This window comes from Treponema sp. OMZ 840, assembly GCF_050937815.1.
Classification (GTDB): domain Bacteria; phylum Spirochaetota; class Spirochaetia; order Treponematales; family Treponemataceae; genus Treponema_C.
Map to the genome: position 1 here is coordinate 171,365 of NZ_JACDIJ010000002.1, position 57,671 is coordinate 229,035.

At 44.3% G+C, this 57,671-nt stretch carries 54 protein-coding genes and 1 tRNA gene (2 of these 55 running past the window's edge); 35 read left to right on the plus strand and 20 right to left on the minus strand.

The annotated features are described in order from the left end of the window. Positions 1 to 63 carry the 5' portion of a LacI family DNA-binding transcriptional regulator gene (locus H0R92_RS04280; RefSeq protein ID WP_432961525.1) on the minus strand. Its footprint begins 1,008 nt before the window's first position, so 63 of the gene's 1,071 nt are visible here — the first part of the coding sequence; its start codon is at positions 61 to 63; its stop codon lies off the left edge, out of view. 136 nt (positions 64 to 199) lie between these two features. Between H0R92_RS04280 and aroA the strand changes: the two genes are divergently transcribed. The 3 genes from aroA to H0R92_RS04295 all read left to right on the plus strand — a co-directional run bounded on the left by aroA (position 200) and on the right by H0R92_RS04295 (position 4,483). Continuing rightward, positions 200 to 1,489, plus strand: coding sequence for a 3-phosphoshikimate 1-carboxyvinyltransferase (aroA, locus tag H0R92_RS04285; RefSeq protein ID WP_432961526.1), 1,290 nt, complete (start codon positions 200 to 202; stop codon positions 1,487 to 1,489). Positions 1,490 to 1,511: 22 nt separating this feature from the next. Continuing rightward, positions 1,512 to 2,528: a TAXI family TRAP transporter solute-binding subunit gene (locus H0R92_RS04290; protein WP_432961527.1), complete on the plus strand. Its 1,017-nt coding sequence runs from the start codon at positions 1,512 to 1,514 to the stop codon at positions 2,526 to 2,528. Positions 2,529 to 2,593: 65 nt separating this feature from the next. Then, on the plus strand, positions 2,594 to 4,483 hold the full coding sequence (locus H0R92_RS04295; RefSeq protein WP_432961528.1) for a TRAP transporter permease: 1,890 nt from the start codon (positions 2,594 to 2,596) through the stop codon (positions 4,481 to 4,483). Positions 4,484 to 4,567: 84 nt separating this feature from the next. On the opposite strand, the gene H0R92_RS04300 is transcribed toward H0R92_RS04295, so the two are convergent. Continuing rightward, positions 4,568 to 6,340, minus strand: coding sequence for a flavocytochrome c (locus H0R92_RS04300; protein ID WP_432961529.1), 1,773 nt, complete (start codon positions 6,338 to 6,340; stop codon positions 4,568 to 4,570). 138 nt (positions 6,341 to 6,478) lie between these two features. Between H0R92_RS04300 and H0R92_RS04305 the strand changes: the two genes are divergently transcribed. Together H0R92_RS04305 and H0R92_RS04310 are read left to right on the plus strand one after the other, a co-directional pair. Then, positions 6,479 to 7,117, plus strand: coding sequence for an NAD(P)-dependent oxidoreductase (locus H0R92_RS04305; RefSeq protein WP_432961530.1), 639 nt, complete (start codon positions 6,479 to 6,481; stop codon positions 7,115 to 7,117). Between the two features lie 155 nt (positions 7,118 to 7,272). Continuing rightward, on the plus strand, positions 7,273 to 7,695 hold the full coding sequence (locus tag H0R92_RS04310) for an Rrf2 family transcriptional regulator (protein ID WP_432961531.1): 423 nt from the start codon (positions 7,273 to 7,275) through the stop codon (positions 7,693 to 7,695). A gap of 49 nt (positions 7,696 to 7,744) precedes the next feature. Here the strand turns inward: H0R92_RS04310 and H0R92_RS04315 are convergent. The 3 genes from H0R92_RS04315 to H0R92_RS04325 form a co-directional block, all read right to left on the minus strand. Then, positions 7,745 to 7,818 (minus strand) — tRNA-Ile (locus tag H0R92_RS04315). A 98-nt stretch (positions 7,819 to 7,916) separates the two neighbouring features. Continuing rightward, positions 7,917 to 9,377 (minus strand): argininosuccinate lyase, encoded by a 1,461-nt coding sequence (gene argH, locus H0R92_RS04320; protein ID WP_432961532.1) that lies wholly within the window; start codon positions 9,375 to 9,377, stop codon positions 7,917 to 7,919. Between the two features lie 38 nt (positions 9,378 to 9,415). Then, positions 9,416 to 11,113, minus strand: a complete 1,698-nt coding sequence (locus H0R92_RS04325; protein ID WP_432961533.1) for an FAD-dependent oxidoreductase — start codon at positions 11,111 to 11,113, stop codon at positions 9,416 to 9,418. Between the two features lie 332 nt (positions 11,114 to 11,445). Here H0R92_RS04325 and H0R92_RS04330 point away from each other — a divergent pair, with 332 nt between their 5' ends. From H0R92_RS04330 to H0R92_RS04340, 3 genes are all read left to right on the plus strand, one after another. Continuing rightward, on the plus strand, positions 11,446 to 11,982 hold the full coding sequence (locus H0R92_RS04330; protein ID WP_432961534.1) for a DUF2271 domain-containing protein: 537 nt from the start codon (positions 11,446 to 11,448) through the stop codon (positions 11,980 to 11,982). A gap of 91 nt (positions 11,983 to 12,073) precedes the next feature. After that, the gene (locus H0R92_RS04335) at positions 12,074 to 12,217 is read left to right on the plus strand and encodes a hypothetical protein (protein ID WP_432961535.1); all 144 of its coding nucleotides are present in this window, start codon (positions 12,074 to 12,076) and stop codon (positions 12,215 to 12,217) included. An 11-nt stretch (positions 12,218 to 12,228) separates the two neighbouring features. Next, positions 12,229 to 12,372 (plus strand): hypothetical protein, encoded by a 144-nt coding sequence (locus H0R92_RS04340; protein ID WP_428770626.1) that lies wholly within the window; start codon positions 12,229 to 12,231, stop codon positions 12,370 to 12,372. Between the two features lie 70 nt (positions 12,373 to 12,442). Here H0R92_RS04340 and H0R92_RS04345 read toward each other — a convergent pair whose 3' ends face one another. Then, positions 12,443 to 13,135: a cytochrome c oxidase assembly factor Coa1 family protein gene (locus H0R92_RS04345; RefSeq protein WP_432961536.1), complete on the minus strand. Its 693-nt coding sequence runs from the start codon at positions 13,133 to 13,135 to the stop codon at positions 12,443 to 12,445. A 185-nt stretch (positions 13,136 to 13,320) separates the two neighbouring features. On the opposite strand from H0R92_RS04345, the gene H0R92_RS04350 reads away from it, so the two are divergent. After that, complete coding sequence (locus H0R92_RS04350; protein ID WP_432961537.1) at positions 13,321 to 13,599, plus strand: type II toxin-antitoxin system RelB/DinJ family antitoxin; 279 nt, start codon at positions 13,321 to 13,323, stop codon at positions 13,597 to 13,599. Positions 13,600 to 13,764: 165 nt separating this feature from the next. On the opposite strand, the gene H0R92_RS04355 is transcribed toward H0R92_RS04350, so the two are convergent. From H0R92_RS04355 to H0R92_RS04365, 3 genes are all read right to left on the minus strand, one after another. Then, positions 13,765 to 14,997 (minus strand): argininosuccinate synthase, encoded by a 1,233-nt coding sequence (locus H0R92_RS04355; RefSeq protein WP_432961538.1) that lies wholly within the window; start codon positions 14,995 to 14,997, stop codon positions 13,765 to 13,767. Positions 14,998 to 15,086: 89 nt separating this feature from the next. Then, on the minus strand, positions 15,087 to 15,383 hold the full coding sequence (locus tag H0R92_RS04360) for a HigA family addiction module antitoxin (RefSeq protein WP_432961539.1): 297 nt from the start codon (positions 15,381 to 15,383) through the stop codon (positions 15,087 to 15,089). 13 nt (positions 15,384 to 15,396) lie between these two features. Continuing rightward, positions 15,397 to 15,678, minus strand: coding sequence for a type II toxin-antitoxin system RelE/ParE family toxin (locus H0R92_RS04365; RefSeq protein WP_432961540.1), 282 nt, complete (start codon positions 15,676 to 15,678; stop codon positions 15,397 to 15,399). A gap of 224 nt (positions 15,679 to 15,902) precedes the next feature. On the opposite strand from H0R92_RS04365, the gene H0R92_RS04370 reads away from it, so the two are divergent. Together H0R92_RS04370 and nadS are read left to right on the plus strand one after the other, a co-directional pair. Beyond that, positions 15,903 to 16,211: a type II toxin-antitoxin system RelE/ParE family toxin gene (locus tag H0R92_RS04370; protein ID WP_432961541.1), complete on the plus strand. Its 309-nt coding sequence runs from the start codon at positions 15,903 to 15,905 to the stop codon at positions 16,209 to 16,211. Between the two features lie 8 nt (positions 16,212 to 16,219). After that, the gene (gene nadS, locus H0R92_RS04375; protein WP_432961542.1) at positions 16,220 to 16,534 is read left to right on the plus strand and encodes a NadS family protein; all 315 of its coding nucleotides are present in this window, start codon (positions 16,220 to 16,222) and stop codon (positions 16,532 to 16,534) included. A 774-nt stretch (positions 16,535 to 17,308) separates the two neighbouring features. On the opposite strand, the gene H0R92_RS04380 is transcribed toward nadS, so the two are convergent. The 5 genes from H0R92_RS04380 to H0R92_RS04400 all read right to left on the minus strand — a co-directional run bounded on the left by H0R92_RS04380 (position 17,309) and on the right by H0R92_RS04400 (position 20,574). Continuing rightward, complete coding sequence (locus tag H0R92_RS04380) at positions 17,309 to 17,512, minus strand: hypothetical protein (protein ID WP_432961543.1); 204 nt, start codon at positions 17,510 to 17,512, stop codon at positions 17,309 to 17,311. 112 nt (positions 17,513 to 17,624) lie between these two features. After that, a complete protein-coding gene (locus tag H0R92_RS04385; RefSeq protein ID WP_432961544.1) occupies positions 17,625 to 17,882 on the minus strand; it encodes a BrnA antitoxin family protein in 258 nt (85 codons plus the stop codon). A 94-nt stretch (positions 17,883 to 17,976) separates the two neighbouring features. Further along, the gene (locus H0R92_RS04390; protein ID WP_432961545.1) at positions 17,977 to 18,726 is read right to left on the minus strand and encodes an NAD-dependent protein deacylase; all 750 of its coding nucleotides are present in this window, start codon (positions 18,724 to 18,726) and stop codon (positions 17,977 to 17,979) included. An 82-nt stretch (positions 18,727 to 18,808) separates the two neighbouring features. Next, a complete protein-coding gene (locus tag H0R92_RS04395; protein ID WP_432961546.1) occupies positions 18,809 to 19,651 on the minus strand; it encodes a TIGR03943 family putative permease subunit in 843 nt (280 codons plus the stop codon). Then, complete coding sequence (locus H0R92_RS04400) at positions 19,648 to 20,574, minus strand: permease (protein ID WP_432961547.1); 927 nt, start codon at positions 20,572 to 20,574, stop codon at positions 19,648 to 19,650. The genes H0R92_RS04395 and H0R92_RS04400 overlap by 4 nt, the downstream gene beginning before the upstream one ends. A gap of 175 nt (positions 20,575 to 20,749) precedes the next feature. On the opposite strand from H0R92_RS04400, the gene H0R92_RS04405 reads away from it, so the two are divergent. Next, on the plus strand, positions 20,750 to 21,352 hold the full coding sequence (locus tag H0R92_RS04405) for a hypothetical protein (RefSeq protein ID WP_432961548.1): 603 nt from the start codon (positions 20,750 to 20,752) through the stop codon (positions 21,350 to 21,352). Positions 21,353 to 21,459: 107 nt separating this feature from the next. Here the strand turns inward: H0R92_RS04405 and H0R92_RS04410 are convergent, their stop codons facing one another. Then, complete coding sequence (locus H0R92_RS04410) at positions 21,460 to 23,262, minus strand: flavocytochrome c (RefSeq protein ID WP_432961549.1); 1,803 nt, start codon at positions 23,260 to 23,262, stop codon at positions 21,460 to 21,462. A gap of 219 nt (positions 23,263 to 23,481) precedes the next feature. Here H0R92_RS04410 and H0R92_RS04415 point away from each other — a divergent pair, with 219 nt between their 5' ends. The 8 genes from H0R92_RS04415 (at position 23,482) to H0R92_RS04450 (ending at position 31,202) form a co-directional block, all read left to right on the plus strand. Then, on the plus strand, positions 23,482 to 24,435 hold the full coding sequence (locus tag H0R92_RS04415) for a beta-ketoacyl-ACP synthase III (RefSeq protein ID WP_432961550.1): 954 nt from the start codon (positions 23,482 to 23,484) through the stop codon (positions 24,433 to 24,435). A gap of 25 nt (positions 24,436 to 24,460) precedes the next feature. Then, entirely contained in the window at positions 24,461 to 25,435 is a 975-nt protein-coding gene (locus H0R92_RS04420; protein WP_432961552.1) for an ACP S-malonyltransferase, read from the plus strand. Positions 25,436 to 25,498: 63 nt separating this feature from the next. Next, positions 25,499 to 26,242 carry a 3-oxoacyl-[acyl-carrier-protein] reductase gene (gene fabG / locus H0R92_RS04425; protein WP_432961553.1) on the plus strand — a complete coding sequence of 248 codons (744 nt, stop codon included), beginning with the start codon at positions 25,499 to 25,501 and terminating at the stop codon, positions 26,240 to 26,242. A gap of 14 nt (positions 26,243 to 26,256) precedes the next feature. After that, on the plus strand, positions 26,257 to 27,504 hold the full coding sequence (gene fabF / locus H0R92_RS04430; protein WP_432961554.1) for a beta-ketoacyl-ACP synthase II: 1,248 nt from the start codon (positions 26,257 to 26,259) through the stop codon (positions 27,502 to 27,504). Continuing rightward, positions 27,501 to 27,935 (plus strand): 3-hydroxyacyl-ACP dehydratase FabZ, encoded by a 435-nt coding sequence (fabZ, locus tag H0R92_RS04435; RefSeq protein WP_432961555.1) that lies wholly within the window; start codon positions 27,501 to 27,503, stop codon positions 27,933 to 27,935. Before fabF ends, fabZ begins: the two co-directional genes overlap by 4 nt. A gap of 101 nt (positions 27,936 to 28,036) precedes the next feature. Continuing rightward, a complete protein-coding gene (gene fabV / locus H0R92_RS04440; RefSeq protein WP_432961556.1) occupies positions 28,037 to 29,230 on the plus strand; it encodes an enoyl-ACP reductase FabV in 1,194 nt (397 codons plus the stop codon). 65 nt (positions 29,231 to 29,295) lie between these two features. Further along, the gene (gene accB, locus H0R92_RS04445; protein WP_432961557.1) at positions 29,296 to 29,883 is read left to right on the plus strand and encodes an acetyl-CoA carboxylase biotin carboxyl carrier protein; all 588 of its coding nucleotides are present in this window, start codon (positions 29,296 to 29,298) and stop codon (positions 29,881 to 29,883) included. Beyond that, positions 29,883 to 31,202 carry an acetyl-CoA carboxylase biotin carboxylase subunit gene (locus H0R92_RS04450; RefSeq protein ID WP_432961558.1) on the plus strand — a complete coding sequence of 440 codons (1,320 nt, stop codon included), beginning with the start codon at positions 29,883 to 29,885 and terminating at the stop codon, positions 31,200 to 31,202. The genes accB and H0R92_RS04450 overlap by 1 nt, the downstream gene beginning before the upstream one ends. A gap of 82 nt (positions 31,203 to 31,284) precedes the next feature. Here the strand turns inward: H0R92_RS04450 and H0R92_RS04455 are convergent, their stop codons facing one another. Beyond that, positions 31,285 to 32,058 carry a Fic family protein gene (locus H0R92_RS04455; protein WP_432961559.1) on the minus strand — a complete coding sequence of 258 codons (774 nt, stop codon included), beginning with the start codon at positions 32,056 to 32,058 and terminating at the stop codon, positions 31,285 to 31,287. Between the two features lie 155 nt (positions 32,059 to 32,213). Here H0R92_RS04455 and accD point away from each other — a divergent pair, with 155 nt between their 5' ends. The 12 genes from accD to H0R92_RS04515 all read left to right on the plus strand — a co-directional run bounded on the left by accD (position 32,214) and on the right by H0R92_RS04515 (position 51,936). Next, on the plus strand, positions 32,214 to 33,017 hold the full coding sequence (gene accD, locus H0R92_RS04460) for an acetyl-CoA carboxylase, carboxyltransferase subunit beta (protein ID WP_428770512.1): 804 nt from the start codon (positions 32,214 to 32,216) through the stop codon (positions 33,015 to 33,017). Further along, positions 33,014 to 33,931: an acetyl-CoA carboxylase carboxyltransferase subunit alpha gene (locus tag H0R92_RS04465; protein ID WP_428770513.1), complete on the plus strand. Its 918-nt coding sequence runs from the start codon at positions 33,014 to 33,016 to the stop codon at positions 33,929 to 33,931. Before accD ends, H0R92_RS04465 begins: the two co-directional genes overlap by 4 nt. A gap of 212 nt (positions 33,932 to 34,143) precedes the next feature. Then, entirely contained in the window at positions 34,144 to 34,488 is a 345-nt protein-coding gene (locus H0R92_RS04470; RefSeq protein WP_432961560.1) for a hypothetical protein, read from the plus strand. Between the two features lie 4 nt (positions 34,489 to 34,492). Continuing rightward, complete coding sequence (locus H0R92_RS04475; RefSeq protein WP_432961561.1) at positions 34,493 to 35,023, plus strand: Rpn family recombination-promoting nuclease/putative transposase; 531 nt, start codon at positions 34,493 to 34,495, stop codon at positions 35,021 to 35,023. A 154-nt stretch (positions 35,024 to 35,177) separates the two neighbouring features. Continuing rightward, the gene (locus H0R92_RS04480; protein ID WP_432961562.1) at positions 35,178 to 35,429 is read left to right on the plus strand and encodes a CopG family ribbon-helix-helix protein; all 252 of its coding nucleotides are present in this window, start codon (positions 35,178 to 35,180) and stop codon (positions 35,427 to 35,429) included. Further along, positions 35,407 to 35,829: a type II toxin-antitoxin system VapC family toxin gene (locus H0R92_RS04485; RefSeq protein WP_432961563.1), complete on the plus strand. Its 423-nt coding sequence runs from the start codon at positions 35,407 to 35,409 to the stop codon at positions 35,827 to 35,829. Before H0R92_RS04480 ends, H0R92_RS04485 begins: the two co-directional genes overlap by 23 nt. A 174-nt stretch (positions 35,830 to 36,003) precedes the next feature. Then, entirely contained in the window at positions 36,004 to 37,683 is a 1,680-nt protein-coding gene (locus tag H0R92_RS04490; RefSeq protein WP_432961564.1) for a DUF262 domain-containing protein, read from the plus strand. 80 nt (positions 37,684 to 37,763) lie between these two features. Further along, positions 37,764 to 38,468, plus strand: coding sequence for a DUF6338 family protein (locus H0R92_RS04495; protein WP_432961565.1), 705 nt, complete (start codon positions 37,764 to 37,766; stop codon positions 38,466 to 38,468). A 341-nt stretch (positions 38,469 to 38,809) separates the two neighbouring features. Then, a complete protein-coding gene (locus tag H0R92_RS04500; RefSeq protein ID WP_432961988.1) occupies positions 38,810 to 49,267 on the plus strand; it encodes a FlgD immunoglobulin-like domain containing protein in 10,458 nt (3,485 codons plus the stop codon). A gap of 119 nt (positions 49,268 to 49,386) precedes the next feature. Further along, the gene (locus H0R92_RS04505; RefSeq protein ID WP_432961566.1) at positions 49,387 to 50,928 is read left to right on the plus strand and encodes a bifunctional metallophosphatase/5'-nucleotidase; all 1,542 of its coding nucleotides are present in this window, start codon (positions 49,387 to 49,389) and stop codon (positions 50,926 to 50,928) included. 147 nt (positions 50,929 to 51,075) lie between these two features. Beyond that, the gene (locus tag H0R92_RS04510; RefSeq protein WP_432961567.1) at positions 51,076 to 51,306 is read left to right on the plus strand and encodes a NifU family protein; all 231 of its coding nucleotides are present in this window, start codon (positions 51,076 to 51,078) and stop codon (positions 51,304 to 51,306) included. A gap of 63 nt (positions 51,307 to 51,369) precedes the next feature. Then, the gene (locus H0R92_RS04515; RefSeq protein WP_432961568.1) at positions 51,370 to 51,936 is read left to right on the plus strand and encodes an FKBP-type peptidyl-prolyl cis-trans isomerase; all 567 of its coding nucleotides are present in this window, start codon (positions 51,370 to 51,372) and stop codon (positions 51,934 to 51,936) included. A gap of 53 nt (positions 51,937 to 51,989) precedes the next feature. Here H0R92_RS04515 and H0R92_RS04520 read toward each other — a convergent pair whose 3' ends face one another. Beyond that, entirely contained in the window at positions 51,990 to 52,592 is a 603-nt protein-coding gene (locus tag H0R92_RS04520; protein ID WP_432961569.1) for a shikimate kinase, read from the minus strand. A gap of 58 nt (positions 52,593 to 52,650) precedes the next feature. Here H0R92_RS04520 and H0R92_RS04525 point away from each other — a divergent pair, with 58 nt between their 5' ends. Next, the gene (locus H0R92_RS04525) at positions 52,651 to 53,277 is read left to right on the plus strand and encodes a PrsW family glutamic-type intramembrane protease (RefSeq protein ID WP_432961570.1); all 627 of its coding nucleotides are present in this window, start codon (positions 52,651 to 52,653) and stop codon (positions 53,275 to 53,277) included. Positions 53,278 to 53,284: 7 nt separating this feature from the next. Here the strand turns inward: H0R92_RS04525 and H0R92_RS04530 are convergent, their stop codons facing one another. After that, positions 53,285 to 53,620 (minus strand): PilZ domain-containing protein, encoded by a 336-nt coding sequence (locus H0R92_RS04530; protein WP_432961571.1) that lies wholly within the window; start codon positions 53,618 to 53,620, stop codon positions 53,285 to 53,287. Between the two features lie 140 nt (positions 53,621 to 53,760). Here H0R92_RS04530 and pheT point away from each other — a divergent pair, with 140 nt between their 5' ends. Then, positions 53,761 to 55,503 (plus strand): phenylalanine--tRNA ligase subunit beta, encoded by a 1,743-nt coding sequence (pheT, locus tag H0R92_RS04535; RefSeq protein WP_432961572.1) that lies wholly within the window; start codon positions 53,761 to 53,763, stop codon positions 55,501 to 55,503. Here pheT and H0R92_RS04540 read toward each other — a convergent pair. Next, a complete protein-coding gene (locus H0R92_RS04540) occupies positions 55,500 to 56,690 on the minus strand; it encodes an anaerobic sulfatase maturase (protein WP_432961573.1) in 1,191 nt (396 codons plus the stop codon). The genes pheT and H0R92_RS04540 overlap by 4 nt on opposite strands. A gap of 62 nt (positions 56,691 to 56,752) precedes the next feature. On the opposite strand from H0R92_RS04540, the gene H0R92_RS04545 reads away from it, so the two are divergent. After that, entirely contained in the window at positions 56,753 to 57,529 is a 777-nt protein-coding gene (locus H0R92_RS04545; protein WP_432961574.1) for a TrmH family RNA methyltransferase, read from the plus strand. On the opposite strand, the gene H0R92_RS04550 is transcribed toward H0R92_RS04545, so the two are convergent. After that, positions 57,492 to 57,671, minus strand: partial view of a hypothetical protein gene (locus H0R92_RS04550; protein ID WP_432961575.1) — the final stretch only. 792 nt of this gene lie beyond the right edge of the window; the window shows 180 of its 972 coding nt (coding positions 793-972); its start codon lies beyond the right edge, outside the window; it ends in the stop codon at positions 57,492 to 57,494. The two genes, H0R92_RS04545 and H0R92_RS04550, sit on opposite strands and share 38 nt — an antisense overlap.

A 57,671-nucleotide genomic window follows, 5' to 3' on the forward strand; every position in this document is an offset into this window, starting at 1 on the left:
ACCGCTTAATTGTGCAATATCTCGGATGGAATAGATATTTTTATTTTGCTTTTCAGTGTTCATTACTAAAGTATATCTCAAATATTTTTTTTGTAAAATACTTTATTCTTTACGCATAAAAAAATGTTGACAAACTCCATTTATGAGGTATAATTTATTTAAAACTGAAAACGTTTATCAGTTTTAAAGGAGCAAAAAGGTGAAATTTGTTGTAAAACCCTCTTCGTTAAACGGATCTGTAGTAATTCCGGGGAATAAATCAGGAACAGCGAGAGGTATTATATTCGGTTCTTTGGCGGAAGGGACCTCAACACTGATAAATCCGCTTACAAATCTTGATAGCTATTCTATTGTAAAGATGATGCGTGCTTTGGGGGCGAACATAGATACGAGTGATAATTCTAAATGGATAATTAAAGGAACCGGGGGTGTTTTAACGGTTCCGGATTGCGTTCTTGATGCAGAAAATTCCGGAACGGGTTTTTATTTTTTATTAGCTCTGTGCAGTCTTATTTCCGGATGTACTGTTTTAACAGGTGATTATCAAATTTGTTATCGGCCGGCTCAGCCTATGTTGGATGCTATCAATAACCTTGGAGGAGAAGCTTTTTCTACGCGAAATAACGGCAGTGCGCCGATTGTCGTTAAAGGTCCTATAGTTGGGGGAGAAATACATTTTCCTGGAGTAAACTCTCAATGGATGACACCTTTTTTATGTGCATGTGCATTGGCAAAAAAAGACACGCTTATTCATGAAACAGATTTATTGGAACGACCGTATGTAGATATGACAATCGGTATGCTAAAAGTTGCAGGAATTGAGATTGAGAACCGAAACTATGAAGAATTTTTTGTAAAAGGGAATCAAAAATTTAAGCCTTTTGTCTATACGCTGCCGGGAGACTGGGGTTCTTCCGGCTATCCGATGATAGCAACAGCTATTACAAGCGGTTCAAAAGTTTTATTCAAAGGATTGGATGTTGGCGATTTCGCCGGCGAAAAAGCTTTTGTAAAGATTTTGAAAGATATGGGCGCAAATGTTGAAGTAAAAAACAACGGAAAAGACGGTATCTTAGTTGAAGGCGGTGCGGTTTTACACGGGATTGAAATTGACTGTAGCGGAACACCGGATGCGGTTCCGATATTGGCTGTTTTGGGTTGCTATGCACAAGGAAAAACAGTTTTAAAAAACATAGGAGCGTGCCGTCTTAAAGAAACTGATAGGGCAAAGTCTATTCAAGAAGAATTAAAAAAAATGGGAGCACGCTTTGAAGAGGATGAAAATACTTTGACTATTTATCATTCTGAACTTACCGGAGCTGTTCTTTCGGGACACCATGATCATCGGATTGTAATGGCGTCGACTGTTGCCGGTTTGATTGCGGACGGTGAAACAGTGATAGATAATGCTGAATATGCTGCTGTTTCTTTTCCCAATTTTTATGAACTCATGACATCAATTAATGCAAATATAAAATATACGGACTAATATTTTATTTTTAGGAGGAAGTATGAAAAAAATTGTAATGATTATATCCGTTGTGCTGTTAGCAGGCGGATTTGCTTTTTCAAGCGGAAAGGCGGAAGACGGTACTCAAGATGGAAAGATAAAAATACGGCGATATTCTATAGGAACAGCCGGAACAGCCGGTTCTTTGTATCCTATGGGCGTTGCGATGGCGGAAACAATTACAAACCATGTTGAGGGATTGGCCTTTACCGGTGAAGCTACTGCGGCTTCTGTTGAGAATATCAGAAATCTAACATCGGGAAATCTTGCAATGGGTATCTCGCAAAGTGAAATTGCGTGGCTTGCATACAATGCAAAGGGGGATTTTGCTAAGCGTCCTGCAAAAGATCTTCGTGCTTTATTTAGTACAATTTATAGTTATGTTCAGGTTTTTACATTGGCAGACAGTTCTGTATATGCTATACCTGATATGAAAGGTAAATCCATTGGTGTAAGTGTTGCCGGATCCGGCGGAGAAATGTGTGCACGCATGATTCTCAATTATTTCGGATTAACATATGACGATATTAAACCGCAGTTTATTCCTGAAAGTGAAGCCGTAACCGCATTAAAAGATAGAAAAATAGATGCGTTTATCTGTACCCATCCGTTAAAATCTGCTGCTTTAATGGATTTAACCGGTTCTGCAAAGGTCAAGATGCTTTCTTTTGAAGAACCTGCATTTTATAAGGAATTTCCTTTTTGGACACAATATAAAATTCCGTCCGGAACATATGCAAATGTCAATAATGTTGTCACTGTTCCTATAAGCAGGGTAAACATGTTTACATCATTAAAAAGCGGCTTGAGCGAAGAAGATGTATATAATATCGTAAAAGCGATTTGGGAAAATAGAGATGAATGGAGTAAGGCTTCTGCAGCTGTTTCTCGGCAGGTTGTTTTTGACGCAGCGCTCACGGAAATACCTATCCCCCTGCACGTTGGGGCAATAAAATATTTTCTTGAGAAAGGAGTGAGCATTCCCAGTTCATTGTATCCGCCGGAATATAAAAAGTAAAATTTTTTCCGCCCTTGTAAAACAGGGGCGGAGTATTAAAATACTAAAGGTATGGATGTTTTACTATGGAAAAAAAATCAGTAAAAAATGTCACGTTTATTAATCGAATTATTTTTTTCCTTTCGTTGTTTATAACTCTTTTTCATTTATATGTTACAATGACGACGGTAATAAGTGTTACACAGTCACGTGTAATTCATTTATTTTCTTTTATGCTGATTTGGTATTTATACCGTTTAATGAAAAACGGAAAAACACTTGATATTATAATAAGTTTTTTAATTATAGTTTTGGGTTTATATTTCCTGTGGCAAACAACTCCGGATATTATTAGAGAAAAGGGCATATGGGGAATTACCCCCTTAGATGTTATTGCCGGAGTTTTGCTGGTTGTGTTAATCTTGGAAATTTCACGGCAGGCTATAGGTATTGCCTTGCCGCTCATTGCTTCGGTTTTTATTATGTATGCCTTTTTGGGTGCATATCTGCCGAATCTTATAGCACATCGAGGTTATAATATTACATATGTTGCAAATTATATTTGTTGGACAAATGAAGGTGTCTTCGGTACTCCGATAGGGGCTGCAGTTGCCTTTGTGGTATTATATATTATTTTCGGTGAATTATTGGATAAATTCGGCGCCGGAAAATTTTTTATAGATATTGCATATGCATTAACCGGTAAGATGAGGGGCGGACCGGCAGAGGCTGCGGTTTTGTCAAGTGCTTTAATGGGTTCGATAAACGGCAGCGCGGTCGCGAATGTTGTGACAACGGGAACTTTTACCATCCCTCTTATGAAAAAAATCGGTTATTCAAAAGAATATGCCGGTGCTGTAGAAGCGGTTGCATCTACCGGTGGGCAAATCCTTCCTCCCGTAATGGGGGCTGCGGCTTTTGTAATGGCGGATTTAACGGGAATAGAATATTCTGTTATTATTCTTGCTGCTTTGCTTCCGGGATTATTGTATTATATAAGTTTGGCGACAGCCGTTTTTTTTGAAGCTGCTCGACTCGGGATAAAACCGGAAGAAGATTCAAAATTAAAAAATATGAAAACAATTTTTAAGGAAGGATACTATCACCTATTTCCTCTCATAGTCCTTTTAATTTGTTTGTTAGGAGTAAAATTTTCAGCCAGTTATTCTGCATTGTTTGCTATAGGAACCGTCTTGCTGATAGGTATTGTAAAAACGGTAAAAACGGAGCGAAGGTTTCCTTTCGAAGAGTTAAAACAGGTATTTTTACATACTGCAAAATCCGCGGTGCCGGTTACCATTGCTTGTGCTTCCGCAGGGATTGTAATCGGTATTATAAGCATGACGGGACTTGGGGTCCGATTTGCACAAATTGTTTTTAACCTTGCGCAAGGTAATATCTTTTTTATGTTGTTAATGACAATGCTTGCTTGCATAATATTGGGTATGGGCTTACCTTCAACTGCAGCCTATGTTATTGCGTCAACTGTTGCCGCTCCCGCTCTTTTAGAAGCCGGAATTTCGGTAATCGCATCAAATTTATTTGTGTTCTACTTTGCAATTATTTCTTTCATCACTCCTCCTGTTGCCATGTCTGCATATGCGGCTTCCGGAATTGCGGATTCCGATTCTATGAAAACAGGAATAAAGGCTTTTTTGTTAGGCATTGCAGGTTTTATTATCCCCTTTTTATTTATATACTATCCGGGGTTACTCATAATAGATTCTTCTATAAAAGAAACGATTTATGCATTAATTATTGCACTTTGTGCGGTATTGATTACTGCAGCCGCTTTAGAGGGATGGTGTTTTGTAAAGGTTCCGATATTACAACGTTTTTTGATGTTTGGTGCCGCTGTCTTTTTAATATTTCCTAAAGGGTTTTTCGACATAATCGGCTTAATTCTATTCGGAATTAATTTACTGGTATTGCTTTTTCAATTTTATTTTCAAAAACAAAAGCGCAGAACTGCATAACTTACTGTAAAAGGCTAAGTGTTCATTTTTGTTCAAACCATACAGCCGCAAGTCTTGCGGTTTGCGGCTGTATGATTTTATGTATTATTCTTTTGAAGCATTGGAGCCGGCAATTCTTCCGAATACAACTATGTCGGAAATTGCACAAGTGCCGACACGGTTATTGCCGTGAATGCCTCCGGTTATTTCTCCGGCTGCATATAATCCGGGAATTATGTTTCCGTTTACATCCAATACTTGAGCTTTTTCATTTATTTCAATACCGCCCATAGTGTGATGAACGGATACGACTCCCTTAAGAATAAACCACGGACCGGTTTTCATCGTAACCATGCTTGTCGTTCTGCCGAATTCATCCGTATTTGTTGAAATACCTTTGTTATAGGCGTCCATTGTTTTTACAAGATTTTCCGCATTAATGTCGAAGCGCTTTGCAACTTCTTCCAAGGTATTTGCCTTAAAGAAAACACCGTCTGCCAACGTTTTTGCATATTCGTCTTTGAATTTTTCTTCAAGATGTAAGCGGTCGGCTACTTCTTGGTTGTAAATGGCATAAGCGACTCCGCCTTGTGCAAGAATTCCTTCGGCACGGGCATCGCGCATTCCTACTTCATTTACAAACCGCTTGCCGTCTTTATTGACGTAAATTAAACCTTCGCCCGACCAGCTCGGCGCTTCAATTCCGTAAAAAACGCCGGTAATGGGGTTATTAAACGGATAAAGCTGTATGTGCTCCATCCCGATTAAATTTGCACCGGCTTTTTCGGCCATGATAATTCCTTCTCCGACAATGGCCGGTGAGTTGGTTGTTTTAACCGATGCATCGAGCGTTTCCCAACGGGTATTGTATTTTTGCCGCATTTCTACGTTTGCTCCGAAGCCGCCGGCAGCCAGAATAACGGCTTTTTTTGTTTCCAATATAACAGGGGTTCCGTCTTTTTGCATGGCTTTTACGCCGGTAATTTTTCCTGTTTTGTCTTTTATCAGCTCTTCGGCTTTTGTATTTAAAAGAATCTCCACACCGAGTTTTTCGGCGTATTCTTTAAGCGGCCTAATCATTCCCGGGCCGAGTTCGATAGGTTCAACGGCGCGCGGAACGCTGTGTCCCCCTTCATGAACCAGATAATCCTGATATTTTACACCGATGGTATCCCGCAGCCACAATGCGGCATCCGTTGCATTGTATGCAATAATATCGACCAATTCCTTTTTTGCAAGTTTTCCGCCGCCTTCATACATTTCTTTTGCAAACTGTTCGGGGCTGTCTTGTATGCCTTTTTCTGTTTGGAGCCAGTTGTTCGGGCAGGCTAATTCGGCATAGGATAAAAGGGTATTCCCGCCGAGGATAGCCATTTTTTCAACGAGGATAACCTTCGAGCCTGCACCGGCGGCTTCAATGGCGGCCGATAAACCAGCACCGCCTCCTCCGACAACGACAATATCGGTTGTCTTTTTTACCGCTTTACCGCTTTTGGCAGCGGGTTTTTTGTTTTTGAGTGCGTTTACATTGCCGCCGGCTTGTTCTGCCGCCAGCTCAACCGCTTTTAAAATCGCATTTGATGTACGGGTCGCACCCGTAACCGCATCAACCGCCAAGCTTTGGGTTTTAATAATTTGTTCGGGGATTTGTTTAATCGGAGCGTCTGATATGCCGGGAGTTTCCCCGTGTTTTCCGATGTCGATTTTTTTAATCGTCGAATTACTGAATGTAACGGTAACTTCTACATCTCCGTTCATTCCCTGTGCCGCCGCCGTATAAGTACCGGCATTGTACGACATTTTGTCCGCACCTGCACCGCAGCCGATAAAACATACGGCGATGAGGATAATAAAGAATGTTGAAAGTGTGTTTTTCATTTCAAGCTCCTATACGGTATAAAATAGGATAAAGAAACAGGGAAGTCAATAGCGGAAACTAATTTATGATGTAACTATTGACATTACATCTTGCGCGTGCTATTGTTGTAATCAAAGATATTACATCAGGAGGTGTTTATGAAAAAAAGAATTGCGATTATAGGAGCAAACGGAAAACAGGGAAGCTGTCTTACGGATGAAGCCGTCGAACGCGGACATGAAGTTACGGGAATAGTCCGGCACGATTATTTGAAAAATCCCAAAGCAAAATTATTACAAAAAGATTTGTTTGATTTAACTGCCGATGATTTAAAAAGCTTTGACCTTGTTATTTCCGCTTTCGGTGCGTGGACGGCGGAAACAATACCGCAGCATATAAGCTCTTTGCGTCATTTATGCGATTGTTTAAAAGGAACGGGAATACGCCTTTTAATTGTCGGCGGCGCAGGCTGTTTATATACCGATTCATCCCATACCCTCATGCTTGCCGATTCGCCGGATCTTCCGGAGGAGTTTAAGCTTTTAGCGCAAACTGAAGTACGGGCTTTTTCGGAATTAAAGCAGCGTACGGATGTTTTATGGACATATCTTTGTCCGCCGGCGGATTTCAGGTTTGATGCACCGAAAACGGGAAAATACAAAATAGGCGGAATTGAACTGCCGGTTAATTCCGCCGGTGCAAGTTTTATATCTTATAAAGATTTTGCCGCCGCATTGATTGATGAAGCGGAAAAAGGGAATTTCGTTCAAAAGCACTTTTCCGTGGTAAGCGGCTAGAAGGCTTTGTGTAAGTTCTTTTATATTTATCTTTTTTTTTGTATAATGGGGAGTGTTCCGGAAACTGTTTGCTTTTTTGGTACTCCCCGTAACGGGATTGCCCTAAAAAACGTTTTAGATAATTCCGGTATAAAAGATTTTTTAAGGGCTTACACATGCAAATCGGCACAAGTTTTTCAATTTCCATTCATATGCTGCTATGCGTGGAATTTTTTAAAAACACGCATAAAATAACAAGCGATTTTATTGCTTCGAGCGTACATACAAATCCCGTTATAATAAGAAAACTTATGGTGCAGTTAAAAAAAGCGGGAATTATTTCAACCGCTGCCGGAACCGGCGGGATCGATTTAACGCGGAAGGCCTCAAAAATCAGTTTTTTGGACATATATAAGGCGGTTGAACCCGTTAAGGGCGGCGAGCTTTTTAAAATTCATCAAAATGCCGAACAAAGCTGTCCGGTCGGAAGTAAAATAGACAGCCTTTTATCCGTTTTTTTTGTTGAAGCGCAAAATTCAATGGAAAAAAAACTTGCCGCATACAGTTTACAGGATATTTTGGATAAACTGAACGATTAAACATGTGCTTGCTGCAATAAACAGGATTATAAAGGCAGGTATGAATTTTTGGGCCCACCTGGACTTGAACCAGGGACCTACGGATTATGAGTCCGCAGCTCTGACCAACTGAGCTATGGGCCCGGACGGCGTTTACCGCCATAGGTAAGAAATATGATAGCATAAAACAATTGTGAAAGTCAAGCAGGCTTTTATGTGCATCTTAAAAAAATCCGCTGCGTTTACTCTTTTTTTGCCTGCACCGCTTGTGTGTAAAACCTGCGTAAGCTTTCAAGCTGGCGGACAACTTGTTCCGGAGCGGCGCCTCCCGCCGTATTTTTTGCTTTAAGGCATGCCGAAGGTTCAAGGCGTTCAAAAACATCCTTTTCGATAAGCGGCGAAATCGCCTTATATTCTTCCAAAGGAAGGTCTTCAAGCTGAATGCCGCGCTCGATACAAAGCCGTACCGCCGCTGCCGCACAGCCGTGAGCGGTTCTGAAGGGCATTCCTTTTTTTACCAAATAATCGGCAAGGTCGGTGGCGTTTGCAAAACCGCCGCGGCATGAAGCTGCCATGCGCTCGGTGTTCCACTTTGCGGTTTTAATCATTTCGGTAAAAACTTCAAGACAGGAATCGAGGGTTCCGCATGCGCGGAACAGGCTTATTTTATCTTCCTGCATATCGCGGTTGTAGGCGAGCGGAAGGCCCTTCATCATCGTAAAGAGGGCCGTTAAATCTCCGTAGACCAGTCCCGTCCTGCCGCGGATTAATTCGGCAAAGTCGGGATTTTTCTTTTGCGGCATAATACTTGAACCGGTAGACCACTGTTCGTCCAAATCGATAAAACCGAATTCGCTCGACGCCCACAGGATGATTTCTTCACAAAAGCGCGAAAGGTGGGTCATGCATAAGGCGGCGGCCGAAACCGTTTCGATACAATAGTCGCGGTCGGCAACGGCGTCCATGGAATTGGGAACGATACCGTCAAAGCCCAGTTCTTGTGCCGTGTATGAGCGGTCGAGGGGAAGGCCGCTTCCTGCAAGGGCGGCACTTCCGAGGGGCGACAGGTTTGCGCGGCCGAGGGCATCGGAAAAGCGGCCGTAATCGCGCTTGAGCATCCATGCCCATGCACAAAGATGCTGGGCAAGGCTTACCGGCTGGGCACGCTGCAAGTGGGTGTAGCCGCTTATAAGGCTTTCGGTATGGTCTTCGGCAATCGTACACAGAGCATTGATTAAAGTCAGTATGCGCTTTTGTAAGGCGGAGATTGTGCGCCTCAGATACAGGCGTTCGTCAAGGGCGATTTGGTCGTTTCTGCTTCTGCCTGTATGTACTTTTTTCCCCGTATCGCCGAGACGCTCGGTTAAAACATGTTCTATAAAAGAATGGATGTCTTCAAAGCCCGTGTCGATTGTCAAAGCGCCGGAACGGATATCGTCTTCTATTTTATGCAGTTCATCCGCAATCGCTTTTGCCTCTTGATGCGGTATGATGTTTTGTGCGCCGAGCATTTTTACGTGCGCAATGCTTCCGTTTATATCGTCGAAAACCATGAGCGAATCGACGTGAATGGAGGTTTCGAATGCAAGCGCCTGATCGGAGAGTTTTTTTTCAAAGCGCCCCTGCCAAAGCGCATTAGATGCGAGCGCATTAACTGCGGGCGCGTTTTTTTGAGTATCGGTTTGTGTGTTTTTGGTGTGCATAGGATTGTTCCGCCTTTATAGTGTAATACCTCTTCAGTTTACTTAAAATTATACGCGGTTACAATGGGCTCGCGGCCTGAAATCCGGTCCGTAAAATATTCGTATTCGCACAAACCCAAAAAGGAGCCGGAAACATTGTACACGTTTGTCCTCCCCGCACCCTGCAGTGCGCAGACGGCATTGTAACTGCGCTGACCGGAACGGCAGTGTACGTACACGGGCTTATCCGAGGGAATCTCGTGTATGCGCTCGCGCAATTCGCTTAAGGGGATGTTTGTTGCGTTTTTGATATGAGCCGCTTCGAATTCGTGTTTTTCGCGTACATCGATAAACCGGGCGCCGCTTTCAACCAAAGTGCGCACATCGCTTACGTGTACTTGGCGGAATGTTCCGTCCAAAAGGTTGGATGCGACGAGGGCCGCGTAATTTACCGCATCCTTTGCGGTTCCGTAAAGTGGCGAATAGCAAAGTTCGGCTTCTTTTAAGTCTTCGACTGTTGCTCCCATGCCTATCATCGCTGCGATAACGTCTATGCGCTTATCGGCGTTTCCCTTACCGATTGCTTGGGCACCGAGAATCTCGCCTGTGGGCCGGGCAAAAAGCAATTTGAAAAAAAGCGGGTGAGCGTCGGGCATAATCGACACCTTGTCGGCGGGGATGATATATGCATAGTCGTAATCGATTCCTGCGGCCTTGCATTGCTTTTCGTTTAAGCCGGTTGAAGCGGCATTAAAATCGAAGCACCTGATAACCGAAGAACCGATAACGCCGCGGTTTGTACTTTTTTTGCCGCATATTGCATCGGCTGCCGCGCGTGCCTGTTTTTGGGCGGGGCCTGCAAGGGTAAGCCGCGCTTTTTTGCGAGTAATGCGGTGCGTAACTTCAATCGCATCGCCGACGGCATAGATGTCTTTTATACTCGTTTCGTAATTGTGATTGACTTTTATGGCCCCCGTTTCGCCGATTTCAATTCCGCAGTCTTTGGCAAGCTCGGTTTCGGCGGCAACTCCGATAGCACAAATCACAACATCCGATTTTATTTTAGCGCCGTTTTCAAGAATTACTTCGGTGTCGGTAATTTCGCTTAAACCGTTTTCCAAAATCAGATTGATTCCCTTATCGTACATTTCTTTGTGTAAAATCTGTACCATATCGTAATCGAAAACGGGCAAAATCTGGTTCAGTTTTTCGACGACCGTTACCTTTTTTCCCGCATGACGGAGGTTTTCCGCCGCTTCGATACCGATAAAGCCCGCGCCGACAACGGTTATGTGTTCGGCATTGTGCTTTCCGATATAATCGTCAAGAGCGCGGATATCGGTTACGTTTCTGATACCGAAAACGTGGCTTTTATCGATTCCCTTAATACTGCGCGGCAAAACGGGGCGCGCTCCGGGGGAAAGCAGGAGGACGTCATAGCTTTCGCCGAATTCTTTTCCCGTATCGAGGTCTTTTACGAGTACCGTTTTTTGTTCGGGATTGATTTTTAAAACTTCATGTTTTGTTTTTGCTTTGATATTATACTGCTTTAAGAATTTGGAAGGGTTCATTAAAACAAGACGTTCGCTGTCTTCAACCGTGCGGCTCAGAAAAAAGGGAAGGGCGCAGTTTGAAAAAGAAACATGTTCTCCGCGTTCAAACATCGTAATGTCGGCTCCCTCGTCAAGTCTGCGTAAACGCGCCGCAACCGAAGCGCCTCCTGCAACACCGCCTATAATGACAACCTTTTTACTCATAACGAACCTCCGATAAAAACCGCCTAAAGTGCCGGCGGCTCTGTATAAGCGGATTTTAACATCAGTATAAATAGTTGTCAAATACGGAGGGTTACAAAGTCACTTAGGGGAAGATGAGGGTTACGGCAGTATATTGGAATGCTTGTTTTAATTGGGGGTTTCAGATATACTTATTTATGGATGAACTTTTAATGCGGTAAGGATTAAAGGGGGAGGAATTTGAGGCGGCCGAAAAAAACGGCTTTTCAGCACCAAAGTCCTTTTCCGTAGAAATGGAGCGATAGCGGAACTCCGGAAAGTGCCGAAAAATAATTATAAAAGGCAGGTATAGTATGAAAAAATTATTCTTGTGTATGTTGAGTCTTTTTGCGTTGGTTTTTGTAAAAGTATCTGCGCAGGAATTACATAATCGGGAAAAAGATATACGCATCAATTTTGATTTTACGAGAAAACTCGGTCTTGCAAGCAATCAATTTGCCGTATGGGTTGAAAATGAACAGGGCGTGCTTGTCAAAAATATCTTTGTGACGAAGTTTACGGCAGACAGGGGATGGGAAAAGAGACCTGAAAGTTTACCCTCGTGGAGAAAGGCGGTAAAGGATGCCCAAACGGATTCCGTAAGCGGTGCAACGCCTAAATCGGGGCCTGTCCGATTTGAATGGGATATGAAAGATGAGACGGGGCAAGTTGTAGAAAAGGGCGTTTACAAAATATGTATTGAAGCGACGATAAAATGGGAACATCGTGTCTTGTTTGTGTGTGAGATCAAAATAGATGAGAAAACCGTCGCAATAGGCGAAGTTACGGAAAAAATGTCCGGAGCGGGCGATAATGAACAGAATTTAATTACGAATGTAGAGATACGATGAATTACATTTTGTGTGGGCACGGTTGATATTGAGTCGGTAGTACCAGTTTTGAATTTTGATAAAACTCCGCCGGGATTTGCGGAGATATGTGATGTATAACGGACGGAAAGTAATAATTACCGTTTTGGATGAAGACAAAACTCAATTCCGGACAATTCCGAATGAAGAGCTGTATGCCGTTTCGGATTCGCTTATAAATCAAAATATGGAAGCTTATAAGGAAATAAGAGAATAGGAGTCCATTTGATGTTGCTGTTTTTAGAAATAAATCAAAAAAGAATCATTTATTCTCAAGAAGAATTGACGCTGCTCGGTTTAGGTGTTGCTTCCGGAAAAATTGAAAAAGAAGAAATAAAACAATGGCTGATACGCCATAAAGACAATAGATGAAGTCATACAAAGATATAGCAATTTGCAAAAACAGCGTCGCATTATTATTGCATGAAGAGGAGATAGCAGGTTATCGGTTTGATTTAATATCGGGTGTATCCAACAAATTAACCGATTCCGGTTCGCCCGGTTTTTTATAAAACACTATCTTGTTGTAATTCCAAATTCCGTTTTCTTTGTAAGCGTCAACATAGACCCTCGATATTCCGTTTCGTCCTTTTAATTTGAATGACATGACTGCTTTACCCGATGAGTCTCCGCTTGTGCTTATTGAACCGCTTATCATGCCTTTTCGTTCAAAGTTTTCACCCAGATACTCTTGCAGTTCCGGATTATCCCGTATCAGTTTTATTGTATGTTGATAGGGTTCGGAATTCGTAAATGCCGCAGTTACCGAAACAAAAATAACGGTAATAAAAACAGACGCTATTACAAACGCAATACTTATAATACCGATGAGTTTTATCATCGATTCTTTCTTTTCGATCTTCCGTTCTTCTTCCGAGCGGGGAATCCGTTCGTACGGTGTAGTGCAATACGGACACACCTTCGCCTCCTGCCCGACTTTTTTACCGCAAACCGAACATACTTTTAAGGGCTTTAAAATAATCATGATTATCAATACCCATAAACCGATTCCGGGCCAAACGGAAAGCCACATCCAATGTACGGAACGGTTTTTCTTTTTTGCGACGATGATACCGGGAATTACAGGGCCAAGCCACAATAACAAAAAGATAAAAAAAATAAAAGCGTTTGCCAATTTTTATGCCTCCCTTTATTATATTATTATATTCGCAAGCGGCCGAATTTTCAATTCAAAAAATAAGGCTTTAGTACCTTATATCTTTTATATAAAAAGACGGAAATTTTAATAAAAAATGTTGCAAATACACTGTAAATATAATATATTTGTAATATAAAACACTGTATAAAGGAGAGTTGATTATGCCAATGGCCGTATTGCAAACCAGAATCGACAGTCAAATAAAAAAAGAAGCGGACATGCTTTTTAATTCATTGGGTATTGATACAACAACTGCAATCAGATTGTTTTTAAAACAAGCTATAAATCAACAAAGGATTCCTTTTGAAATTGTCCCTCCGCAAGAAGAATTCTCATTATCGGTTTTAGAAGCAATTAATGAAGCACGGAAAATCAGCCGTGATGCTTCCGCTAAATCCTACAAAAATGCAAAAGAATTACTTGCAGATTGTGAAGCATGATAAAGAAGGAAAGTGTTTTAGTAATGACGCTTGTTGATACGGGAACGCATAGCGATATTTTCAAAAAATAAAGGAATAAAATCCGCTTTAAGCTGCCCATACGCACTTTCCCGGCTCCCGCCGGCTGCCGCACCATCTACCGGAACGGCCGCCGCGTACCCGTCTTTACAGCGACTGCGGAGGAAGTCCGTTTTCCTTTTCCATCATAGCGCGTACCGCTGTCGGAAGCCCGTAAAGGGTAATAAAGCCTTCGGCGTCATGATGGTCGTACAAGTCTCCCGTTTTAAAGCTTGCAATGCTTTCGTTGTACAAAGAATAGGGCGAAGAAGAGCCTGCCGCCCGTATCGAGCCCTTATAGAGCTTGAGCTTTACATTTCCCGTAACCGTGTTTTGCGTCGAATCGACAAAGGCGTTAAGGGCGCGCATAAGGGGCGTAAACCACTTGCCGCCGTAAATCAATTCGCTTATCTTAAGGGCGATATGCTGCTTAAACTGATAGGTATCGCGGTCGAGGCACAAGTGTTCAAGCATTTCATGGGCAAAATATAAAATGCTTCCGCCCGGCGTTTCATAGACACCCCGGCTTTTTATGCCCACAACACGGTTTTCCACAAGGTCGGTTAAGCCCACACCGTTCCGCCCGCCTATTTTGTTCAGCTCGTCAACCAAGGCCGCAGGAGAAAGCTTTTGACCGTTTACGCCGACCGGTACCCCCTTTTCAAAGTCGATACTCACGTATTCGCCCGATTCGGGAGCTTCTTCGGGAACCGTCGTCAATTTGAGCATGTGCTTGTAATTCGCTTCGTTTTCCGGCACTTCCAATTCCAAGCCCTCATGCGACAAATGCCAAATGTTTTCATCCCGGCTGTAGGATTGATCCTTTTTCATCGGAACGGGAATGCCCCGTTTTTCAAGATAGGCGATTTCGGCTTCCCGGCTGTCCATATCCCATTTGGGATGGCGCCATGCCGCAATAATTTTAACGTCCGGGGCAAAAGCCTTTATCGCAAGTTCAAAACGGATTTGATCGTTACCCTTACCCGTCGCACCGTGACAAATCGCAGAGGCCCCCTCTTTATGCGCCGTTTCGGCAAGAATCTTTCCGATAAGCGGGCGCGCCGTCGCCGTTCCCAATAAATAAGAGCTTTCGTACACCGCCTGAGCCTTCAACGCGGGAAAAATATAGTCCTTCACATACTCTTCGCGCGCATCGACTATAATACAATCCTTTGCACCCGTCGCAAGGGCACGCTTTTTTATACCGTCCCAGTCCTCTTTTTGCCCCACATTGACGCACACCGCAATCACCTCGTAGTCGAAGTTTTCGGCAAGCCAGGGAATAATAACCGTCGTATCCAAACCGCCCGAATATGACAATATGATTTTTTCTTTATTCATAGAAACCGCCTTTTTTGTATAAATATACGTAAATTATATCATTTATACATAATTTATGCAAGCAGAGAAGGGCGTAAAAAATATTCGTCTTATGCATATTTTACAGGACGGATTTTTTTCAGCTCGTCTTGCAGCAGGTTCCGTTTGATTTCCATATCATATTGGGTTTGTATATTTATCCAAAATTCGGCACTTGTACCGAAATATTCGGAAAAGCGCAGGGCAGTATCTATCGTTACGGAGCGTTTCCCTTTAATAATTTCGCTTATCCGCGTTTGGTCGATAAAAGTATCTTTTGCCAGCCTATAGGCACTTATGTTCATCGGAATTAAAAAGTCTTCACGCAGTATTTCTCCCGGATGAATGGGACTGATTTTTTTTTTCATTTCCGTCTCCCGCTCAATGATAATCAATTATTATAACGTCAAAAGCGTTTCCCGCTTCCCATCTAAAACAAATGCGCCATTGCTCATTTATCCGTATAGACCATATTCCCGCCTTGTCTCCGCCGAGTTTTTCCAACCGATTTCCCGGCGGAACTCTCAAATCGTCAATATTTTTTGCTGCGTGTATATGTACTAATTTTCTTTTTGCAATGCACTGTATATCATGAGGCAAAGAACGTACAAAAAAACCGTTCCATATCTTTTCGGTGTCTTTATTTCCCCACGAGTATATCATATATTTTAATAGTACTACTGCGCAATAGTATTGTCAATCGCTATTATTTTTGTAGGGGAAGGGCTTCCCCTCGCTTCCAAGGTCGCTCTAAGCTCCCTTGTCCGCTACCCCTTCTTTACTTGCCGCGGTAAATCTCGCTGCGGTGCGTGTTTCTTAATATTTCTATGTAGCTCTTCACACCAAAAATTCTTGACAGGTATACGTCATTGGCGTATACTAAAAGCGTGGAACTCATAGAAACGTCGATTTTTACAAAACAGATAAACCGGCTTCTTGACGAAAAAACCTATGCGGAATTTAGAGAATACTTGATCTTTAATCCGCTAAAAGGAAAGCTGATTAAAGGCGGCGGCGGTATCAGAAAAATAAGATGGAAAACGAAAAATGCGGGTAAAAGCGGCGGAGTACGAATTATTTATTTTATAAAGACGGAAGCAAAAATATATTTATTGTGTGCCTATTCAAAGCACGAGGCGGAGTCCTTGTCAAGAAGACAGATAAATATGTTGGCAAAAGTTGTTAATGATTTATAGGAGGTATTGTGTTTAAGACAAAAAAAATGAATGATGAGATGTTCGGAGAACTTATACAAAGTATACAAGAGGCCGCTTTAATTGAAAAAGGAAAACTGAAACCCTCGCGCGTTTTTAGACCGGAACCCCTTGATATATCGGCTATACGGGGAAAAACAAATAAAACACAGGAAGAATTTGCGGCAATGCTGAATATCAGTATCGGAACTTTAAGGAATTGGGAACAAGGCAGACGGAAACCTGACGGAGCGGCCTTATCTCTTTTAAAGATTGTTTCGGCAAATCCCGAATATGTTGAAGGAATATTACTCGGCAATTTATAAAGGCCGCATCATTTTAAGGAGCTTGCTTCCTTGTCCGCTGCCCCGTCGTTACTTGCGGGCGGGAGTGCTTATTAAGTTTCAATTTCTCACGTGTCTATATAATGCTTTTTATATCACATCTGAATAATAACAATTATTGAGTTGTGTCCGATACCTTCTGCCGCCCTGTTTGAAACGGGCAAGATTATCATTGTCGATTTTGTATGAATATCCGGCTTGGGCATTTTATCCGGATATTCAAGTTCTTTTTTCTGTTCGTCTGTCAGGGACGGAAAATCGATTGTTTTACAAGAATGCTGCTACGCTTTTTTATTGTACATTTGCTATGCATATAAGTCAAATTTTCTTTTATTGTCTTTATAGGAATAAAAATTGGCATAATAAATAATATTTTATCTGGTGTTTTTATTATTCTTCCAAAGATGAATATACAACGAATTCCCCAAATTTGTAAAAAAAAGTAAATACCAAAATAAAGATATTTGAAATACAGAAAAGACTTCCCATATTAACCTCTCTACTGAGTGTTTATTGCACCACTTACGAATTAATTTTGAACACGGCCATCTATTATTTATAGATAAAACTCTTTTGAAGTATCGAATACAGACATTATTATCTTTCTTCTCAAAAACAAAAAAATCAAGCGGATTTTCCCAATAATCTAAAAGAACTTTAGAACTAGACTGCAGTTGCATATATTTTTCGCCTTCTTTGAAGAATCTTTGTTAGCAAAATCAATATTTCTTCCCGGTATTCTTCCTGAATATATTATCAATCTAACTGTCCTAGAAACCACAAAATTAAGAAACCCAATAAAACGGCTGTCTGAAAAATAAAAAGTATAATACCGCCAATGCCATATTTTGCTTCTATATTTTTTTTCTTTCTAAAATATGGTTTCAATATAGCTATCAAAAAAATATTTATATAAATGAGAAAGGCAAAAAATATCAACAGCCATGTGCCCCAATCCATAATATTCCTCCTTCCGTTTCATACCTGGGAGGCTGCGGCAGCCAGTGGTGTAAATACAGTAACAATTTTACAATTTTCTCTCTCATTTTAGTATTATTTGTACCGATTAAGTTTAAATTAAGGGGCAACCGTTTTGCCGTGCCCAACGGATTACTTCGTTCATCTTTTTTTGATAACCTTTAACACCTGCGCTTTGTAACCACTGCAAATTATCGAGATCTATCCTAAAAGATACCGGCTTTTTTATCGGTTTCCAATTTCGCAGATGTCCGTCCGAAAAGGTTTCAATTTCGGGAATGTCCGAAAAATCAATGTTTTGGCGGAGCTTTGCAATTCGTTCAGCCGTAAAATTGTCTGCACCATTGTTCATAACGTTTTTCCTTTATATCGGTATCGTTGCCTAAGCTCCCTTGTCCGCTGCCCCTTCTTTACTTGCGTTTGAGGAAAAGTTTCACTTCTTTTCCCTACACCCGAATCCGCTCAAACACCTGTCCGATGGGCTCGCGTATAAGTAAGTCGGCCCTCGTGTCGGCGGAGGTTTCGCCCTTGTTTATAAGGACGAGGCGGCTGTCCCTAAAGTAGTGAATAAGGGAAGCTGCAGGGTAGACGGCGAGGGAAGTTCCGCCTATGATGAGGGTGTCGGCGTTTCGGATTGCTTCAATGCTTTTGGTAAGCACGTCGGTGTTTAAGCTTTCTTCGTAGAGGACAACGTCGGGCTTGATGACCCCCGCGCAGCCTGCGGTTTTTGTACAGTGCGGAATGCCGTCGGCTCCCTTGTTTTGTATAATATCTTCAAGCGAATAAAAGGCGCGGCAGTGTTCGCAGTAATTGCGTAAAATGCTTCCGTGAAGTTCGTATACAACCTCGCTTCCTGCCGCCTGATGAAGACCGTCTATGTTTTGGGTGATAACCGCCTTAACCTTGCCCGCTTTTTCAAGTTCGGCAAGTTTTATATGCGCGGGGTTCGGTTTTGCTCCCTGAACGATGATTTTTGCGCGGTAAAAGCGGTAAAATTCGGCGGTTTGTGCATAAAAAAAGCTGCGGCTTAAAATCGTTTCGGGCGGGTAGCGCCACTGTTGGTTGTATAAGCCGTCGGTGCTGCGGAAGTCGGGAATGCCGCTTTCGGTTGAAACGCCCGCTCCGCCGAAAAACACGACGGAAGAGCTTTCGTCTATAATTTTTTGAAGTTTTTCTACCGATTCGCTGTCGCTCATACACACAGTATGCGCCCGAAAAATGTCCCTGTCAAGACGGAAAAGCGGGGCTGCGGCCGGAGAGCCTCCCGAACGGTACCGGCTAACGGCGCGGATAGACGTATTCTTCAGCGCGTTCAGCCGGACTTATCGATTCCACAAGGATTTGCGGTTCGGGATTTCCGTGATAAGTGCCTACGGAAAGGGTGCCGCTCACGGTTACCCATTTCCCTTTTTCCAAATTATGCGCGTTATCGTAACGGCAAATAAGGCCGTAAGGTACAAGGTCGGCGGCACAGCACACCATAAGAAGGCGGGCGGGAATAAATTCGTTTTCTTTCATAAATTGACTGTCATAAAAAATCATACCCGTAATTTCAATATGCCAGCCGTCAAAATCAGCGGGGTGTTTATAAACGGCATCCGTCCAATCCAAAAAATCATCATTATGCACGGTAATACTGCGGTTTTCGGCATCATAGCCTGCAAGCTTTGTATAGGGCTTGGGCTTTTTTTGTAAAAGAGAGTCCTCATCGATTTCTTTTTTTTGTACCGGGAAAGCTTTGTTTTCCGCCGGAGGATTTAAAAACGGATTCATTGTTTCGGCAAGGGCGGGCGGAGCGGAGCGTGATGAAAACGCCGGGGAGCCTGCAAAGGAAACCTTGTCTATGCCGGTTTTTTCAAGCGGTAAGAGCATGAGTACAAGCGGAATAAGCAATACAAAAACCGATGTCGCAGAAAGCGGATAATGCGCTTCTTTCGAACTTTTAAAGGCCGAAAAGCTCCACAAAAACATAATCGCCGCCGTAAATATAAGCCAGGGCTTTATGCGCGGCGTAACGTACACAAGATATCCGCCTTCGATAACGGATTTTAAAAGAAAAAAGCCGAATACGGCGCATGCTGCAGCTTCAATATAAAGCTGTATGCGTTCTTTTTTAGTCACAGTAAAGCCTCCAGGCCCGAAAGCATTGCGCCGAGCACTACAAGATAACACACCGTAAATGACGATATAAGCAGGCGGAAGGTAAAGCGCTTACTAAAGCCGCTTGAAAGCATAAGCATGTTTTTAATATCCATCATCGGGCCAAAAACGAGGAAACCCATAACCGAACCGAGCGAAAAGCGCGGGATAAAGGTTCTGCCTATAACCGCATCCGAGGAAGAACACAGCGAAAGCAAAAAGGCAAAGCTCATCATAATAAATAAAGAAAGCGCTTTACCCGTGTTTCCCGTAATCAGGGGAAGTTTTCCGCCGAGGGTTTGAAAGGCCGCGGAAAGAGCCGCCCCGATTATAAGATAAGAGCCGACTTCAAAAAACTCGCGCCTTGCGTGCTCCAAAAAATGAACGAGCGTATTGAAGGCCCCTGCGTGCGGCTTTTCCGTATGTGAATCCGTTCCGGCTTCACAGCATGAGCAGGTACAGGAAGATTCGGTTTCTCCGTGTTTGAGGGGATTATGCGGTTTTTTAATTAAAAAAGACAGACCGGTCAGTACCGCACAGACAATGCCCAGCAAGGCTCGCGCCGCAACAATGCGCACATTGCCGCCGAAAGCGTAGTAGGTGGAAAGGATAACCACGGGATTTATAACCGGAGAGGCGCACATAAAAACGATTGCCGACGTGAGCGGAATACCTTTTTTTACAAGCGAGCGGAACACGGGAATCGAAACGCAGTCGCAAACGGGAAGACAAAATCCTCCGATTAAGGCAAAGACAATACCGCCTGCAAGGTTTTTCGGAAAATACCGCTCTATAAAGCGGCGCGACACAAACATTCCTATAAGAGAGGATAAAAGCACTCCCGTAATTAAAAAGGGAAAGGCCTGTAAAATAATTCCTAAAAAAGCTTGAATTGTTTGACTCATAAGAAGACTTCGGATTATATACAAAAAAAAGCCGTAAGGCAAGTAAGCTGCAAATCTTATCGATTTTATCGTTGTCAATACGTTCATCTTGATATATACTGCAAATATGCTCGAAAAACATCGATACTTTAAGCGGATGTATACTTAAAAATCATATGTCAGGGGTTCTCGGATAATGCGGACATTTGAAATAGAAATTATTGAAGGTCACGATCCTTCATCGTATTTTTGGTTTCATCCTGCCGTTTTGAAAAAGAATAAAGAAGATGACGTTTTTGATGTTAAATTGTACGCGGATGAGATTTCCATAGAAGAAGATGATATTCTTCATTTTCTGTACTATTTTTTTAAAAAATATTTTGATACCGACCTTGAATACAATGTAAAACGTGATTACTATGATATATCGCGCGCCGTTCCTGCGGAGTTTGAATGGTATTTGGAATATAATTTTTACACGTATGAAGCAATGGAACGTATGCTGAATGAGATAGATACCTATGCCGATTTATTTGAAAACGATTATGATAATCCCTTGACCGATGAGTTAAAAAAATCTATGGCGCCTCATTTTAATTACATATCGGATGATGAAGTCATAAATCTCGAAGAATACATTCAAAAAGGATACGTCCCAAAAGAACCCGATCGAGCGGAAAAATGTATGCGCGAAAATATAGGCTGCGCAATAGATTTTTACAAACGTTTTACCGCACGAATGCGGAAAATGATGAATGATAATCCCGACGCTTGCGTGATTGCGATTATGGGACCCTAGTCTGCGACGCCGGGCAAATCACGCCGGTATCAGCAGCGGATGTAAACGCAAAGAAGACCGATATTTTGCAATCGGTTTTCTTCTTTGCGCTCCGAATTTTATTGATTTTATTCCGCTGCGTTTTGTCCCGCAATACGGCCAAAGGTGATAATATCGGTTATCGCATTACCGCCCAATCTGTTTGTGCCGTGAATGCCGCCGGTAACTTCGCCTGCAGCATACAGCCCTTTGATAAAACCGCCGTCTGCCGACTTTACCTGAGCTTTTTCGTTAATCGCAAGTCCTCCCATTGTGTGGTGGGTAGCGGGCGACACTTTTTGAATAAAGAACGGACCCGTTTCGATTTTGCGCAAAGCTCCCGTTTTATTAAAATCGGTATCTTTTTTATTTGCAGCGAAGGTATTGAATTTTTCGATTTCGGCACTGAATGCTTTTTCGTCAATGCCGAAAAAGGCAGCCGCTTCTTTTAAGCTGTCCGCTTTTATAATCAATTTATTTTTTTCCAAATTTTTATATTCGATTGCATGAAGTTCTGTCATTTTTCCTATCGATTCGATTTCATTCCCCCACACCAAGTAAGCGCATCCATCCGTTTGAGCGAGAATTGCTTGAGAGATTACATCGCGCCTGCCGCCCTCATCGGTAAAGCGCTTGCCTTCTTTATTGACTAATACGGCACCGTCAAACCTGGCATTGGCAACATAAGAAATAGTTCCGTTTAACGGATTGCAAGCCGGATATACTTGAATATACTCCATATCGATTATTTTTGCACCGGCTTCCTGTGCCATAGTAATTCCGTCTCCCGATGAAGACAAAAGACAGGTTGTTTTATATTTTTTACCGAAATTCGGGTTATATTGCTCCCTCATAGCTAAATTTGCACCGAAGCCGCCGGTTGCCAGTATAACTCCGCGTGAAGCATAAAAGGTAATTGTTGTTTTATTGTTTTTTGCAATAATACCGTTTACCGCCTCATAATTGCGAATTAATTTTACCGCTTTTGTGTTGTAAAAAAAATCGATATTCAAATCTTCACATTTTTTTAATAGGGGCCGAATAATTGCATCGCCCGAATTTTCTTCGGGAATATATGTACGGGGAACGGAATGTCCTCCGAACTGTCGGACATGGTTTTGTTGAAAAGCAACGCCTATGTTATCCCGCAGCCATTCATACGAACCGAGGGCATTTTTTGTCAGAATTTCGATAAGCGTGATGTCGTTTTTATTATCGCCGCCTGCAACGATATCTTGAATAAATTGTTCCGGCGAATCGCGAATTCCTTTTTGCATCTGTAAATCGGTTCCGGGAACGCTTAGTGCCCCGCCCGATATCTGAGTGTTTCCGCCGGCAAAGCCGTTTTTTTCCAAAACGGCAACCCGTGCGCCTTTTTCCCGCGCCGTCAGTGCAGCCGTCAATCCCGCTCCTCCTGCACCGATAACAATAACATCATAAGAATAGGTCGTTATATCCGGTTCGGGGACCGGTAAAACAAGAGGCATCGATTGTATTTGTTTTTTTGAAGCGCCGGCGGCAAGCAATGTTTCTTTTAAAATTCTTTTTACACAGGAAGAGGTTATCGTTGCACCGCTGATTCCGTCTATATTTATAGAGTTGGAGTCGATTGCCGCCTTCGATATAAGGAATATTGCCTTCCCGCCGATTCCCTCTTTTTCCGATGATTGTAAAACGTCGATAGAAAAAATGGCTCCGTTTTTGACAGTGGTTTGCAGTTCAACGATTCCGTTGTTTCCGCCCGAAGAAAAAATATATACGCCGTCTTGAAGGTTGATTTTTTTCGCCGATATCGGTTTGCCGTTTTTTACTTCGTCCGAACAGGCGGAAAAAAGAAGGTAGAGGATACAGATAAAAGCAAAAGTTTTTAAATATATAATAATTTGTTTCATTTATATATATTACAATAATTGTAGTCAAAATACAACAAGGGGTGTTTAAAATACCGAGTTTAAGATGTAGGATTCCGTTTTTACTGCAACTTTTTGATTTTTCCCGTGTCTAAATTAACAAGACTGTTTTCTCTGTATGCCTGCATTTTTTTGGCGGCTGTCTTTTTTTAGGTGTTGACAAAAAGACTTAAAATGTCATATCCTGTGTGCGGAGAGAGAATGGCTGTTATAATATACGGAACGGGGAAGGCTCTTCCCGCACGCAAAATGACAAATGCCGATTTTCCCGCCGAGCTTGATACCTCGGATGAATGGATAAAAAGCCACACGGGGATTTCGTCGCGCTTTATTGCGGATAAAAACCAAAGCGGTGCATTGCTGGCTGCCGCTGCGTGCAGGGAAGCGATGAAGGGCTTGGAAAACGGTGCGGCTGTAAAAGCGCAGGATATCGATTTGATTATCTGTGCGACCGCAACGCCCGATTACGGCGGCTTTCCTTCCGATGCCTGTATTGTACAGCGCGAATTGGGGGCAAAAAATGCCGCCTGTTTCGACATATCCGCGGCTTGTTCGGGCTTTTTATATGCCCTTGACACGGCGGCCGCCCTTATGGAGCGGAATAAAAACCGCTATGCTTTAGTGTGCGGCTGTGAAATATTGAGCCGCATTGTGGATTGGAATGACCGTTCCACCTGTGTGTTGTTCGGCGACGGCGCCGGAGCGGTGCTTTTAAAAAATACCTTTGAAAAAAACGGCCGCGGTATCGGTGCCGCGGTTTCGGGTTCGGACGGACGGGGCGCCGAGCACTTGTATATCGACGAGAACAGGCATATCCGTATGAACGGGCGCGCCGTCTATACCTTTGCCGTAAAAATTATCGCCGATACGGTAAAAATCCTGCTTGAACGGGAAGGTTTGAGCATGGACGATGCGGATTTAATTGTCTGCCATCAGGCGAACAGGCGGATTTTGGAAGCGGCGGCGAAACGCTTACACTGCGATTTTGCAAAATTCGTGTGCAATATGGAAGAATACGGAAACACTTCCGCCGCTTCGGTTCCGATTACCCTCGACGATTTGATAAAAAGCGGCCGTCTGCGCAGGGGCATGACGATAATATGCGCCGGCTTCGGTGCAGGACTTACTTGGGGCGGCTGTGTAATACGGTTTTAGCTGAGTGCGGAAAAGGTTGTAAGATATGAAATATGTATTTTTATTTTCAGGGCAGGGTTCGCAGTTTAAGGGGATGGCCGAAGATATTTGTAAAGCACATCCTCAAGCCCGCGCCGTTATAGATGAGATGAGTTCAATAACCGGCGAAAACATAGCGGAACTTTTATGGAATACCGAAAAAGAAGAACTTTCACGAAGCGATAAAAGTCAGCTTGCCATCACTGCCGTTGAATGTGCCGTTTTGGCGGTTTTAAAAGAAAAGGGAATAGTTCCTTCCGCCGTTGCAGGCTTCAGTTTGGGAGAGTTTCCCGCCCTCTATGCCTCCGGTGTTTTGGATTTTGAGTCAACGGTGCGGATTGTGCAAAAACGCGGCCGTATTATGCAAACGGCTTGCGAACAAATAGCAGCAGCTTCGGCGGGAAAACCCTGCGGTATGGCGGCCGTTATACGGCTTGAAGCGGAAAAAATAGGTGAGCTTTTAGCGCCTTATTCGAATGCCGAAACGGGAAATGTTTTTGCCGCAAATATGAACAGTCCCGCGCAAACGGTTGTATCGGGTACGGCCGAAGGTTTGGATACGGCCGAAACATTGTGCAAAGAAGCGGGAGCAAAGCGTTTTATCCGCCTTGCGGTTGCAGGCCCCTTCCATTCGCCCCTTATGAAAAATGCGGCACTCGAATTTGAAGCGGCCTTAAAAGACTTTACCTTTTCCGACCCGAAAATCCCGCTTTTTTCAAACGTAACGGGAAAACGCCTTGTATGCGGCGCGGAAGCGAAAAAAAATGCCGTATTGCACATCACTCATCCGGTATTGTGGACGGATGAAGAACAGGAAATCGCTTTTTTTATAAAAGCGGAACAAATAGGTTCGGTGTTGGAAATCGGGCCGGGAAATACGTTGTGCAATTTATGGCGCGACGGCGGATATTCGGATACGGCTTGCCTTCCGACCGGAACGGCCGAAAGTTTGGACGCGGTTTTAAGCGCTCACGCCTGTTAAAGGCGGCGATTGCGGGGCTTTGTAATCGGGAAAAGAATATTTTTTATAGATGAGGTTTGACTTATGTTGTTAAAAGGAAAAAAAGCATTGATAACGGGTTCGTCCCGCGGTATCGGAAAAGAAACGGTAAAACGCTTTCTGGAAGAGGGAGCCGAAGTATGGGGTCTTTGTACAAAGCCTTCCGCTTCAAAGGCCGAACTTGAAGCTTTCGCCGCCGAAAAAGGAAGCGCTTTTCACGAAATATATGCAGACTGCGGCGATGCGGCCGTTTTAACTGATACCGTAAAAAAAGCCCTTGAAGAATCCGGCGGTTTTGACGTATTGGTAAACAACGCAGGTATTACCCGCGACGGCCTTTCGTTCCGCATGAAGCTGGAAGATTGGGAAAGCGTTTTGCGCGTAAACCTTACCGGTGTTTTTGTCGCCTCTCAAATCGTATCCTCGGATATGATACGTAAACGCAGCGGTTCCATCATCAATATGTCGAGCATTGTCGGCTTACACGGTCAAGGCGGTCAGGTAAATTATTCCGCCAGCAAAGCCGGTCTTATCGGTTTTACCAAGAGCCTTGCAAAAGAAACGGCAGGCCGCGGCGTGCGCGTCAATGCGATTGCCCCCGGCTATATCGAAACGGATATGACGGCGGCCGTAAACGAAGAAATGCGCAAAGCATGGGTTGAAGGCATTCCGCTTAAACGCTCCGGACAGCCTGCGGACATTGCAAACGCAGCCGTCTTTTTGGCATCGGATTTGTCACAGTATATCACCGCTCAGGTTCTCGGCGTTGACGGCGGCCTCGGTGCATGATAAGGAGTGAATATATGAGAAGAGTTGTTATTACGGGAATGGGGGCGGTAACGCCTTTGGGAAACAGTCTCGATGAAACATGGAAGGGTATAAAGGAAGGAAGGTGCGGTATCGGGAACATAACCGGTTTCGACTGCTCCGATTATAAAGTTCAAATTGCGGCGGAAGTAAAAAACTTTGACGCTTCGCAGTTTGTGGATAAGCGTGAAGCGCGTAAAATGGCGCGTTTTACCCAATTTGCCGTTGCAGCCGCAGTTCAGGCAATGCAGGATGCGGGCCTTACAAAAGAAACGATAGACGGAAACCGCACCGGCGTTATGCTCGGAAACGGGATCGGCGGCTTTGAAATCTATGAAGGCTCTTTTAAAAAATACTTTGAATCCGGCCCTGCGCGCATTCCTCCGATGACCGTTCCCCTGCTTATTCCCAACGAAGCTGCGGGAAACATCAGTATGCTTTTAGGCATTCACGGTCCCTCATGGACGCTTGCTACCGCATGCGCTTCGGGTACGGACGCCCTGGGCAATGCCTTGGATATGGTGCGCTCCGGCCGCGTGGATATGTGTTTTGCAGGCGGAACCGAAGCGACCGTTACGGGCTTCGGCATAAGCTGTTTTACGATTTTGCAAACCCTCGCTTCCGATTACAACGAGGAACCCGCAAAGGCGTGCTGTCCCTTCGATAAAAAACGCTCGGGCTTTATTATGGGTGAAGGCGCCGGTATTTTAATTTTGGAAGAATACGAACACGCAAAAAAACGCGGTGCAAAAATCTACGCCGAATTTGCAGGCTACGGCGCATCCTCGGACGCATACCACCTTACAAGCCCCGACCCGTCGGGAGAAGGCGGCGCCCTTGCGATGATCAATGCGCTCAAAGATGCGGGCATAAAAGCCGAAGACGTGCAGTATTACAACGCGCACGGAACGTCAACGCCCATCAACGATCCTGCGGAAACCGCAATGATAAAAAAAGCCTTCGGCGATCATGCCTATAAAATGAAGATATCGTCAACAAAGTCGATGATAGGCCACTGTTTGGGAGCCGCCGGCGCCTTGGAAGCAATTTTTTGCGTAAAGGCGATTCAGGACGGATTTTATCCCCCGACAATCAATTTAACCGAACCCGACCTTGAAGCGGGGTGCGATTTGGATTATATTCCCAATAAGGGAGTTGAAGGAACAATCAACTGCGCCGCATCCGGCTCCCTCGGTTTCGGCGGGCATAACGGCGTTGCCGTATTCAAAAAGGCGGAAGCATGAGTTTAACAAAGGATATAGAAAAACTGATACCGCACCGCAGTCCCTTTTTGTTTGTCGATGAAATTATTTCGGCCGACGAAAAGGGCAGTGTGAGTGAGCACGTATTTACCGAAAACGAATTTTTCTTTAAAGGACATTTTCCCGAATATCCGGTTGTGCCCGGCGTTATTTTGGTGGAAACCATGGCTCAAGCCGGCGGTGCCGCGCTGAGTTTTCAAAACGTATTTGAAAAAAACGCCCTGTTTTTTTTGGCGACCGTGGACAAGGTAAAATTCCGCTCGCAAGTGCGCCCCGGCGACAAGGTGCGTATGGAAGTAACGAATTTGCGTGTTTCGCCGCGCATGATTAAACAGGCGGGCAAAGCCTATGTCGGCGATACCCTTGCGGCCGAAGCCGAATGGATGTGCCTTGTAGGAAAGGGGCAGAACTAAAAAACTTGTATATTATATGCACGTTCTCGCTTCGCTGTGAACGTGCGTAAAAAGTCAATCGAAAGTTGATACTTTCTTCTTGACTTTTTATAGGAGTGAATATGATTATAAAACCGATGGTACGCGGAAGCGTGTGTTTGAACGCTCATCCTGCAGGATGTAAAAAGGCCGTAGAAGATCAAATTGCATATACAAAAAAACAGTCGGCCTCTTATGCAAAAAAAGGTGCGCCTCAAAACGCCCTTATTTTAGGCTGTTCCAACGGATACGGTCTTGCAAGCCGCATTGTCGCAGCCTTCGCTTACGGCGCCGCTACTATCGGCGTGTCCTTTGAAAAAGCGGGAAGCGAAACCAAGTGGGGAACCCCCGGCTGGTACAACAACCTCGCCTTTGATAAGGCGGCCGAACGCGACGGCTTGTTTTCGCACACGATAGACGGAGATGCTTTTTCCGATGAAATTAAGCAAAGCGTTATAGAAGCGGCAAAAAAGCAGGGTATGAAGTTCGACCTGGTGATTTACAGTTTGGCAAGTCCCGTCCGCACCGACCCCGACACTGGCATTATGCACAAGTCGGTTTTAAAGCCCTTCGGAAAAACCTTTACGGGAAAAACCCTCGATCCTTTTACCGGAGAACTCAAAGAAATTTCCGCAGAGCCTGCAAGCGATGAAGAAGCCGCCGCAACGGTTAAGGTTATGGGCGGCGAAGACTGGGAGCGCTGGATTAAAAAATTATCGGAAGCCGGAGTACTTGCCGACGGCTGTGTAACCGCCGCGTATTCCTACATCGGCCCGGAAGCGACTCAAGCCCTCTACCGCAAGGGAACAATCGGTAAGGCAAAAGAACACCTTGAAGCGACCGCCCACAGCTTAAACGATTTTATGAAGGCTTTTGCGGGCAAGGCATTCGTATCGGTCAACAAGGGATTGGTTACGCGCGCAAGTGCGGTTATTCCCGTTATTCCCCTGTATTTGGCTTCGTTGTTTAAGGTGATGAAAGAAAAGGGCAATCACGAAGGCTGTATAGAACAGATAAACCGTCTTTTTTCGGACAGATTGTACCGCGCCGACGGAATTGTCTCCGTAGATTCGGAAAACAGAATCCGCATAGACGATTGGGAGCTTTCCGACGATGTACAAAAAGCGGTTGACGCCTTAATGATACAGGTTACGAGCGAAAACAGCGAAAAACTTACCGATTTGGCGGGTTACAGGCACGACTTTTTGGCTTCAAACGGTTTCGATATTGAAGGCGTCGATTACGATGCCGATATCGCCCGCTTTGACGTAATATAAGCGTTTCCGATAGCTCGCAATAGCACGCGATTGCACGCAATAGCAAGCAATAGCAAGGATTGTATATGAAAGAAGAATTTATATTAAAACTTTTTGAAAAGTTTGAAAAAAGCTCATCGGTTGTCATGCACATAAAAGAAGGCGATTATGAATTGCTTTTAAAAAAAGAAGGGGCCTTTGCGAAGACGGATTCGCCGTCCGCCGCGGCAGCCTTTCCTTCCGTGATGTATGCCGCTCCTCCGGCTTTTATGCCGGCGGGGGTTCCGGCAGGAGGCCCTGCTGCGGCTCATGAGGCTCATGAGGCTCATTCGGCCGCGGCTCAAAGCGCCCCGGTACAAGGTGCTGCGGGAAGTTCCGCTCCGGCATCTTCCGGCGGACAAGCTGTATCAGGCGCCCCGGCTGCCGATAAAAACCTTGTTTTTATTAAAAGCCCGATTGTCGGAACCTTTTACCGCTCGCCCTCGCCGGATTCCCCTCCCTATGTTGAAAAGGGAACGGCGGTTAAAAAGGGTCAGCCCCTGTGCGTCCTTGAAGCGATGAAAATGATGAATACCCTCGAATGCGAATACGACGGCGTTATCGAGGACATTTTGGCTTCAAACGGCGATTTGGTTGAATTCGACCAAAACATTTTTGCGATTCGGGTAAAATAATGATAAAAAAATTGCTTGTTGCAAACAGGGGCGAAATCGCCGTGCGCATTATCCGCGCATGCCGTGAGTTGGGCATTAAAACGGTTGCCGTGTATTCAAGCGCCGATAAAGATTGTTTGCACGTAAAGCTTGCCGACGAAGCCTTTTGTATCGGACCGGCTCCTTCGGCTAAAAGCTATTTGAACCGCACGGCCCTAATCACCGTCGGTTTAAGTACGGGCTGTGAAGCTTTACATCCGGGCGTCGGCTTTTTATCCGAAAATGCCGAATTTGCGCGCGAAGTTGAAAAAAGCGGTATGCACTGGATAGGCCCCGACGCTTCGGTTATCGAAATGCTCGGCGATAAGGTGCAAGCGCGCGCAACGGCGCAAAAAAGCGGTCTTCCGGTAACGCCCGGCTCGGACGGAGCGGTGAAAAATGCCGAAGAAGGCGCAAAAATCGCCGAAAAATGCGGTTATCCGGTTATTATCAAAGCGGCTTCAGGCGGCGGCGGTAAGGGTATGCGTATCGTCCGGAAAAAAGAAGATTTGGCGGAAAACCTGACTATCGCTTCGGCCGAAGCTTTGGCAAACTTTGCCGACGGAACCGTGTATATAGAAAAATACCTCGTTGATCCGCGCCACGTTGAGCTGCAGATTTTGGGAAACGGAAAGGGCGCTGTCGCCGTTTTGGGCGAGCGCGATTGTTCGGTTCAAAAAAATCATCAAAAATTGATAGAAGAAAGCCCCTCTCCCGGTGTAAGCGATAAAATGCGCGAAAATATGTGCCGCGGAGCGGTTAATCTTTTTTCGTCGCTTAAATACCGCGGAGCCGGTACCATCGAGTTTTTGGTGTCGGGCGACAATTTTTATTTTATGGAAGTAAACGCGCGCATTCAGGTTGAACATCCCGTGTCCGAAATGGTAACGGGAACCGACCTTATCTGCGAGCAAATCCGCGTATGCACGGGCGAAAAGATGAACCTGCCTTCGGGAATTCTTCCCGTCAAGGGCTGGTCGATAGAAGCGCGCATAAACGCTTTTACTCCCGGCTTAATTAAAAACCTTCGGGTTCCCGGCGGAAACGGCGTGCGCTTCGACAGCTTTTTGTATCAGGGCTATACGGTTGTTCCCTTTTATGACTCGATGACCGCCAAACTCATTGTACACGGTCAAAACAGAAAACACGCCGTACAAAAGCTTTTGTGCGCCCTCGATGAACTTTATATAGAAGGCATCAAAACGAACACGGATGAACAAAAGCTGATTTTAAACTCACCGAAATTCCAATCCGGCAATTTCGGTACGGGCTTGTACGCGGAATTGTTCCCGCCGAAATAAGAGGGAAGGTAAAAAATAAACGGAGATTGTCCGAAAAATTCACTGTTCAGACAACCTCGATCTCTGTACAATACTCAAGTAGCTATTTCCAAATGATATTGTTTTTTACGGTATCTAAATAAATTTCAAGATTTTCTTTTACGGCATCGATGAGTACGTTTTTAAAAGGACTGTCGTCGTTATTCTGCTGCCGGCTTTCAATTGCATCAAGATATTCACTGCGCCGGCTCATTTTTATTATTGCAGGCGGAAAACCGTAATGGATGAGAATTAAATTCATAATTAAACGTGCTGTTCTGCCGTTTCCGTCAACAAAGGGATGGATGCCGACAAATCTCGTATGCGCTTCCGCCGCAATGAATACGGGATGTTCTTCTTTTTTTGAAAACAGCCAATCAAAATAAGCGTCCATCTCGTCGATAACCTTGAGCGGGTCGCAGAACTTATGAATGTTTCCGTTTTTCAATTTGACATACACGGGCACCTTTCTGTAGACACCTGCGTTTTCAGAATCGATGCCTTGCAATATTAAACGGTGAATATTTAAAATATCGGTTTTTGTAAAATCATGCAGTTCTTTTTTTGCCAGCTTTTCAATATAATCGATTGCTTCTTTATGATTGACGATTTCCAAATGCTCGCGGACGGACTTTCCGCCTATTGTAATACCGTCCAATAAGACAATACGCGTTTCCTGCAGCGTATAGGAATTTCCCTCGATTGCGGCAGAGTTATAGGTGAAATCGATATCAAACAGCGTTTTCAAACTTGCGGTCTGTGCCGCCGATAGGGGACGCAATAAATCAAGTTCGGACTTAAGCCTGTCAATCTCAAGCAATTTTGATTCCAATTCCATACGTTAAGTATACAGTTAAGTTCTGTTTTACGGAAGCGGTTATTTTTCGACAATTTTTGCTTTTTTGTCATAAAAAGACTGGAAAAAATCTTTATTTTGTGATACTATTAAGCATTGTGCCGGTACAATAAGCCGGCTTGTAAACGGAGGTGCTTATGGATTGTCCCCATTGTAAGGTATCGCACGACGAAGAAGTATTTAACGATAATTTGATGGTCTGTCCGCACTGCGGCTGCCATTTACGCATAGATGCCGCCCGAAGAATTGTGTATCTTACGGACGAAGACTCTTTTAAAGAATTGTATCATAACTTAAAAACGGGTAACCCCATCGAAATGGAAGGTTACGAAGAAAAACTGTCGGCGGCGGAAGCTAAAACGTCAATGAACGAAGCCGTCATTACCGGCTCCTGTACGATAAAGGGACGGCCCGCCCTGCTTGCCGTTATGTCGTTCAACTTTATGGGCGGCTCGATGGGTTCGGTTGTAGGCGAAAAAATTGCCCGCCTTATGCTCAAAGGGGCTGAAGAGCGGCTTCCGGTCATTATTTACGCAACTTCAGGCGGCGCGAGAATGCAGGAAGGACTTTTTTCTTTAATGCAAATGGCAAAAACCTCAAGCGCGGCCGCCGAATTGGATGAAAAGGGCGTGCCCCTGTTTATTATGCTGTGCGACCCGACCACCGGCGGCGTTACGGCAAGTTTTGCGATGCTCGGCGATATTATCGCGGCCGAACCGGGAGCCCTCATCGGCTTTGCAGGCCCGCGCGTTATCGAAGGAACTATCCGCCAGCAGCTGCCCGACGGTTTTCAGCGTGCCGAATTTCAGCTTAAAAAGGGCTTTGTCGACTGTATTGTTCCGCGCCAGGAACAGCGGCGTTTTTTTGCCCGCATGATAGACGCTCACTGTGCGCATCTTGCGGCGGCGAAAAAGAAAAAAACTGCGGAGGTGCATTCATGAGCGCAATCAGTCAAAACGAATTATTGGCCGGTTTACAAAACATAGCAAAAGAATCGGGCTTGGATATAAGCGAAGAACTGGGAAAAATCACGGCAAAACTGCAAAGCTGCTGTTCACTTTCGCGCACATGGGAACGTGTTGAACTTGCCCGCCACAGCGACCGTCCGCGCGCCCTCGATTACATCGATATGATTTTTGACGATTTTACCGAACTGCACGGCGACCGCTTTTTCGGCGACGACCCGGCCCTTGTCGGCGGCATAGGCTTTATAGAAGGGCAGGCGGTAACCGTTATAGGCAACCAAAAGGGGCGCAATTTGCGCGAAACCATAGACCGAAACGGCGGTATGGCAAATCCGGAAGGCTACCGCAAAGCCCTGCGCCTTGCAAAACAGGCCGAGAAGTTCCGCCGCCCGATTGTAACCTTTATCGATACCCAGGGCGCCTATCCGGGCTTGGGTGCCGAAGAGCGCGGTATAGGGGAAGCGATTGCCGTCAACTTGCGGGAATTCAGCCGGCTTAAAACGCCGATTATCTGCTTTATTATCGGAGAAGGCGGTTCCGGCGGCGCTTTGGGAATAGGCGTCGGCGATAAAATCTACATGCTCGAAAACGCCATCTTTTCGGTTATATCGCCCGAAGGCTGCGCTTCCATTTTGCTGCGCGATTCAAGCCGTGCAAAGGATGCCGCCGTTATGCTTAAAATCACGAGCCGCGAAGTGTTGGGCTTAAAAATGATAAACGGCGTTATAAACGAACCTGAAGACGGCGCTCATACCGACCCGCTTAAAGCTGCTCAAGCCGTGCGCGCCCAATTATTAAAGGACATTGCCGATTTAAGCAAGCGCGATCCTGCCGTCCTCGTAAAGTACCGCAGCAAAAAAATCCGCTCAATCGGCTGTTTCACAGAGTGAAAACCTTTACGGAGTAAAGCTTTCACCGAGTAAAACACGTCACTGAGTGAAAACCTTCACAAACTTATTGACGGCGAAAGAAATTTTGAAGCTATTATAATTTCAAAATTATCGCGCTATTATGCAGATAAAGCCTGAGCGGACGTTCGGTTATAAAATAATTGCCCGCCGGTCAATTTTATGCTATACTTAACGCAAGAGGTGAGTATCATATGGTAAAAAACTTTGATGACTTAACCATTGTCGACGACTTCATGTTTTGCACTGTTATGGAAGACCCGCAGTTGTGCAAAGAACTGTTGACAATGTTGCTTAAGGACAAGGTCGGTAAGATCATCAAACTATTTAAGCAAAAGCCGATAGAAACTCAAATTGCCTCCAAGGGTGTGCGGCTCGATATTATGATTGAGGACGAACACGGCAAACTCTACGACGTTGAAATGCCGTTTTCTGCCAGACATCCGTGTCCAGCAGAAAACATCGAGTTTTGCGTTTCGCAAAACATCGCTTTTGTTCAGAAGCCCCGCCATCCGTGGCGAAAGATACCCATTACCTGAGCGTATGAGATATTATCAATGTGCTATCGATAACAGTGCAATAAACAAAGGCCAAGACTACAACGATTTACCCGATACCTTTATTATCTTTTTGTGCACCTTTGATTACTTACAGGAAGGATTACCGGTATACACGATAAGGCCCTCATGTGCCGAAACCGGGCAAACCTTTAACGACGGAACAACAAAAATCATAGTAAACAGCACCGCCTCGGAAAAAGCTGAAGAAAACCTGAAAGCATTTTTATCATACATGAACGGGAAACCGCCCGAAACGGCATTTACCAAACAGCTTGAAAAGCGGGTAAATGAAACCAAAAAAGACGAAGAAAAACGGAGGGAATACATGTTGTTAAAATCGTTTGAAATGGACGCGCGCAGAGCCGGTATAAATGAAGGCATACAGCAGGGCTTTGCAGACGGATCTTACAAAAAATCTCTTGAAACGGCAAAGCTGATGAAACAGGCACGTTGTGAGCTTGATTTTATCATGCAGATGACGGGTCTTACTAAAAAAGAGGTCGAAAAACTGTAAGTCAATGTATGATTAGTAATGCTGAATGGTTAATTAAAGTGCCGTTTCCTCAATAAGTTCGCGGCGCAATAACAATCCGAGAAATACAAGATTCATTTGTCTCTCTATTGACAAATACGCTATAACGTATTACAGTTGTAATACAGGGACGTATATGACTACAGTAAGATTACCGATAGAGTATAAGCAAAAATTAGAAGTATTATCCGTCTTGAAGAAAAAAAGTAAAAGTGAATTGATTAAAGAGGCTCTTGATATTTTTTTTGATACGGAAGAATCGGAAATGAATTCTTATGAATTAGGAAAAGACTATTTTGGTCAGTACGGCAGCGGACGAAGCGATTTATCAACTACGTATAAGCATGAGTTAAAGGAAAAGTTCCATGCTAAATACCGTACTCATTGATGCCGGACCGCTCATAGCCTTATTTGATCGAGATGATACATATCATACATCAATTTTAGAGTTTATCAAAAAGACAAATTACAGGTTTATATCGACGACTGCGGTATTAACTGAAGCGATGCATATGCTTGATTTTAGTGTAGCGGTTCAGATTAGTTTTTTAGAGTGGATAATGAAAGAAGGTGTTATTATTCATGAAATCAAACAAAGCGATATAAAAAGAATAATAGAAGTAACAAAAAAATATGATGATAGACCTATGGATTTTGCAGACGCAACATTAGTAATCGCCGCAGAAGAAAGAAAAATACGACAAATAATCAGCATAGATTCCGATTTTGATATATACAGGCTCTGTAATAAAGTTAAAATAGAAAATATATTTACATATAGGTGCTGATACCCGCTTCAACACTGACAAACGGGACTGTGCACATGTGCAGGTTAGGCGAATGTTTTAAATCCCTGCGTCTTTACACCGATTTTTTCGCAAAAAAAAGGCAGTTTTGAAGTGTAGGATAGGGATGAGGATAATAAATGTTGAATCTACAAAAATAAATAAAAGGAGAAATCAATGTCCATATCTAGAAGTCAGACAGAGAAAATCGGTTCAATTTTTAATGGAAATAAGTTTATTATTCCAACTTATCAACGGAAATATAGTTGGACAGAGATTGAACGAAAAGCTCTCTGGATAGATATCGAAGAGAGTATTCGAAATGATATGAATCATTTCATAGGAACTCTCTCATTCAAGCAAAATGAATCTGAAGGTCTTTCAGTAGATACTGTATATGAGATAATTGATGGTCAACAGCGGATTACAACGTTATTCATTTTATTGAATGTTCTTATTGAACGAATTACTGATGAAGATATTAGAGACGAACAGATAACCGCATTCATTGGAACAAAAGGGAACCTTAAATTAAAACCTCTTGGAATAGATGGACAATTTCTTGGAAGTGTTCTTTTTAACTTTGATAATATCATATATAACGATATTGAAAAAAGAAGCCATAAATTTATGTATAATGCAAAGAAAGAATTCAAAGCATATACGAATGCAATGACACTTAGAGAAATAGAGAAAATGATAAAATTCATACGAGACAGAATAGAAGTTCTCGTGTTCAATGTAGAAGGACAGGCTCAAGCGGTAAAGATGTTCTCAATTATAAACGACCGAGGCCTTCCCCTTAGAATTTTAGATAAAACAAAAAGTATCTTAATGTTGTACTCTACGCTTCATTTAAATGAAGAACTGAATTCTTTTATTAATGACCAATTTGAAGTCATATTTGACTCATATGATGAAATATTGATGTTAAAAGATGAATTAAATATTTTAGGGAGATTTGAAGAAAATACAATATTTACACATCATTACTATTCTTCAAAAAGATTTTTTCCTGAATCATGGAATAATAGAAATAGTGCAGATACCATATTTGAAAACATAAAGGGACACTGCGAGAGTATCAAATCAAATAAATCTAATTTAGAAATATTTATAAAAGAATATCTAACCGATTTTAAGAACTTTGCTCATGGTTATTGCGATTTGCTTAAAACTGTTAAAAAGAATCAAGATATGATCAAAGTGTTTTGTAAACTTGAATTCACCGCAACACTATATCCAATAATAGTTCGGCTTTTTATGCAGAATAAACTTGCTTCAACACTTTCCTATTTGGAGACGGTAGAGGTCCGTGTTTATAAAACAAGAGGGACAAATCCGATAGCTGATGCATATTGGCTGGCCTCACTGCTTTCCGAAAAGGACTACTCGATTGATGAAATTCATGAATCGCTTAAAAATATTGTAGAAAAATTTATGAGTGATCATACATTTAGAAATTATCTGGATGCAGATATTTATGGCAATGGAGCTACGAAGTACATCTTAGCCGAGTATGACGGCGGTCCTCTTTCAGTGGAAAAATATTCGGCACTACAAATCGAACATATATTTTCAAGGGAACCGGAATTTGATGTACGGGTCTATGGCTTTGAGCAAGATTATGATTACGAAAAAAATAGATTTGGAAATTTAATACTTTTAGAAGAAAAAATTAACAAAAGTATTGGTAATTCTGCGCCCATCAATAAGGTCAATGGTTGTCTTCAATCTGAAATTGAATCAACTCGTGCTATGGCCGGATCAATACAAAAGGGAAGTTTCCTAAAAGAACAGGTAGATAACAGGAGAAACAAATTAATTGAATACTGTTTATCAAGGTTTGTTATCTAGATAAAGAAAGTAATGTGCGCTTCGGCCCGATGACATTAAAATATTGTTGATTAAACGAATATTAGATTATGCTGCGCTCAATGAAGGACGAAAAAATGGAACTATTTAGTTTAAATACATTATTAATAGTTTTATTGTATGCCCCCGGTTATATTTTTATTCAAACTGTAGATTATTTTTTATTAAAGCGTGAGAAATCACAATTTGAAAAGACAATTCAAGGATTATTAGCAAGTGCTGTGATCTTTGTTGTGTTTATCTTATGTGATTTTCAGATTTTAAATACAGAAAAAAAAGCAATAATAAATTTATTTTTATTAAAGATAAAACACCCGGAAAATGTATACATAATTCCTGTTATTATTGAAAAATTTAAGTATTTAGGTATTTTTTTCTTATTATTATGTTTGTATAGTTTTGTTTTGGCCTGCATTTACTCGATAATTAGAAAAACAGCGTTTGTTTCTAATATTATCCAAAAAATTACTCAAAGAGATTACTTTCAGAGTGTTGGACTGCGGTTTTATTCAGAAGCAATGAATAAAGTAGTTATAATAACAATGAATAATGAGAGTAAATATTTAGGTTCCTTAATAGGCGCTCCTGATCACGAAAATGATAAAAAGATTATTATTTACGATCCATACGTTATTGAAAATGCAAAATTGGTAAAGCTTCGATCAGATCGATTGTTAATTGATACAAATAATGTTAGACTTTTGGAAGTAGTATTTGAGGAGGAAGAAAAATGTCAGACAAAGAAAAAACTCAAAACTTCAGTTTAGTACATGATTCACTTAATAAATCGTATACACGGTCGTTAAACAGCAGTAATAACGGGTTGCCGCCAAAAATTAATCCAGCAAAATACACGGTTTCTGCGACAAATCAAGTAATTGCTAATCAAACCGGTAGTAATACGTCAGAGTCCACACAAGGTTCCTCCGGTTCTGATTAAAAGTAAGAAGAAAGTGCATAAAATAAAGGAATCTTGCATCCCGCCTTTTGTCAAGAAGGAAAAATTAAGTTAAAACAGGTAGCACTATTTATGCAACCTTTCCCCTTAAAATCAATTTTCTCCATATTTGCACTGGTTTTTTCACGAAAAAGCCGATATAATATAGGTATGGTGAAAGGTTTTAAATCACTTTTTACAATTTCGATTATTCTTTTTTCGATGACGGCAGGCTTTGCAGCAGATTTTACATGGAACGGAAGCCAAAGCTCGGCATGGAATAATCGATCCAACTGGACTCCTCCTGTAGGGCTTCCCAGCAGTGATCCCGGATATCCTGATGATTCTTCCGATACTGCAATTATAACTTCTAATGGAACTTCTCCAATCCTCAACAGCTCCATAGATATAAATTCACTTATAATTAATTCCGGAACCCTTACCATACAGGGGAATATAACCCTCACCCTGTCCGGTAATTTTACGAATAATGGCGGAACCTTTATAGCAAATACCGGTACGGTAAAGCTTAATTCGTCCGGTTATGATATACAAATTAACGGAACAACGAATACTAATAACACACAATTCCATCATTTGCTAATGGAAGTAACCGATGGAATAAGTAAAACACTTACAATCAAAAATAAAATCAAAATAAACGGGGATTTAAGCCTCAAAGGATCGGCGACCGATAGAGTTCTTGTTATTAAAGGAAGCGCTGATATTGGGTCTCACGAAATTACACTTACAGCAAATAATACAAAAGAAGGATACAACCTTAAAGTTTATGACAATATTATTATTACAACCCGGTCATATATTACAAATCAAAGTAAGCCGGAACCGCAAACAAGTTCTCCTTCAGGCTGGATTTTTAAAGATTGTACAAGCCTCATGACATGGACTGCGGGGGCTTCCTCTGCTGCGGACAAAACAAAGTGGGATAATTATGATAACTGGAAGCCGAAAGGTGTTCCGGGAATAAATACGCCTGTAGAGATTCCCTATCTTACAAGCAACGAATACCCTAAACTGGAAAACTCTACAAACGCACAGGCCCAATCCGTTACAGTCGTTTCGGGAGCAGAACTTGATTTGCAGCACTTTGTCATCAAAAAAGGAAGTGCTACTGCAAAACTTACCAATAACGGAACAATTAAGATGACAGGAACCGGAGATCAGTCGGATTGGTTCACTGCAACAGCGCCTAACGAGAAAATAATACTCGGAGATACATCTACCGTTGAATATAACGCTCCTCCACCCTCGGCTGCAAACGTTTGGGCGGGACCTTATGAAAATTTGAAAGTAAGCGGTTCAAGACACAGTCTGAGCGCTTCCAGTATAACTGTAAGGAAAAACTTTACCGTTAACTCCTCCGGCCTTACTCAAACAGGAGGAAATTTTTTCTTTAGCGGTAACGGCTCCGGGACAATAGACGGAACGGGAACGATAAACTTTCACGACTTGACCGTAACAAGCGGCAGGACGGTAAAGCTTAATAAAGCTATAACCGTAAACGGTAATTTCACAAATAACAGCGGTGCGACGTTTAATGCAAACGGTAAAAATGTAACAATCGGCGGAAATTTTACAAATAACAACATTTTTACTACCGGTTTCAATACCGTTGCCTTCAACGGCGCTTCTATCATAAGCGGAAACGGAGCGATAAGCTTTCACAACCTGACCGTTGCAAATAATAAGAGCGTAACCCTTAATAAAGACCTAACAGTTGGCGGTAATTTTACAAATAACAGCGGAGCAACGTTTAATGCAAACGGTAAGACTGTAACCTTTACCGGCAGCAACTCTCAAATAAGCGGAAACGGAGCGATAAATTTTCACAACCTGACCATTGCGAGCGGTACATTGACGCTTGGGAAAGCTATAACCGTAAACGGAGCTTTCACAAATAACGGCACCTTTAACGCCGGAACTCATACGGTCACCCTTGCCCCTCCGCCGGGCGGAACCGTAACGATTACGGGTACCGGCAATGCGGGTAATACGACATTCAATAATTTAAGCCTTACAGGCGGCGGCGGAAAAACGCTTACGGTAAACGGAAAAGTTTCCGTAAACGGGAACTTAACCTTGGAAGGTTCGGGCAGCCTCGATGCTCAACTGCTTACGGTTCAAGGCGGCACCAACAGCCCCGGTATTCAACTTAATATCAATAAATCGGGCGGAAAATGGCTTAAAGTACACACAAATATACCGATGATTCCCGAAAGCGGCGGTCATACATATACGGTAACTGAAAGCAAGGCCGAGGAAATTCCCGGTTTTCCGCTCTCCGGCGGTCATCCTAAAAACTGGATTTTTACCGGTTATGCCGGAACTCTGACTTGGAAGGGAAATCATTCGAGCAACTGGAATGACTGGCAAAACTGGCGGCCGTATGGAACACCCGGTGTGAACTCGGTTGTAATCATAGAAAAAAAACCGACGTCCCCTCCGCCTACTCATTACTACCCCAAACTTACGGGAAACGTGTCTGCAAAAACGGTTACGGTAAACTCCGGAGCCGAGCTTGATTTAGACGGACACATTATTCAGGATGGCGAAGCCGGCAGTGCGGTAACAGCTCATATTACCAATAACGGCATTCTTAAAATGATTGGAACAACAACAGGAAATCCATTTAATCCCGGACAAAAAGAATGGCTTGAAATTAATAATTCCGGCCCCAATAATAATAATATAACCCACGGCCCCGACTCTACAATGGAATATTACGGTAATACGAATAATGCGGTTTGGACCGGACCCTATAAAAACCTCACGCTCAGCGACGGAAGAACAGTTCTGACCCCTATGACTCAGGGGGCAAGTCCTATTGCAGCCCCTCTAGCCGTAGAAAAAACTTTTACCGTTGCTTCCAATGCGGGGAATAACGTTACTGTCAGCGCGGCTTCCCAGTCCTACGGGGGAACGATAACTCTAAACAAGAAAACAACATTCAATTCCTCGGTTGCAAGCGGAACCGGAACGGTGTTTAACAATACGGTTTCAGCTTCGGGAGTCGATATCGTTTTTAGCGGAAACGGCCCTATTCAAACAAAGAAGACCGTTACCGCAAGAAACATCACCGTAAATTCAGGTACGGGCGCATGGACTTCTACAGACACGATTAACGCAAGCGGTGACATTACCGTAAATTCAGGTACGGGTGCATGGACCTCCTCCGGCGGAACAATCAACGCGCGCGATATCACCGTATACAGAGGCTGGACGGCAAATTCTGTAGTCCTCCCGGGAAGAGACCTCACCGTAGAAGGAACGTGGAGCTCCAATGGCATTACGGCAGGCCGTCATATTATTGCGAGGGGAAACTGGACTTCTAACGCATTCGTTATGACGCATGGAAACATCACTGCCGATAATGCAAGTCATGATAATACGTGGACAGCGGGAGATGTAACGCTTAAAGGAAGCCTTACCGCCGCTCAATTTAATCAGACAAGCGGTACTTTAACTTTTAACGGAACGGGAACTCCGGAACAAGAGCTTAAGTTTACCGGTGCGGGCAATAAAAACATACGCAATCTTACAGTTGACAACGGCATAACACCGCCCGCTTCCAATGCAAAGGTAAAATTACTTTCTCCTGTTATGATTGCAGGGAATTTTACCAACAAGGGAACCTTTAATGCTAACGGTAAGGATATTTCTTTGGACGGTTCTTTTACCAACAGCGGAATCTTTAATACCGGTACGGGTAATTCATTGGTCTTTAACAGCACTTTTACCAATAACGGAACTTTTAATGCCGATGCCGACACTATAGTTTTTACCGGCAATACCTTTACCAACAGCGGTACCTTTATCGCCGGAGCAAATAATACGGTAAATCTTAGCCCCTCCGGCAATATAGCGATTACGGGTACCGGCAATGCGGGTAATACGACATTCAATAATTTAAGCCTTACAGGCGGCGGCGGAAAAACGCTTACGGTAAACGGAAAAATTTCCGTAAGCGGGGACTTAACCTTGGAAGGTTCGGGCAGCCTCGATGCTCAACTGCTTACGGTTCAAGGCGGCACCAACAGCCCCGGTATTCAACTTAATATCGATAAATCGGGCGGAAAATGGCTTAAAGTACACACAAATATACCGATGATTCCCGAAAGCGGCGGTCATACATATAGGGTAACTGAAAGCAAGGCCGAGGAAATTCCCGGTTTTCCGCTCTCCGGCGGTCATCCTAAAAACTGGATTTTTACCGGCTATGCCGGAACTCTGACTTGGAAGGGAAATCATTCGAGCAACTGGAATGACTGGCAAAACTGGCGGCCGTATGGAACACCCGGTGTGAACTCGGTTGTAATCATAGAAAAAAAACCGACGTCCCCTCCGCCTACTCATTACTACCCCAAACTTACGGGAAACGTGTCTGCAAAATCCGTTACGGTAAACTCAAGTGCAGAGCTCGACTTAGGCGGAGAAGTTATCAATAAAAACGGTCCAACTGCAAAACTTACCAATTACGGTACGATTAAACTGACGGGGAAAACCCCTCAAGCAGCTTGGTTTGGAGCCGGAAACGACGACAAAATAGACCTAAAAGCCGGTTCCACCGTTGTATATTATGGCGGAGCCACAGACAATGTCTGGGGAGGACCGTATAAAAAACTGGAAGCACAAGGCCGCAATTTTTTAAAGACAGGGAATCTTTCTCTAACCGTTGACGAAGATTTTACCGTAACAGGCTCCGGTACTGAAATCGACACGGGAACGGCAGCGCAAACTTATAACGGAGAAATAAAAGCTTCCGGGCATGATATTACATTTAAAACAAGTGCTAAACTTACAACAAATAAGATTACTGCACAAAATATTACCGCCGATAACGGAACAACGCATGGGACGGCTTGGGATTTGAATGGAAACATTACGGCAAGCGGCGATATTACAATAAAGGGTTGGTGTGAAGCAAGCGACAAAACTATTGAAGCCTCGGGTAAAATCACTGTAGATACTCACCTTAGAACATGGGGAAATGTTACTGCCGGAAACCTCATTAAAGCAAAAGAAATAAAATTTTCCAACGGAAAAATAACTGCAAAAAACGGATTGGAATGTACCGATAAATTCTATCATGCAGACGGGGGCACCCTTCTTTTTACGGGAAACACCAATCAAACTTTAAAAGTCGGATCGGCATCGGAAATCCGGGAATTGGAAATTGACTCTGGCATAACCCTTAATCTTCTTTCAAATATAAAAATAACTTATAAACTTACCAATAAAGGTACATTCCATGCGGGAAATTATACCGTAACATTGGACGAAGCGACGCCGATGATAGGAAGCGGTGTTACGCCCCCCGATAATATCACCATTACCGGAACATCGGCTGCGGCAAACACTCAATTTAAAGATTTGATTTGTACCGAGCCGTATATAAAAACGCTTACTATCAATAACAAAATTTCGGTAACGGGGAACATGACCCTTAAAGGGGCATCGGAAGCTTCACCTTTGACCGTTCAAGGCGGTATGAGTAATTCGGAAATTACATTGAACGGTCATAAAACCGGCGGCACATGGCTTAAAGTAAAAACAAATATACCTATTGCAGACGGCGGTTCCTATATAGCCGCGGCAAGTAAGCCCGACCCTGCAAACGCCCCCCCTCGAAACTGGATTTTTACGAATGCCTTTGGACAAGTTGTTTGGAAGGGAAACGTCAATACAAACTGGAACACGGCGGGAAACTGGGAACCGCCTTACGCCGCCCCTTCGGAACACGTGGATGTATTGATAAAGTCCGGTGCTAATCATCCCGTTCTTCAAAAACCTACGTTAACAAATCCGGAATCAAAAGCTAAAACCGTTACGGTCCAATCCGGCGCAAAGCTCGATTTGGGAGACTGGACGATACAAACTTCCGGCGGCTCAACGGCACAACTCGGTGTTGAAAGCGGAGGACATCTTTTGCTTAAAGGAAGCGCCGATCAAAAAGTTTGGTTTGAGCAAACGACGCCTGCAAATAAAATGACCGTACAGTCCGGCTCAACTGTTGAATACAACGGCAATCCGTCTTCCCCTTCGGATGTATGGCAAGGGCCCTATCCTCGCTTGATTGTAAGCGGTAATAAAACAAGCTTTAATAACGCTAATTCCTTAACCGTCAACGAAACTTTTGCCGTCAACACGGCCGGAGCTCTTACCGTTACGGCGCCGATTCAAACCTACAAGGGAGCGGTAACGCTGAATAAGGATACAACCTTTAACGCTTCAAATTCGGTTACATTTGAGCAGAACGCCGATATTCAGGCAGCGGGAAAAACACTTACCGTTCAGGGAAATCTTAAACTGAATTGTGCTGCCGTAACGGCAGGAAGTATTTCGGTAAGCGGCATTACGGAAGCAGGTGCTGCGGCCCCCACCCTGTTAACGATTACAGCCGGCACGCAAACGTATGGGGGGGCTGTCAGCCTGAAAAAAAATGTGAAATTTGCGGTCCCGAACGGCACAATCACTTTTAAAAGCGATATAATCGCAGATGACGGTTCAAACAAAAAAGACATCGAAATAGAGGCGGCTACTGTAAAATTCAGCGAAAAAACCTTGGAATCTACGCCTCCTTCTACACCGCTTCCGTCTTTGCCGTCGGTTACCGTAAACAAGCTGACCCTTAAAGCCGCTAAGGTTTTTTCTTATGCCGAAATAAGCGCACAAAATGCGGTAGAATTTGATGTAAGCGGTTCCTGTGTTATAAGGGGGCCTGTAAAGGCCGGCTCTTTTACACAAAAAAATGCCGACTGCAATTTACAAATCGGAGCTCCCGTTACGGATTTTTGGGGCGGCCCGCTTGCTGCAGGAACTTTTAAAGTTGCATCGAAACGGATATACATTACTCATTTTGCGACGCTTGACCCCTCGTCAACCGCTTGGACACGGCCTTCCGACGCAAGCTTTTTTATTGCAACAAATATAAGCCTTGCAAATCCCCTTTCCTGCGCGAATTTTGTCCTTTTTGCGGGAACCGTTACTATGGGCGCCGGTTGTACGGGAATAACTGCCGAGTCGGTGAGTCCTGCCGTAAAGGGCGATATTGTATTGTTCGGTCAAAACTACTCGCCGGATGATACCGCTACTTCCGACCCCTCGGGTGTAAACGGCTTGTTTACCTATAATCATTCGAGAAGAACGGGAATGACGGCCGCGCCCTCCGTTGTTCTTCCTTCGGCACTGCCCGACGAAACCGTTCTTCCGGGCGACCTTACAGGCGGAAAATATTCAGGTTCTTTTGCCGATTTAAGCGTTAAAACCTTTAAAGCGGGTAAAAACTTTTACGCAAACGGTATGACTCTTACACCCGCCGGTGCTTGGACGCTCGATATTCCCGATAACGGTAAGGCAACCGATTCCTTTGCCGAAGCCTATTTTACGACCGTTAAAAAATGCACGGTCAGCGGGGGCGGCTTTGTCGCGGCTGCCGAAGGCTGTACCGACCAAAACGATAATTCCGGCTGGGATTTTGGCCGGCCGACTATTACCGAAGCCTATACCGTATCCGACGATACGATATATGTTAAATTTAATAAAAAGATTGAAAATTCAAACAATGAAATAGATAAAGCGTTAACTGATATTAAATACCATAACGGATCGCTTGCTTTTGTAAAGGCATATACGGTTAACCCGTCTGCCGGCAGTGAAAAAACTCTTGCCGATGTTTATAACCCGACCGATACCGCTCCGTATACGGATATGGACGAGTTCTTTTTGCGCATAACAGGGGAACGCTGGAACACCGATGCGACGGGAATGTATGTAGGCTCCAGCGACAGCACCGACCGCGGAAGTTACACGGGTACACAATCAATCGGGCATCGTTCCAAAAAGCCGAATTTAAGTATTCCCAAAGCGCGAAGTTTGTTATACGCAACGCTTCGTGACGAACATAAAAACCGCATACGCCACTATGCAGGCAGTGCGGCAAACACAAGCGGTGCTAACGGAGTAATATACGGTGATGTAAAAGATAAATGTCCGCCCGTTCTTGCCGCAGTTTATACGGGGCAGGAACAACATACCCAAAATCCCGCTTCTCAACCGTCTGCCGACGCGCATAACTTTATAGAATTCCGCTTTTCCGAACCCGTGTACATAGGCGGTTCGAGTACAACAGAAGATATTCCCGAAAGCACGGAAAACAAACTTGTAACGAATACAATCGGCGAGCTTGTTGAAAACCCTGCTCCCGGTTTTAAGCTGCGGGTTTCGGGTATTGCCGATATTCAAAACGGCAAAATAAAAGCGGGACTTTTGTTTACTCCTTCATCACCGCTTCCCGTTACCGACCAGCCGCACACCTTGTACCGCCGTTTTGCCGTCGGCGCCATAGCCCCTCCGACGGATCCTACATCCGGTATCGACAATAGGCCGTGCCGTCTGCGTTTGTCGATTGCAGGTTATACGGACGGAACAGTTTCGGTAAACGGCGTTACGCATAAAAAATGGATAGGATATATAAAAGAGGCAGCAACTCCTTCCGGTACTGTAAAGATTTTATCTGCTTCGGACGGGGGAATAAGTATCCGGGCGCGAAACAACAGGCAGGAGATCGATAGAACCGTTACACGAAGTATAACAACCTCCGGCGGACTCAACGGAAGCTGGGACACTTCTCCTCCCGTATTTGCCAAGGTGTCGCATAGTATCGGCGAATGGACCAACACGGGTAACCAAGGCAAAGAAATTGCGGCCTATTCGTCATCGTCGCAGTTTGCCGATAAAATCGAATTTCACTTTTTTGACAATACGCCCCTGTATAATAACTCGGAACCGTGGTGGAAAACGGCCGCCGCCTCGGCAACGAATCCGGGATGGAGTTCCGTAAATGACCGGTACGATTCTTACGGAGGCTCGCGCTTTACAGGGTACAACCGTACAACGGGAGGCATCCGCGCATGTACTTTGCCCCCTGCGCAAGATGTGCAACATGTATTTTCGTTTAGTGCAGCAAACGCCGAATTTAATCCGGCTCTCTTGAAATTTACCGGACTGGACACTTCTTTCACCTTAAGCCTTGCACAAAAGGTGGAAAATCAAGCCCTGTTCGGACCTCGCCCGAGCGGATTTTTCGAACAGGACAGTTTATATTTACAGTTAAAAATAACGCCGACAGGCGTTCCTCTTGCCTTTCCCGTAACGGAAGCGTTTACAGTCGGTTATCAAGCTTTTGACTCAAGTCATCCGAACGGAGGACGCATAACCGACCTTGCCGGTAATATAATGAAAAGCGTTTCCGGCGGCACATCGATCGACGCATCTCCGCCGAATATCGCGCTTACGGTAGCCCCCGTCGAATCAAAACATATGTATGTGCTGTTTACATCACAAATCGATACAAGACCCGAAACGCTTGCAAAAATTCCGCATAATCTTGCAATTATCGACCTGCCGTCAGGCCCCCCCCCTATACAAATTGATTCGAGAATCCCTGCCCGTGTGCGCACGGATACTAAAAAAGGAACGGGAATAATCGTTTCTCTTACCGGGAACGTAAACTACGCTGCTCTTTCGCAGGCTAAACTCCAAGTAAAAACAAATTCGGCAGGTTTGATTGACATCGTTCCCAAATACGGCGGATTTCCCGCCTTTGCCGGTCACAAGCACGTTATAAGCGATTTTGCCGTCAACGTGGTGCGCCCCCTGTTCGCCTACGATGAAAAAACACTCGACGACGGTTCTTCGGGATTTGCAACCGAAGGCGTATACGGCGGAACAAGCCCGGCAGTACGTTTATTCGATGGTTCGGGCGCGCCGGGCAATACGGTTTTGGAAAAAGAAGATATAACGGTTCATCTTACAGTTGAAAACATGAATTTGAGTGATTTGCCGCAGCAGGGAACGTTTAAGATGTTTATCGATAACGATCCGCTTCCCTCATCCGTTTCGACGGCTCTTAATAGCGTAACGAATTTAGGCAGCCGTGTATGGTTTCCGGCGCTCTCCGCGTTTTCCCCGCCGTTACCGTCCTCTCCGACGCCCACATCCATTTTACCTGTAATCAGTGAAACCGGAAACAATCTGTGTGAAGTTCTTTCTCCCGAAACACCCTTTGCAGGGCAGCCGCAAGGACTGTATATATTTAAACTTTTAAATAATCCGGCAAGCCCCGGCAGTTTAAACTATCCTGCCGGAAGCAGGGCGGGCTTTTTGTTCCCGATGATAAATGCTGCCGGCGCCTATATTATGATAGATCCCGACTGCGACGGAAGCGATCCGGTTCCCCTCTACGCGCTGCGCTTAAAAGACCCGAAGGACCCCGCATCCATAGATTTGTGGTCGTTGGATATCGCTGCGGTAAAACAACAGGCCGGCGGGGTAAGCGTTTTAAATAATGTTATCAACACAAATACAAAAGAACAATGTCTTATTCATATTACCGCAAAACAAGCCGGCAGTTTAAACGTTATCGCAATGACTTTGGACGGAGATGTGGTTAAGGTTTTATATTCCGGCCGTGTAGAAAAAGGCGAACATATTTATAAATGGGACGGAACGAACAGCCGAGGCGATGCGGTTGCGCGCGGATTGTATTTTATCCGTGTTGTGGGGCCGAATATCGACGAAACCCGCAAAGTTATGGCAATAAGAGATTGACGGGCCTGCGTTCCGGCTTTGTATAAGATGCGGACAAAGCCGGAAAATCTCCTTTACGGCAGGATAAATCCGTTGTATAATTATTTTAACAATCGAGTATTCCCAAAGGAGGAACGAATATGAAAAAATACTGTTCCGTAATTGCCGTTCTTACGGTAATTTTTATGCTGTTCGGCTGTATAAGCGCACCCAAGCGCGATGCGGCTTCCGAATATGTTTTAACCGTACTGCACACAAACGACCACCACGGAAGTCCGCTTGCAAAAGAAGGTAAGGGCGGCCTTGCCGAGCGTGCAACCTTTATAAAAAGCGTGCGCTCCGCTGAAAAAAACGTCCTTGTTTTGGATGCCGGCGATATGAATGCGGGAACTGCATTGTCCAATATGTTTCATGCCGAACCCGACATTCGTGCGTATAACAAAATCGGTTACGATGCCGTCGCACTCGGCAATCACGAATTCGACGCTACCTTGGAAAAACTGGAAAAGCAAATTTCATGGTCCGAATTCCCGTGGATTTCGGCAAACATCAAAAAAGGCCGCTCGTATTTTGTGCAACCCTATATCATCAAAGATTTTGAAGGATTCCGCGTCGGAATTATGGGACTTACGACCCTGCGCACGCAGGTTATCGCCCAGCCCGACAAAAGCCTTACCTTTATCGACGAAATCGAAGCTGCCCGCAAAACCGTAGCCGAATTGCGGAACAAAAAAAAGTGCGACATCGTTATCGTTGTCGGGCATGTAGGCAATATAAAAGAGTCGGAAGACCATACCACCTCCCTTATGGTGGCCGAAAGCGTTCCGGGAATCGATTTGTTTATCGACGGCCATTCCCATGCAAAATTCGAAAAACCCATACAAGTCGGCAATACCTATATCGTGTCGGCAAACGAATGGGGCAAATTTATTGGGAAGGGCCGCTTAACTATAAAAAACGGAAAATTAATCGCCTTTGACTGGATACCCGTTGAAATTACAACCGCTGCTTTCCCGCCGGATCCCGAAATTGCCGCCTTACTTAAGCCGTATAAAGAAAAGGCCGATGCGAGTTTAAAAGAAGTCGTTATAAAAACCGCCGCCGAATTCGAATTCGGAAGCAAGTTGAGCCGCAAAAAAGAAATCGCACTCGGTAATTTGGTGTGCGATGCGCAAACCGCTTACCTTGCTTCGATCGGTGTACCCGTCGATTTTGCAATAACGAACGGCGGCAATATCCGCACGCATTTACCTAAAGGCGATGTTACACGTGAAGATATTTTAACCGTGTTGCCCTTCGAAAACTACGTGTATGTCGTTACTTTAAAAGGCTCGGATGTCGTTAAATTGTTCGATTTTATCGGCACCATTCCGCAAGGTGCCGGAGCCTTTGCGCAAGTTTCCAAAGAAGTCAAAATGACGCTGAATTACGATGCGGGTAAAATCGAAAACGTAACGGTGGGCGGAAAACCGATTGATTCTGCACGCACCTATAAGATTGCCGTAAACGACTATCTTGCAGCGGGCGGCGACGGATACGAGGTTTTTAAAAAAGCCGTCGAAACCTTTAATACGTCGATGCTTTTAAGCGATGTGGTTATCGATTACGTACAAACCCTTGTGCAGCCTATTGTACCTAAAACGGACGGCCGCATAACGATAATCGGCGGTATGGCTTTGTAAAAGCCGCATCGTATTAAGCGTATCAAAGCATATCAAAACGGGGCTGTCGAAAATGCAAACGCTTTTCAAAACGGTCCCGTTTTTGTTTTTGTGCTTGACCTTATACTCCCTAAAAGTGTATATTTTAAAAATTATAGGGAGTTAACATTGGAACTTATAGAACGTGTAAAAGAATGTCTTGAATACATACGCCCGCAGCTTCAAGCCGACGGCGGCGATTTGGAATTCATCGAACTTCGCGACGGCACAAAGGTTGTCGTAAAATTGACGGGTGCATGCGGAAGTTGTCCTATGGCGACAATGACGCTAAAGCACGGAGTTGAGCAAATGCTTAAAGATAAAATTCCGGAAATAACGGAAGTTATTCAAGCGTTTTAACGCGCATTGTGCTCGGTATCGGATTTTTAAAAAACCGTTTAAAAAAACATATGAGGAAAACGTATGACAATTGAAAAAGATGTAATGGCGGCGATTCATTATACGCTAAAAGACAAAGACGGCACTCTTTTGGATTCTTCGGAAGGCTCGGAGCCTTTGGAGTATTTGCACGGCTACGGCAATTTGATTCCGGGCTTGGAAAAAGAGCTTGAAGGTAAAAAAGCCGGCGACAGCTTGTCGGTGAGTATCGAACCGGCTGCAGCATACGGCGAATATTCGGACGATTTGGTAGTAACGATTCCCCGCTCCAACTTTGAAACCGATGCTCAAATTGAAGTCGGCATGCAGTTTGAAACCGGTTCCGGTTCGATGAGCCGCATTGTCCGTGTTACAAAAATAGACGGGGATGACATTACGATTGACGCAAATCATGAGCTTGCCGGAAAAACCCTGTTTTTCGATGTGAAAATCGAAAGCGTTCGCAAAGCGACGGATGAAGAAATCGAAGCTGCCTGCTCGGATTCTTGCGGCTGCGGCTGTCACCACGGCCATGAGCATGAAGAAGACGGCTGCGGCGGCGGTTGTGCATCCGGAGGCTGCGGCGGGTGTTCGGGAGGCTGCTGCGGTTAAACTCTGCGGCAATTACGGCGCGATACAAGCTGCCGAACAAACGCCGTATGCTTTTACTCAAACGTTTGTATCGCTGAAAAAAGGGCGGCGCACACGTCTTCGGGACTTAACCCTTCCGTGTCGATGTGCAGTTTTGCCCTTTTTTTATATTCGGCGGTTCTTTTTTCGTATATGCCGTGAAAAATCGAGCGGCGGTGGGCGTCGTTTTCGGGAGAGAGCTTTTCGATGTATGCGGGAAAACTTCCCGTCAGCTTTGCACGCGCACAAATGCGCTCAAAGGCCGTCGCTTCGCTTACGTGTAAATAGGCCAAACAGCCGATTGTTTCCAGCACGGAAAGCGCGCGCGGATTATCGCAAATGCCGCCTCCGGTTGAAATAATCGCCCCGAGTGTTTTGTTTGTTTTGCCGCTCTGCGGCGTAAGCTGCTTGTTTTCCGCGTATTTTGCATATTCCTCTAAAAAAAAGCAGGCATCGAGTTCCGTCTTTTTAAAAAATTCAACACCTTTTTGCGCATATAATTCCCGGCAGCTTAAGCCGGTTTTTTGTTCTATAAGTTTATCCGTATCGAAAAAAACGCCCCCCGTTTGCCCCGCTAAAAGTTTGCCTGCGGTTGTTTTTCCCGAATGCTGAATTCCCGTTAAAATAATGCACTTCATATTTTTTACTATACAATCTTTTATTGCACCTGTACAGTATTTTTGCTATGATACCGGTGTGGAATTATATATAACGCTTATACTGTGCTTTTTACCGCTGGCTGCCGGCATTTTGTTTTCTTTGCTGAAAGTACCGTCTTTCGGACCTGTCCAGGCTGTTTGGGCGGTGGCGGCGGGATTTGCTTCCCTTGTGCCGATTATTCTTATTCAATTTGTTATAAAACGGAATTTCGATTTTGCGCCGACGTCGTTGGCGGCCGTCTTTATAAGCGCTTTAGTATTTAACGGATTTATCGAAGAAACCGCAAAGGCGGCTTTTTTATTTTTGCTTCCCGTAAAAACTGCACATCCGTCTTCTTTTTTTGCAAGCGCATTGATTGCGGGAACGGCAGTCGGTTCTTTTGAAGCTTTGATATACTGCATTGCCGGAACCAATTATTCGGTTATACGCTTGTTTACCGCCGTCGTTTTACATGCTTTGTGCAGTGCGCTTTCCTGCATTTTTATCCGGACAAAGCTTCAAGGTGCGCCTCGTATTGCAGCCTTTGTTTCGGCCGTATTTTGTCACGGTATCTATAATTTTTTTGCCGGCTTTACCGGGTTTTTATGGTGGTTTTCCGTATTAGCTATCTTTTTTGCGCTTATAAGACTCAGATATTACTATACGGATGTTTTCTTTAAATAAAAGCATACTAGGTTTCTGCGCGGGACAGTTCTTCTATGTGCGATGTAAGATTTTTTGTTCCCGGCGAGTGTAAAAATTCAAAACCTATTTCCGTTGCGGACGGTTCGCTTTTTTTCCACTTCGGTTGAAGAATTAAAACAAAGGGCTTTGCCGGAGATTTTGAAGACAGGGCAAAGGATGCTTCATAGTCCGAATCGGTATCGGGTTCTACAAGGGCGGGAAAGCGTATACAGCAGCCGGAAGCGCTTATATCGACCAAACGCCCCGGGAACACACACAGTTCGGGCATAAAAACCTTGCCGATCTCACGAAATCGCGGACTTTTTCGTTTTGTAATTGACATCGCTTAAGGATACACTGGATTTTGCATATTTGCAAGTCTTTTCGGCAAAAGATTTATGTAAAGAAAGGCCGCCGTTTAGAAAATCAAAAGGTCTGTACAGCCCGCTTTTTTTTTGATATAATTGAAAATTCGGAGGGCATATGCCTAAAATAGACGTAAACGAAAAACTGTTTTTTAACTTGCTCGGTGAAACCTTCCCCTATGATATATTGGAAGACCGTTTAACCTGCGCTAAGGCCGAATTGGACGAAAAACCCGATTCCGCAGCGCCCGAAAACGAGCGGATAATAAAAATCGAATTGAACGATACGAACCGCCCCGACCTGTGGTCCACGGCAGGTCTTGCCCGCCAGCTTAAACTGCATAAAAACGTACAGGCCGTTCAGCCTTCAAAGACCGGCTATACGCTGTACAACGATTTTTTGTCTTTTGCAGGCAGCACAAAGGACTATGGAAACCGCGTCGTAAATGTCGACCCCGCCCTCAAAGATATCCGCCCCTTTATGACGGCCTTTGTCATATCGGGAAAACCGATAGACGAGCCCATGCTTTTGGACATCATTCAAACGCAGGAAAAACTCTGCTGGAACTTCGGCCGCAAGCGCCGCTCCATTTCTATGGGCGTATACCGCTACGCCCAAATCAAGTGGCCCGTTTCCTATCATGCAGTCGATCCGGATAACACAAGCTTTGTGCCGCTGGGCTTTGATAAGCCGATGAGCTGCCGTCAAATCGTTACCGAGCATCCTAAGGGAAAAGAATACGGGCACATCATTGCCGATATGCCGAAATTCCCCCTTTTAAGCGATGCTTCGGGAAACACCCTGTCGATGGCGCCCATTATCAACAGTGCGGCTTTGGGAGCAGTGCAAGTCGGCGACAGCGATCTTTTGGTTGAAATGACCGGAACCGATATGCCCTCTCTTTTGCTTGCAACGATGATTGTCGCCTGCGACTTTTTCGATGCCGGCTACAAAATTTTACCCTGTCTTATAAAGCACCCCTACGATACGGGCTTCGGAAAAGACATCGTAACGCCCCTGTATTTTCAAAGTTCAACTTCGGCTTCGGTTAAAGCGGCTCAAAAACTTTTGGGCGAAAACCTTTCGGCATCCGAAATGCTTGCAGCCCTTGCCCGCATGGGAGTTGAAGCGACCGAAAAAGACGGTATTATTACGATTATGCCGCCGCCTTACCGCAACGACTTTTTGCATGAAGTCGACGTTATAGAAGACATAATGCTGGGGCGCGAATTGCCCTCGTTTAAGCCCGAAAAACCCCGTGATTTTACCATCGGCCGCTTAACGCCGCTTACCCTTTTAAGCCGCAAAGCCAAAAGCTTAATGATAGGCTTGGGCTATCAGGAAATGATTTTTAACTATTTGGGCTCAAAACGCGACTATATCGAGCGCATGAACATAGACGGAGCCGACGTTATAGAAGTATCGAACCCGATGAGCGAAAACTATCAGTTTGTGCGGCCCTCGATTATCCCCTCGCTTTTAAGCGCAGAAGCCGTTTCCGGCAATGCGGTGTATCCGCACAAGGTGTTTGAAATCGGAAAAACCGCCTTTTTATGCGATGAAGAAGTGACCGGAACAAGGACGCGCCAATACTTGGGCTTTTTGACGGCCGCTTCCGATGCGAACTTTAACGGCGCGGCAAGCGAAACGGCTTCTCTTTTGTACTTTTTAAATCATGAATATACGGTTGAAGAAGCGTCCGACCCGCGCTTTATTCCCGGACGGCAAGCGCGCCTCATTGTAAAGGGTAAGCCCGTCGGTATTTTCGGAGAGCTTCATCCGGCGGTGCTTGAAAACTGGGATATCCGCGTTCCCTGTACTGCAGGAGAGCTTGACTTGGAAGCGCTCGGAACGCTCTAAAAACGGCGGGAGCCTATAATCCGCGCAATCTCGGCGAGGCGCTCGTAAGCATAGGGAAAAAATGCCTTATATGAAGCGCAAAAGCGGTTTTTTTCCAAGGGCTTATCGGTAAAGGTATCCCTGTCCCTCCTGCAGCCGCCCCTGCACAGGGGATACCAGTTACAAGTTTTACATTCTTCGTCCGTGTGCAGGGATTTTTCTATAAAGCCGATTTTTTCGCGCGCCTTTGCAATATCTTCAAAGCCGGCGGTATGAATATTGCCTAATTTATAGGAATCGAGGACGTAAAAATCGCAGGGAAAAACGCTTCCGTCCGCTTCGATTACATGCTGAAAAGTGCAGCGCCCGAGCATTCCGCACGATTCGGGCGGGCGGCCTAAAAGCATTAAAACGAGGTTGTCAAAATAGCGTACCGAAACCGGTTTTTCGCGCTTAAAACTGCGGTACCACAGGTCAAAAAGCGTTTTAAGAAAATCCCCGTACACTTCGGGCGTAAGCGACCATTTGTGCGCGGGGCTTTTTTCCCCTATCGGATCCAAGCAGGGAATGTACTGCTGGTACATAAAATTATTGCGTAAATAAAATTCATATACCTCTTTTATATTTTTTGCAAGCGTGGCGCTTACTACCGTTAAAATATTGTATTCGACGCGGTGATTGTCAAAAAGGCGGGCGGTGTGCAGCACCTTGTTAAAGGTTCCCTCAACAGCCGAGTCGCCCTGCTGCCCGTTTAAGCTCTTGTGTGTCCTCTTTCCGCCGGCATGTATTTTGCGTAAAGAATCGTGGATGCGTTTGTTGCCGTCCATCGAAAGGCCGATTAAAAAGCCCTCTTCGGCAAAAAAAGCCGCCCATTCCTTATCGATGACAATACCGTTTGTCTGAAGCGCGAATTGTACGGGAATGTTATAAGTGTTGTATGAGCGTACCGCATCGCAAAAAAAACGGAAAAAATCCAAACCCCGTAAAGTCGGTTCTCCTCCCTGAAAGGCGAAGGTACATGCCGGGTGTGTTCCGTCAAGCGCTTTTTGAATAAGATGTTCCGCCGTCTTTTCGGTCATAATACCGAATGATTTTTGCGAGCGGTTTTCCATTTCGTCGCAGTAAAAGCAATAGGTACAGTTCATATTGCATGCGCCTGAAACGGGTTTTATCAATAATTGTAGCGGATGTTTTTCAGCCGAATTCATAAATCGTATTTTATTCCTGTTTCTATTGTACCCTATCATAAAAATGCGCTATACTCAACAATATGAAAAATAAACAACGGGAAGAATTGGCGGTTTGCGGTTATGCGGCGGTCCGCGCCCTGGCCGAATTAAATCCGCAAAAAATAAAGCGTTTTTACTACACGGCAGAGCGCGCTGCCGCTTTCGGCTTTTTATGCAAAAAACTTGCGGAACGCAAAGCGCCCTATAATCAGGTAAAGGACGCTTGCGAACTGGAAAAACTTTCGGGTTCGATTCATCATCAAGGCCTTACGGCAATGATAGAGCCGCCCGCATTTTTGCCGGTAAGTCCTGCGGAACTTCGCGAATGGGCACAAAACCGTGAACGGATTTTAATTTTCGATAATATAGCCAATGCGCAAAATGCGGGAGCCATTATACGGTCGGCCGCTTTTTTCGGCATCCGGCACATCGTTATGACGGCCGAACAGGCGCCTTCTCTTATAACGACAAGCGCCTACCGCAACGCTCAGGGCGGCATGGAATCCATACTTTTGTACACGGTGCGTTCTTTGCCCGCTCTTTTGCGCGATATGGACGGAAAAATACTGCGCTTGGCCGCCGATGCGGGAGGAAAGCTTTCCGTTCGGGATTTACGCATGCATGGACAAAAAGCGCTCGCCGTAATTTTAGGCAACGAAGAACACGGGATATCGGAAAGCATAAAACGCCTCTGCGATTACACGGTGAGTATTCCCGGAGCGCAAAGTGCAAAGGGGGGACGGGTTTTGGACAGCCTGAACGTCGCCCAAGCCGCCGCCGTTATTTTATATGAAATGTCAGCGGTAAATGCGCCGTAAAGGTGTTTCCCGCTTCCAAACGCAAGAGGTTTTGCTTTGTTTCCCATTCGCTTTCGGCGCTTTCAAAGTCGGGCAGGCTGTACCATGGCTCTATACAGATAAACTCAAGCTTTTCGGTTGCGGCGCTCCACAACAAAAGGTA

Bases quoted from the DNA above. Each gene is read 5' to 3' on its own strand.
- H0R92_RS04290 (WP_432961527.1), top strand. From the start codon at position 1,512: ATGAAAAAAATTGTAATGATTATATCCGTTGTGCTGTTAGCAGGCGGA.
- H0R92_RS04295 (WP_432961528.1), top strand. From the start codon at position 2,594: ATGGAAAAAAAATCAGTAAAAAATGTCACGTTTATTAATCGAATTATT.
- H0R92_RS04300 (WP_432961529.1), bottom strand. From the start codon at position 6,340: ATGAAAAACACACTTTCAACATTCTTTATTATCCTCATCGCCGTATGT.
- H0R92_RS04305 (WP_432961530.1), top strand. From the start codon at position 6,479: ATGAAAAAAAGAATTGCGATTATAGGAGCAAACGGAAAACAGGGAAGC.
- H0R92_RS04310 (WP_432961531.1), top strand. From the start codon at position 7,273: ATGCAAATCGGCACAAGTTTTTCAATTTCCATTCATATGCTGCTATGC.
- argH (WP_432961532.1), bottom strand. From the start codon at position 9,377: ATGCACACCAAAAACACACAAACCGATACTCAAAAAAACGCGCCCGCA.
- H0R92_RS04325 (WP_432961533.1), bottom strand. From the start codon at position 11,113: ATGAGTAAAAAGGTTGTCATTATAGGCGGTGTTGCAGGAGGCGCTTCG.
- H0R92_RS04330 (WP_432961534.1), top strand. From the start codon at position 11,446: ATGAAAAAATTATTCTTGTGTATGTTGAGTCTTTTTGCGTTGGTTTTT.
- H0R92_RS04335 (WP_432961535.1), top strand. From the start codon at position 12,074: ATGTATAACGGACGGAAAGTAATAATTACCGTTTTGGATGAAGACAAA.
- H0R92_RS04340 (WP_428770626.1), top strand. From the start codon at position 12,229: ATGTTGCTGTTTTTAGAAATAAATCAAAAAAGAATCATTTATTCTCAA.
- H0R92_RS04350 (WP_432961537.1), top strand. From the start codon at position 13,321: ATGCCAATGGCCGTATTGCAAACCAGAATCGACAGTCAAATAAAAAAA.
- H0R92_RS04355 (WP_432961538.1), bottom strand. From the start codon at position 14,997: ATGAATAAAGAAAAAATCATATTGTCATATTCGGGCGGTTTGGATACG.
- H0R92_RS04360 (WP_432961539.1), bottom strand. From the start codon at position 15,383: ATGAAAAAAAAAATCAGTCCCATTCATCCGGGAGAAATACTGCGTGAA.
- H0R92_RS04365 (WP_432961540.1), bottom strand. From the start codon at position 15,678: ATGATATACTCGTGGGGAAATAAAGACACCGAAAAGATATGGAACGGT.
- H0R92_RS04380 (WP_432961543.1), bottom strand. From the start codon at position 17,512: ATGGATTGGGGCACATGGCTGTTGATATTTTTTGCCTTTCTCATTTAT.
- H0R92_RS04385 (WP_432961544.1), bottom strand. From the start codon at position 17,882: ATGAACAATGGTGCAGACAATTTTACGGCTGAACGAATTGCAAAGCTC.
- H0R92_RS04390 (WP_432961545.1), bottom strand. From the start codon at position 18,726: ATGAGCGACAGCGAATCGGTAGAAAAACTTCAAAAAATTATAGACGAA.
- H0R92_RS04400 (WP_432961547.1), bottom strand. From the start codon at position 20,574: ATGAGTCAAACAATTCAAGCTTTTTTAGGAATTATTTTACAGGCCTTT.
- H0R92_RS04405 (WP_432961548.1), top strand. From the start codon at position 20,750: ATGCGGACATTTGAAATAGAAATTATTGAAGGTCACGATCCTTCATCG.
- H0R92_RS04410 (WP_432961549.1), bottom strand. From the start codon at position 23,262: ATGAAACAAATTATTATATATTTAAAAACTTTTGCTTTTATCTGTATC.
- H0R92_RS04415 (WP_432961550.1), top strand. From the start codon at position 23,482: ATGGCTGTTATAATATACGGAACGGGGAAGGCTCTTCCCGCACGCAAA.
- H0R92_RS04420 (WP_432961552.1), top strand. From the start codon at position 24,461: ATGAAATATGTATTTTTATTTTCAGGGCAGGGTTCGCAGTTTAAGGGG.
- fabG (WP_432961553.1), top strand. From the start codon at position 25,499: ATGTTGTTAAAAGGAAAAAAAGCATTGATAACGGGTTCGTCCCGCGGT.
- fabF (WP_432961554.1), top strand. From the start codon at position 26,257: ATGAGAAGAGTTGTTATTACGGGAATGGGGGCGGTAACGCCTTTGGGA.
- fabZ (WP_432961555.1), top strand. From the start codon at position 27,501: ATGAGTTTAACAAAGGATATAGAAAAACTGATACCGCACCGCAGTCCC.
- fabV (WP_432961556.1), top strand. From the start codon at position 28,037: ATGATTATAAAACCGATGGTACGCGGAAGCGTGTGTTTGAACGCTCAT.
- accB (WP_432961557.1), top strand. From the start codon at position 29,296: ATGAAAGAAGAATTTATATTAAAACTTTTTGAAAAGTTTGAAAAAAGC.
- H0R92_RS04450 (WP_432961558.1), top strand. From the start codon at position 29,883: ATGATAAAAAAATTGCTTGTTGCAAACAGGGGCGAAATCGCCGTGCGC.
- H0R92_RS04455 (WP_432961559.1), bottom strand. From the start codon at position 32,058: ATGGAATTGGAATCAAAATTGCTTGAGATTGACAGGCTTAAGTCCGAA.
- accD (WP_428770512.1), top strand. From the start codon at position 32,214: ATGGATTGTCCCCATTGTAAGGTATCGCACGACGAAGAAGTATTTAAC.
- H0R92_RS04465 (WP_428770513.1), top strand. From the start codon at position 33,014: ATGAGCGCAATCAGTCAAAACGAATTATTGGCCGGTTTACAAAACATA.
- H0R92_RS04470 (WP_432961560.1), top strand. From the start codon at position 34,144: ATGGTAAAAAACTTTGATGACTTAACCATTGTCGACGACTTCATGTTT.
- H0R92_RS04475 (WP_432961561.1), top strand. From the start codon at position 34,493: ATGAGATATTATCAATGTGCTATCGATAACAGTGCAATAAACAAAGGC.
- H0R92_RS04480 (WP_432961562.1), top strand. From the start codon at position 35,178: ATGACTACAGTAAGATTACCGATAGAGTATAAGCAAAAATTAGAAGTA.
- H0R92_RS04485 (WP_432961563.1), top strand. From the start codon at position 35,407: ATGCTAAATACCGTACTCATTGATGCCGGACCGCTCATAGCCTTATTT.
- H0R92_RS04490 (WP_432961564.1), top strand. From the start codon at position 36,004: ATGTCCATATCTAGAAGTCAGACAGAGAAAATCGGTTCAATTTTTAAT.
- H0R92_RS04495 (WP_432961565.1), top strand. From the start codon at position 37,764: ATGAAGGACGAAAAAATGGAACTATTTAGTTTAAATACATTATTAATA.
- H0R92_RS04500 (WP_432961988.1), top strand. From the start codon at position 38,810: ATGGTGAAAGGTTTTAAATCACTTTTTACAATTTCGATTATTCTTTTT.
- H0R92_RS04505 (WP_432961566.1), top strand. From the start codon at position 49,387: ATGAAAAAATACTGTTCCGTAATTGCCGTTCTTACGGTAATTTTTATG.
- H0R92_RS04515 (WP_432961568.1), top strand. From the start codon at position 51,370: ATGACAATTGAAAAAGATGTAATGGCGGCGATTCATTATACGCTAAAA.
- H0R92_RS04520 (WP_432961569.1), bottom strand. From the start codon at position 52,592: ATGAAGTGCATTATTTTAACGGGAATTCAGCATTCGGGAAAAACAACC.
- H0R92_RS04530 (WP_432961571.1), bottom strand. From the start codon at position 53,620: ATGTCAATTACAAAACGAAAAAGTCCGCGATTTCGTGAGATCGGCAAG.
- pheT (WP_432961572.1), top strand. From the start codon at position 53,761: ATGCCTAAAATAGACGTAAACGAAAAACTGTTTTTTAACTTGCTCGGT.
- H0R92_RS04540 (WP_432961573.1), bottom strand. From the start codon at position 56,690: ATGAATTCGGCTGAAAAACATCCGCTACAATTATTGATAAAACCCGTT.
- H0R92_RS04545 (WP_432961574.1), top strand. From the start codon at position 56,753: ATGAAAAATAAACAACGGGAAGAATTGGCGGTTTGCGGTTATGCGGCG.